This is a genomic window from Mycobacterium sp. NGS40 (genome assembly GCF_059812735.1).
The window spans coordinates 1-51,954 of the sequence record NZ_JCALDG010000029.1; the positions used below are offsets into that span (position 1 = coordinate 1).

The 51,954-nt window shown below is 66.5% G+C and carries 56 protein-coding genes, 1 tRNA gene and 1 pseudogene; 26 read left to right on the forward strand and 32 right to left on the reverse strand.

Annotation, left to right across the window (positions count from 1 at the left end):
• Both AC5Y5O_RS27720 and AC5Y5O_RS27725 read left to right on the forward strand, forming a co-directional pair.
• Positions 1-1,235, forward strand: a 1,235-nt coding sequence (locus AC5Y5O_RS27720; RefSeq protein ID WP_500028290.1) for a DNA-processing protein DprA, incomplete at its 5' end; no start/stop codon positions are given.
• A gap of 7 nt (positions 1,236-1,242) precedes the next feature.
• Positions 1,243-2,010 (forward strand): phosphoribosyltransferase, encoded by a 768-nt coding sequence (locus AC5Y5O_RS27725; protein WP_500028293.1) that lies wholly within the window; start codon positions 1,243-1,245, stop codon positions 2,008-2,010.
• 80 nt (positions 2,011-2,090) lie between these two features.
• Here AC5Y5O_RS27725 and AC5Y5O_RS27730 read toward each other — a convergent pair whose 3' ends face one another.
• The 3 genes and pseudogenes from AC5Y5O_RS27730 to ssd form a co-directional block, all read right to left on the reverse strand.
• Positions 2,091-2,387, reverse strand: a complete 297-nt coding sequence (locus AC5Y5O_RS27730; protein WP_500028298.1) for a hypothetical protein — start codon at positions 2,385-2,387, stop codon at positions 2,091-2,093.
• A gap of 124 nt (positions 2,388-2,511) precedes the next feature.
• Positions 2,512-3,123: pseudogene (locus AC5Y5O_RS27735) on the reverse strand (ATPase, T2SS/T4P/T4SS family); the annotation flags it as partial.
• Complete coding sequence (gene ssd, locus AC5Y5O_RS27740; RefSeq protein ID WP_500028328.1) at positions 3,120-4,169, reverse strand: septum site-determining protein Ssd; 1,050 nt, start codon at positions 4,167-4,169, stop codon at positions 3,120-3,122. The pseudogene AC5Y5O_RS27735 and the gene ssd, both read right to left, overlap by 4 nt.
• A 492-nt stretch (positions 4,170-4,661) precedes the next feature.
• Here ssd and AC5Y5O_RS27745 point away from each other — a divergent pair, with 492 nt between their 5' ends.
• Positions 4,662-5,519, forward strand: a complete 858-nt coding sequence (locus tag AC5Y5O_RS27745; RefSeq protein ID WP_096291414.1) for an HAD-IB family hydrolase — start codon at positions 4,662-4,664, stop codon at positions 5,517-5,519.
• Between the two features lie 431 nt (positions 5,520-5,950).
• Here AC5Y5O_RS27745 and AC5Y5O_RS27750 read toward each other — a convergent pair whose 3' ends face one another.
• The 5 genes from AC5Y5O_RS27750 to AC5Y5O_RS27770 are packed head-to-tail and all read right to left on the reverse strand — an operon-like array spanning position 5,951 to position 11,790.
• Positions 5,951-6,712 (reverse strand): Fic family protein, encoded by a 762-nt coding sequence (locus tag AC5Y5O_RS27750; RefSeq protein WP_096290379.1) that lies wholly within the window; start codon positions 6,710-6,712, stop codon positions 5,951-5,953.
• 11 nt (positions 6,713-6,723) lie between these two features.
• Entirely contained in the window at positions 6,724-8,394 is a 1,671-nt protein-coding gene (locus AC5Y5O_RS27755) for a dipeptide ABC transporter ATP-binding protein (RefSeq protein WP_500028300.1), read from the reverse strand.
• Positions 8,391-9,254: an ABC transporter permease gene (locus tag AC5Y5O_RS27760; RefSeq protein ID WP_096290381.1), complete on the reverse strand. Its 864-nt coding sequence runs from the start codon at positions 9,252-9,254 to the stop codon at positions 8,391-8,393. Before AC5Y5O_RS27760 ends, AC5Y5O_RS27755 begins: the two co-directional genes overlap by 4 nt.
• On the reverse strand, positions 9,247-10,173 hold the full coding sequence (locus AC5Y5O_RS27765) for an ABC transporter permease (protein WP_096290382.1): 927 nt from the start codon (positions 10,171-10,173) through the stop codon (positions 9,247-9,249). Before AC5Y5O_RS27765 ends, AC5Y5O_RS27760 begins: the two co-directional genes overlap by 8 nt.
• Before the next feature lie 3 nt (positions 10,174-10,176).
• Entirely contained in the window at positions 10,177-11,790 is a 1,614-nt protein-coding gene (locus AC5Y5O_RS27770) for a peptide ABC transporter substrate-binding protein (protein ID WP_096290383.1), read from the reverse strand.
• A gap of 90 nt (positions 11,791-11,880) precedes the next feature.
• Between AC5Y5O_RS27770 and AC5Y5O_RS27775 the strand changes: the two genes are divergently transcribed.
• On the forward strand, positions 11,881-12,696 hold the full coding sequence (locus AC5Y5O_RS27775) for an LppU/SCO3897 family protein (protein WP_096290384.1): 816 nt from the start codon (positions 11,881-11,883) through the stop codon (positions 12,694-12,696).
• 3 nt (positions 12,697-12,699) lie between these two features.
• Here AC5Y5O_RS27775 and AC5Y5O_RS27780 read toward each other — a convergent pair whose 3' ends face one another.
• Positions 12,700-13,167, reverse strand: a complete 468-nt coding sequence (locus AC5Y5O_RS27780) for a DUF4232 domain-containing protein (RefSeq protein ID WP_096290385.1) — start codon at positions 13,165-13,167, stop codon at positions 12,700-12,702.
• A gap of 218 nt (positions 13,168-13,385) precedes the next feature.
• Between AC5Y5O_RS27780 and acs the strand changes: the two genes are divergently transcribed.
• Complete coding sequence (acs, locus tag AC5Y5O_RS27785) at positions 13,386-15,347, forward strand: acetate--CoA ligase (RefSeq protein ID WP_096290386.1); 1,962 nt, start codon at positions 13,386-13,388, stop codon at positions 15,345-15,347.
• A gap of 1 nt (position 15,348) precedes the next feature.
• Here the strand turns inward: acs and AC5Y5O_RS27790 are convergent, their stop codons facing one another.
• A complete protein-coding gene (locus tag AC5Y5O_RS27790; protein ID WP_500028305.1) occupies positions 15,349-16,047 on the reverse strand; it encodes a S1 family peptidase in 699 nt (232 codons plus the stop codon).
• A 257-nt stretch (positions 16,048-16,304) separates the two neighbouring features.
• Between AC5Y5O_RS27790 and AC5Y5O_RS27795 the strand changes: the two genes are divergently transcribed.
• Together AC5Y5O_RS27795 and AC5Y5O_RS27800 are read left to right on the forward strand one after the other, a co-directional pair.
• On the forward strand, positions 16,305-16,847 hold the full coding sequence (locus AC5Y5O_RS27795; RefSeq protein ID WP_096290388.1) for a phage holin family protein: 543 nt from the start codon (positions 16,305-16,307) through the stop codon (positions 16,845-16,847).
• The gene (locus AC5Y5O_RS27800) at positions 16,848-17,798 is read left to right on the forward strand and encodes an alpha/beta fold hydrolase (RefSeq protein ID WP_096290389.1); all 951 of its coding nucleotides are present in this window, start codon (positions 16,848-16,850) and stop codon (positions 17,796-17,798) included.
• On the opposite strand, the gene marP is transcribed toward AC5Y5O_RS27800, so the two are convergent.
• Genes marP through nth form a run of 4 tightly spaced genes read right to left on the reverse strand, consistent with a single transcriptional unit; the run spans position 17,799 to position 21,174 of the window.
• Positions 17,799-18,992, reverse strand: a complete 1,194-nt coding sequence (gene marP / locus AC5Y5O_RS27805; RefSeq protein ID WP_096291415.1) for an acid resistance serine protease MarP — start codon at positions 18,990-18,992, stop codon at positions 17,799-17,801.
• Positions 18,993-18,997: 5 nt separating this feature from the next.
• A complete protein-coding gene (locus tag AC5Y5O_RS27810) occupies positions 18,998-19,780 on the reverse strand; it encodes an NUDIX hydrolase (RefSeq protein WP_096290390.1) in 783 nt (260 codons plus the stop codon).
• Positions 19,781-19,835: 55 nt separating this feature from the next.
• Positions 19,836-20,480 carry a TlpA family protein disulfide reductase gene (locus AC5Y5O_RS27815; protein WP_096290391.1) on the reverse strand — a complete coding sequence of 215 codons (645 nt, stop codon included), beginning with the start codon at positions 20,478-20,480 and terminating at the stop codon, positions 19,836-19,838.
• A 13-nt stretch (positions 20,481-20,493) separates the two neighbouring features.
• The gene (nth, locus tag AC5Y5O_RS27820; RefSeq protein WP_096290392.1) at positions 20,494-21,174 is read right to left on the reverse strand and encodes an endonuclease III; all 681 of its coding nucleotides are present in this window, start codon (positions 21,172-21,174) and stop codon (positions 20,494-20,496) included.
• Positions 21,175-21,347: 173 nt separating this feature from the next.
• On the opposite strand from nth, the gene AC5Y5O_RS27825 reads away from it, so the two are divergent.
• Together AC5Y5O_RS27825 and crp are read left to right on the forward strand one after the other, a co-directional pair.
• On the forward strand, positions 21,348-21,734 hold the full coding sequence (locus tag AC5Y5O_RS27825) for a hypothetical protein (protein WP_096290393.1): 387 nt from the start codon (positions 21,348-21,350) through the stop codon (positions 21,732-21,734).
• A gap of 84 nt (positions 21,735-21,818) precedes the next feature.
• A complete protein-coding gene (crp, locus tag AC5Y5O_RS27830; RefSeq protein ID WP_036465140.1) occupies positions 21,819-22,493 on the forward strand; it encodes a cAMP-activated global transcriptional regulator CRP in 675 nt (224 codons plus the stop codon).
• A 115-nt stretch (positions 22,494-22,608) separates the two neighbouring features.
• On the opposite strand, the gene AC5Y5O_RS27835 is transcribed toward crp, so the two are convergent.
• From AC5Y5O_RS27835 to sp36, 3 genes are read right to left on the reverse strand one after another with little or no spacing between them, the layout of a single operon-like run.
• Positions 22,609-23,403, reverse strand: a complete 795-nt coding sequence (locus tag AC5Y5O_RS27835) for an MBL fold metallo-hydrolase (protein ID WP_096290394.1) — start codon at positions 23,401-23,403, stop codon at positions 22,609-22,611.
• Between the two features lie 5 nt (positions 23,404-23,408).
• Complete coding sequence (locus AC5Y5O_RS27840; protein ID WP_096290395.1) at positions 23,409-23,864, reverse strand: RidA family protein; 456 nt, start codon at positions 23,862-23,864, stop codon at positions 23,409-23,411.
• 15 nt (positions 23,865-23,879) lie between these two features.
• A complete protein-coding gene (sp36, locus tag AC5Y5O_RS27845) occupies positions 23,880-24,041 on the reverse strand; it encodes a Sp36 family protein (protein WP_090607515.1) in 162 nt (53 codons plus the stop codon).
• Positions 24,042-24,150: 109 nt separating this feature from the next.
• On the opposite strand from sp36, the gene bagA reads away from it, so the two are divergent.
• Complete coding sequence (gene bagA, locus AC5Y5O_RS27850) at positions 24,151-25,173, forward strand: ATPase BagA (protein WP_096290396.1); 1,023 nt, start codon at positions 24,151-24,153, stop codon at positions 25,171-25,173.
• Positions 25,170-26,327, forward strand: coding sequence for an ATPase BagB (gene bagB / locus AC5Y5O_RS27855; protein ID WP_096290397.1), 1,158 nt, complete (start codon positions 25,170-25,172; stop codon positions 26,325-26,327). The genes bagA and bagB overlap by 4 nt, the downstream gene beginning before the upstream one ends.
• Positions 26,328-26,662: 335 nt before the next feature.
• Here bagB and AC5Y5O_RS27860 read toward each other — a convergent pair whose 3' ends face one another.
• Positions 26,663-27,013: a WhiB family transcriptional regulator gene (locus AC5Y5O_RS27860; protein WP_025736346.1), complete on the reverse strand. Its 351-nt coding sequence runs from the start codon at positions 27,011-27,013 to the stop codon at positions 26,663-26,665.
• Between the two features lie 359 nt (positions 27,014-27,372).
• Here AC5Y5O_RS27860 and ponA2 point away from each other — a divergent pair, with 359 nt between their 5' ends.
• The 6 genes from ponA2 (at position 27,373) to AC5Y5O_RS27890 (ending at position 34,819) form a co-directional block, all read left to right on the forward strand.
• On the forward strand, positions 27,373-29,802 hold the full coding sequence (ponA2, locus tag AC5Y5O_RS27865) for a transglycosylase/D,D-transpeptidase PonA2 (RefSeq protein WP_096290398.1): 2,430 nt from the start codon (positions 27,373-27,375) through the stop codon (positions 29,800-29,802).
• Positions 29,803-29,848: 46 nt separating this feature from the next.
• On the forward strand, positions 29,849-30,808 hold the full coding sequence (locus tag AC5Y5O_RS27870) for a metallophosphoesterase (RefSeq protein WP_096290399.1): 960 nt from the start codon (positions 29,849-29,851) through the stop codon (positions 30,806-30,808).
• The gene (cds1, locus tag AC5Y5O_RS27875) at positions 30,805-31,911 is read left to right on the forward strand and encodes an L-cysteine desulfhydrase Cds1 (protein WP_500028314.1); all 1,107 of its coding nucleotides are present in this window, start codon (positions 30,805-30,807) and stop codon (positions 31,909-31,911) included. Before AC5Y5O_RS27870 ends, cds1 begins: the two co-directional genes overlap by 4 nt.
• A gap of 72 nt (positions 31,912-31,983) precedes the next feature.
• Positions 31,984-32,060, forward strand: a tRNA-Pro gene (locus AC5Y5O_RS27880).
• Positions 32,061-32,120: 60 nt separating this feature from the next.
• Positions 32,121-33,386 (forward strand): COG4705 family protein, encoded by a 1,266-nt coding sequence (locus AC5Y5O_RS27885; RefSeq protein ID WP_096290400.1) that lies wholly within the window; start codon positions 32,121-32,123, stop codon positions 33,384-33,386.
• Positions 33,387-33,400: 14 nt separating this feature from the next.
• Positions 33,401-34,819, forward strand: coding sequence for a sensor histidine kinase (locus AC5Y5O_RS27890; protein WP_096291417.1), 1,419 nt, complete (start codon positions 33,401-33,403; stop codon positions 34,817-34,819).
• Here AC5Y5O_RS27890 and AC5Y5O_RS27895 read toward each other — a convergent pair.
• Positions 34,765-35,469 carry a response regulator transcription factor gene (locus AC5Y5O_RS27895; protein WP_096290401.1) on the reverse strand — a complete coding sequence of 235 codons (705 nt, stop codon included), beginning with the start codon at positions 35,467-35,469 and terminating at the stop codon, positions 34,765-34,767. The two genes, AC5Y5O_RS27890 and AC5Y5O_RS27895, sit on opposite strands and share 55 nt — an antisense overlap.
• A gap of 185 nt (positions 35,470-35,654) precedes the next feature.
• Between AC5Y5O_RS27895 and AC5Y5O_RS27900 the strand changes: the two genes are divergently transcribed.
• Complete coding sequence (locus AC5Y5O_RS27900) at positions 35,655-36,452, forward strand: COG4705 family protein (protein ID WP_096290402.1); 798 nt, start codon at positions 35,655-35,657, stop codon at positions 36,450-36,452.
• Here the strand turns inward: AC5Y5O_RS27900 and AC5Y5O_RS27905 are convergent.
• From AC5Y5O_RS27905 to AC5Y5O_RS27915, 3 genes are read right to left on the reverse strand one after another with little or no spacing between them, the layout of a single operon-like run.
• The gene (locus AC5Y5O_RS27905; RefSeq protein WP_096290403.1) at positions 36,449-36,763 is read right to left on the reverse strand and encodes a DUF732 domain-containing protein; all 315 of its coding nucleotides are present in this window, start codon (positions 36,761-36,763) and stop codon (positions 36,449-36,451) included. The two genes, AC5Y5O_RS27900 and AC5Y5O_RS27905, sit on opposite strands and share 4 nt — an antisense overlap.
• Positions 36,764-36,770: 7 nt before the next feature.
• Positions 36,771-37,970 carry a PPE family protein gene (locus AC5Y5O_RS27910; protein WP_103175428.1) on the reverse strand — a complete coding sequence of 400 codons (1,200 nt, stop codon included), beginning with the start codon at positions 37,968-37,970 and terminating at the stop codon, positions 36,771-36,773.
• Between the two features lie 20 nt (positions 37,971-37,990).
• Positions 37,991-39,142, reverse strand: coding sequence for a PPE family protein, SVP subgroup (locus AC5Y5O_RS27915; RefSeq protein ID WP_500028318.1), 1,152 nt, complete (start codon positions 39,140-39,142; stop codon positions 37,991-37,993).
• Between the two features lie 514 nt (positions 39,143-39,656).
• Here AC5Y5O_RS27915 and AC5Y5O_RS27920 point away from each other — a divergent pair.
• Complete coding sequence (locus AC5Y5O_RS27920) at positions 39,657-40,223, forward strand: hypothetical protein (protein WP_096290405.1); 567 nt, start codon at positions 39,657-39,659, stop codon at positions 40,221-40,223.
• A gap of 74 nt (positions 40,224-40,297) precedes the next feature.
• On the opposite strand, the gene AC5Y5O_RS27925 is transcribed toward AC5Y5O_RS27920, so the two are convergent.
• Together AC5Y5O_RS27925 and AC5Y5O_RS27930 are read right to left on the reverse strand one after the other, a co-directional pair.
• On the reverse strand, positions 40,298-40,678 hold the full coding sequence (locus AC5Y5O_RS27925; protein WP_096290406.1) for a thiol-disulfide oxidoreductase DCC family protein: 381 nt from the start codon (positions 40,676-40,678) through the stop codon (positions 40,298-40,300).
• Positions 40,679-40,702: 24 nt separating this feature from the next.
• Entirely contained in the window at positions 40,703-41,002 is a 300-nt protein-coding gene (locus tag AC5Y5O_RS27930; protein ID WP_096290407.1) for a DUF4193 domain-containing protein, read from the reverse strand.
• A 364-nt stretch (positions 41,003-41,366) separates the two neighbouring features.
• On the opposite strand from AC5Y5O_RS27930, the gene AC5Y5O_RS27935 reads away from it, so the two are divergent.
• Positions 41,367-42,041, forward strand: coding sequence for an HAD family hydrolase (locus AC5Y5O_RS27935; RefSeq protein ID WP_096290408.1), 675 nt, complete (start codon positions 41,367-41,369; stop codon positions 42,039-42,041).
• A 1-nt stretch (position 42,042) separates the two neighbouring features.
• On the opposite strand, the gene AC5Y5O_RS27940 is transcribed toward AC5Y5O_RS27935, so the two are convergent.
• Both AC5Y5O_RS27940 and AC5Y5O_RS27945 read right to left on the reverse strand, forming a co-directional pair.
• Positions 42,043-42,543 (reverse strand): DUF6328 family protein, encoded by a 501-nt coding sequence (locus AC5Y5O_RS27940; RefSeq protein ID WP_096290409.1) that lies wholly within the window; start codon positions 42,541-42,543, stop codon positions 42,043-42,045.
• A gap of 11 nt (positions 42,544-42,554) precedes the next feature.
• On the reverse strand, positions 42,555-42,923 hold the full coding sequence (locus tag AC5Y5O_RS27945) for an STAS domain-containing protein (RefSeq protein WP_096290410.1): 369 nt from the start codon (positions 42,921-42,923) through the stop codon (positions 42,555-42,557).
• Between the two features lie 159 nt (positions 42,924-43,082).
• On the opposite strand from AC5Y5O_RS27945, the gene AC5Y5O_RS27950 reads away from it, so the two are divergent.
• The 6 genes from AC5Y5O_RS27950 to AC5Y5O_RS27975 are packed head-to-tail and all read left to right on the forward strand — an operon-like array spanning position 43,083 to position 48,695.
• Positions 43,083-43,964, forward strand: coding sequence for an STAS domain-containing protein (locus tag AC5Y5O_RS27950; protein ID WP_096290411.1), 882 nt, complete (start codon positions 43,083-43,085; stop codon positions 43,962-43,964).
• 22 nt (positions 43,965-43,986) lie between these two features.
• Positions 43,987-44,376, forward strand: coding sequence for an STAS domain-containing protein (locus AC5Y5O_RS27955; protein ID WP_096290412.1), 390 nt, complete (start codon positions 43,987-43,989; stop codon positions 44,374-44,376).
• Complete coding sequence (locus tag AC5Y5O_RS27960; protein WP_096290413.1) at positions 44,366-44,776, forward strand: anti-sigma regulatory factor; 411 nt, start codon at positions 44,366-44,368, stop codon at positions 44,774-44,776. The genes AC5Y5O_RS27955 and AC5Y5O_RS27960 overlap by 11 nt, the downstream gene beginning before the upstream one ends.
• Complete coding sequence (locus AC5Y5O_RS27965; RefSeq protein WP_096290414.1) at positions 44,769-45,395, forward strand: SpoIIE family protein phosphatase; 627 nt, start codon at positions 44,769-44,771, stop codon at positions 45,393-45,395. The genes AC5Y5O_RS27960 and AC5Y5O_RS27965 overlap by 8 nt, the downstream gene beginning before the upstream one ends.
• On the forward strand, positions 45,392-47,629 hold the full coding sequence (locus AC5Y5O_RS27970; protein WP_096290415.1) for a SpoIIE family protein phosphatase: 2,238 nt from the start codon (positions 45,392-45,394) through the stop codon (positions 47,627-47,629). Before AC5Y5O_RS27965 ends, AC5Y5O_RS27970 begins: the two co-directional genes overlap by 4 nt.
• A 46-nt stretch (positions 47,630-47,675) precedes the next feature.
• Entirely contained in the window at positions 47,676-48,695 is a 1,020-nt protein-coding gene (locus AC5Y5O_RS27975) for an iron-containing redox enzyme family protein (RefSeq protein WP_096291419.1), read from the forward strand.
• Between the two features lie 14 nt (positions 48,696-48,709).
• Here AC5Y5O_RS27975 and AC5Y5O_RS27980 read toward each other — a convergent pair whose 3' ends face one another.
• The 6 genes from AC5Y5O_RS27980 to AC5Y5O_RS28005 all read right to left on the reverse strand — a co-directional run.
• Positions 48,710-48,919 (reverse strand): CDGSH iron-sulfur domain-containing protein, encoded by a 210-nt coding sequence (locus AC5Y5O_RS27980; RefSeq protein WP_096290416.1) that lies wholly within the window; start codon positions 48,917-48,919, stop codon positions 48,710-48,712.
• On the reverse strand, positions 48,916-49,608 hold the full coding sequence (locus tag AC5Y5O_RS27985; protein ID WP_096290417.1) for a HemK2/MTQ2 family protein methyltransferase: 693 nt from the start codon (positions 49,606-49,608) through the stop codon (positions 48,916-48,918). Before AC5Y5O_RS27985 ends, AC5Y5O_RS27980 begins: the two co-directional genes overlap by 4 nt.
• A 96-nt stretch (positions 49,609-49,704) precedes the next feature.
• Positions 49,705-50,259, reverse strand: a complete 555-nt coding sequence (locus tag AC5Y5O_RS27990) for a type 1 glutamine amidotransferase domain-containing protein (protein ID WP_096291420.1) — start codon at positions 50,257-50,259, stop codon at positions 49,705-49,707.
• A 17-nt stretch (positions 50,260-50,276) separates the two neighbouring features.
• Positions 50,277-50,672, reverse strand: a complete 396-nt coding sequence (locus AC5Y5O_RS27995; protein WP_096290418.1) for a malate dehydrogenase — start codon at positions 50,670-50,672, stop codon at positions 50,277-50,279.
• Positions 50,673-50,721: 49 nt separating this feature from the next.
• Complete coding sequence (locus AC5Y5O_RS28000) at positions 50,722-51,720, reverse strand: LLM class F420-dependent oxidoreductase (RefSeq protein WP_096290419.1); 999 nt, start codon at positions 51,718-51,720, stop codon at positions 50,722-50,724.
• A 40-nt stretch (positions 51,721-51,760) separates the two neighbouring features.
• Positions 51,761-51,954 (reverse strand): GatB/YqeY domain-containing protein (locus tag AC5Y5O_RS28005; protein WP_500028326.1); only part of this gene is annotated, 194 nt, incomplete at its 5' end.

Here is a 51,954-nt window from a genome sequence, read left to right on the forward strand (position 1 = left end):
TGGGATTTTTCGGCCCGGATGGCCCCAGCAAACTGATGCTCAGCGGGGCGGCTGCAGGCGGTGAACTGCAGAAAATTGGGCGCCCACAGGGAAAGTTCAGGTTACAAACTGCTGACCACTTCGGCGCGTCGCCGCCGAATAGACCTGTCGGTATGGGGAAATACCATCTGAACATGAGTTCGAGCCGGGGAAACGAGGTGACGAACTGTGTCAGCCGACTATTACACCTCCAAGCGCTGTCGCATCTCTGCTGCCGCTCTAAGCTACGGCGTATGAGCGACAGAGCTGAAGAACGCGCTGCGCTGCTGGCCCTGATGGAGGAACGTCCGTCGCTGATGGGCGAACGCGCAGGTAAGACGCCATGGTCGACAATCGCATCGGAGGTCGCAGTCCGAGGGTCAGCCCTGGCCCTCTGGGAGGAACTGCATCCGCCGGCGCTCGATCTTGATGACTCTCTGATTCCCGCGATCGGCGGCGAAGCGGAGCTGCTGTTTAAGCAGTCGTGGGAGACGGTGCGTGAGTGGGAGGCGTCCGGTGATTTCAACCTGCTGACGGTGCTCGACGCCGCGTATCCCGTTGCGCTGCGTGAGATTCACCAGACGCCGCCGATGCTGTTTGTGAAGGGCGATCTGCGGGCCGACGAGGACGGCGTGTCGGTCGTCGGCTCACGAAAGGCGAGCACGCGGGGGCTCTCGATTGCCGCGAACGTGGCAAAGGGGCTTTCAGACCGAGGCGTCTCGGTCATTTCGGGTCTCGCGGAGGGCATTGACGGTGCCGCGCACGAGGCGACACTCGAGGCCGGCGGACGCCCGATCGGGGTAATTGGGACCGGTATCCGGCGCGTGTATCCGTCGAGTCACCGCAGCCTGCACGAGAGGGTCGCCGCTGCTGGCGCACTGGTGTCGCAGTTCTACCCAGACGCACCGCCGACGAAGCACTCGTTCCCCATGCGGAATGTCACCATGTCCGGGCTCGGTCGGGCATCGGTCATCGTCGAAGCTAGCGAGCACAGCGGGACTCGGATTCAGGCACGCGTTGCTGTCGAGCACGGGCGCCCGGTGATCTTGACCGACCACGTGGTGATGGGGACGAAGTGGGGCAAGGCGCTGGAAGGTCGGCCCGGCGTGTACGTCGCTGGCAGCACAGCCGACGTGATGGGCATCGTTGAGCTTCTCATCGCGGCCAGCCGGAGCAGCGACCTCGCCGTGCTAAGTACTGGTCCCGCCCCGGTCTGACGTTCGATTGAGCGACGGCGAGATTGAGCGCGTCGCCGAGATTAGGCGGGCGCTCGCCGTCTCGGCGGGCGGCTACCTACGCAACCCGATCCGGAAGCCGTTCTCCACCTGCCGAACCTGCACGACGCCGGTCAATGGCTACGAACGCTGCTACCCATGCAATCAGCTCCACTCGACGCTCGGAATCGCCGATCTCGTCGTCCCGCTGACCTACGGTATCGAGGGCGAACAGTCGCACTTTTTGGTCCGCCACTATAAAGACGACCAAGACGCGGCAGTCCGCCAACGTCTCACGGTCGTGATGAACCGGCTGCTATTCCTCGGGATCGTCATGCATGAAACATGTATCGAGAGGCGGATCGGACAGACTGTCGATCGGCGACTCGCCGTTCCATCGCTCAGTGGCCGCCCAGGCGTTCACCCGTTCGTGGAGATGGCGACGAACATGCACGCGACTGGCCCGAGTCCGCTGTTGGTGCCAGCTCCGGGCGCGTCGAACGCTCGCATCGTCTCAGGCTCGCAGTTCAACCTCACACCTGAGACCGATCTGACTGGCGAGCACGTTCTGATTCTCGACGACACCTGGACGAGGGGTTCGCGCACGCAGTCCGCAGCTCTGGCACTACGCCGCTCTGGCGCGAGATTTGTCAGCGTCATGGTGGTCAGCCGGTATATCAAGCCCGGCTACGACGAGAACGCCAAGTTCATCAAGGAATATCTGCGCCGCGATTACGACCCATACGTCTGCCCGGTCACTGGCGGCGACTGTCCCTGAGCATCGCTCGAGGTTCGCTCGAGGTTGGGCCCGCCACCAAGGAGAGCGGTGGCGCGCCCAACGGATAGATCAGACGCGAATCAACGTCGATGGGTTCCCGGTGAATCCATAAGGCGTTCAAGTTCGCTGGCGGTGAGCAGCAGCACCGAAGCAAGGGCGTGCGCCTCGTCGGAGTCAAGAAGCTCACCGTCGCCAAGCTGCACTGCCACACCGCGCAGCACCGTGCCGTCGCCGAACTGGCGACCGGTGATGGTCACCACGGCAGGCCCCGCGGTGCATGCGCTGCCGTCGAACCAGCGCGACCAACCGACGCCGTCGAACTCCCACGGGTAAACACGCCGGGCATCGGCCGGCGGTGCGATTGAATTTGTCGTCATGCGGCACAGCTAACAGCGGTGGACAATGAAATAGCAAGGGGTACAACTAAATTAGTGCATCTGCGGCGTGTCTGTGCAAAGCACAGTCGCGATGCGTTGCACCCTTGAATGGGTGCTACAACTGCATAGTCGTATTTCCGGCGCCGGTGCCACCGCTTACCAGAACGGCCAACCGGGCCGCGATGATGTCGGCTACCAACACCGCAGCCGACGGTTCGATCGCGCCCGAGGCGGTCAGCGCCGCCAGATCCTGGGTAGCCGGCCGTAAGACCCGCAGCGACAAACACGTGCCGCCGGCAGCCACGGGCGGCAACACCGCGTGCAACCGGACCGCAAGTCCGCCGGCGCCGATACCGCTCAGCTGGCCGTCCACCCACGGCTGTGCGTCATCGAGACGACGCCCGGCGGCCATCGCCAACCGCTGCGCCAGCCGTCGTACCGCCGCCTCGTCGGCGAACCGGATATGGCTGCGACGCAGACCGTTTCCATCGTCGACCCACACCGCGTCCGGGGCGGTGACGAGGACGTCGGTGGTGCCGTCCGCACAGAGCAGTGCGTCGAGGATCCCGGCGCCGGTCAGTTCGGTCTGCAGCACCCGGAGGTTGGCCAGGACCTCGGTATCGCCGAGCATCCCGCCGGATTCGGCCCGGATCGCGGCGGCCACCACGTTGGGTCGCAACGGAGCCGATTCGGTCGCCAACCGCTCGCGTACCCGCTCAATCAGCGATTCGCTCACGCCGCACTGGCTTTCGGCCGGGCTCCCGCGCGCGGCAGCACCGTGAGCACCCGGCGAGCCGCCGCCGTCAGAGCCGATCGCCGCCCCAACCGCAGACCGCCGTGTTCGAGTTGCTCGGCCAGTTGCGGCTGAGCCTTCGTCGACGCCAGCAGCGGCAGGCCGCAGATGTCGGCGACTTCCGCCGCCCGCAATCCACCCGGCGACGGGCCACGGACTACCAGGCCGAGATTGGGATTGATCGTGGCCAGCACCGGCGTCATCGCCGCCGTCGCCGCGCAGGACCGCACATCGCACGGACTGACGACGACAACAAGGTCGGCGGCATCGAGTGCGGTCCGGGTGGCGTCGGTCAGCCGACGGGGCAGATCGCACACCACCGTGACGCCGCCGCGGCGGCCCGCATCGATGACCGCGTCCACCGGCCCGGCGTCCAGTTCGTGGTCACGCCGGGTGCCGGACAGCAAGCTGATGCCCTGCAGGCGCGGCAGGGCATCGCGCACGGCCGGCCAGCTGAGCCGTCCGCCGTGCAATGCCAAGTCGGGCCACCGTAAGCCGGGTGCGCTCTCACCGCCCAGCAACAAATCCAGGCCGCCGCCCCACGGATCAAGATCAACCAGCAGTGCATCATTCGCGATCCGCGCCAGTGCGGCCGCGAACAATGACGCGCCGGCCCCGCCGCACCCACCGATCACCCCGATGACGTGTCCGCGCAGCTCGTCGTCCCGGATGGATTCGGCGGACTCCGCGAGCTCGCGGATCAATTCGTGCTCCTGCGCGGGCATGCTCAGCACGTGCGCAGCGCCGACCCCGATCGCGGCCGACCAGGTGGCCGTCGCGGGTTCGGCGGCGCACAACACGCTGACGTGAGTGCGACGCGGTAGACCGGCGCGCCGACAACGGTCCGCGCCCGCCGCATCGAGCACCACCGCCGCGGCCGCCGACCACGTTTTCCGTCCCACCGCCGCACCGCCGGCATGCACCACTCGAACGCCGACGGCGGCGGCCACCCGGTCCAATTCGTCGCGCAAAATCGGGTCCGTCAGCACCGCGAGTACGCCCGCGGCACCTCTCGCCTCGGCACTGGTCGCGATAGTCACCCCACCACCGTGCGGGCAGCTCAGGATGGCACACCAGTGCCAGATCGGGATTTGTGGAGAGATACGAGGGTGTGCACAAACTTCGGGGTGCGACGCTTGCCCGCCCGAGGGATAACACTGTGCCCGCAACGCACCGGAGGCCACGTTAGAACGCGTGTTTATCGGGAAAATTACCCCAGAAAAGGGACGACCCCCGCCAGGGGGGGAGGAGGCGGAGGTCGTCGTGCATCAGCCCCGGGGGGTCGGGCTGATACACCCTCGGCTCAGGCCGAGTAATGCTTACTATACACACGACAGTGGGCGGTGCCGCAAGTGGTTGTTTTTTTCCCAGAAATAATTCGGGCCGCAAAAACACCGCTGGCCTCGTCTGTTACTCCCAGATCAGCCCCCGTTTTGCCGGCAACCCCCGGACGCGCCGACTGACCGACCTATGCTGTGTCGGTGACCGTCTCCAACTCGGACGCGCCTCAGCAAACCTCGCCGCAGACGGCCGCGACCGACACCAAGCACGCTCGCACCGCGGCCTTTTTCGACCTGGATAAGACGATCATCGCCAAGTCCAGCACCCTGGCGTTCAGCAAACCGTTCTTCAACCAGGGACTGCTCAATCGGCGCGCCGTGCTGAAGTCCAGCTACGCCCAATTCATCTTCCTGCTCTCCGGTGCTGATCATGACCAGATGGACCGAATGCGCACTCACATGACCAACATGTGCACCGGCTGGGACGTCGCTCAGGTCAAATCGATCGTCAACGAAACGCTGCACGACATCGTGACTCCGCTCGTGTTCGCCGAGGCCGCGGACCTGATCGCGGCGCACAAATTGTGCGGCCGCGACGTCGTCGTGGTGTCCGCCTCGGGCGAGGAAATCGTCGCGCCGATCGCCCGCGCACTGGGCGCCACGCATGCGATGGCGACCCGGATGGTCGTCGAGGACGGCAAGTACACCGGCGACGTCGCCTTCTACTGCTACGGCGAGGGCAAGGTCCAAGCCATCCGCGAGCTGGCGGCCCGCGAGGGGTACCCGCTGGAACACTGCTACGCCTATTCGGACTCGATCACCGACTTACCGATGCTCGAGTCGGTCGGACATCCCAGCGTGGTCAACCCCGACCGCGGTTTGCGCAAAGAAGCGACCGAACGTGGTTGGCCCGTATTGAGTTTCTCGCGGCCCGTCTCGCTGCGAGACCGGATTCCGGCGCCCTCAGGTGCCGCGATCGCCACCACGGCCGCGGTGAGTATCACCGCGCTGGCCGCCGGCGCGGTGACATACTCGCTGCTGCGCCGCCTCGCGTTCTAGGCGCGCGTCCCAGCAAATCCGGCGCCCCGCACCGATCCCTATGAATTCGCAACGTTCGCAGAATTGGGCCTTGCTGTGCTAAGGCTCCAGTAGTACAAAGGAACCACGGAAGCCCGGTAAGGCCAAGGTCGATCCGGAAGAGAAGGTTCGTTCTCCCGAACCGGGCGCCCAGCACGGTGCTCGGCACCCACGCGGAGTCATAGCCGCGAAGATGGCAGAAGTGTTGCGGGCCTGCGTAATTGCGAAAAAGCAGAGAGCGTGAACAACCCTTTGGGTGGGGTGGTAGCTCGAAGCGTCGCAAGATCGCCGAGGCCACCCACGCAGCCCCATACATGCACGCTTGGTAACCGAGTTCCGTGCTAGCGGGCGGCGGACCGAATATTTCGGAACGCCGCCCGCTCTGCATGTCCGGACCCTTTTCTGGACGCGGCTCAGCCCTTGCCTGGCAACGACTCGGCGATCGACAACGCCTCCTGCGCGCCGGCCTGCATCGCCCGGCAACACAGCACCAACCAAGCTCCGACGCCGGCCGGTGTACCTTCGGCGAATCCGCTTGCGGCGCTGCGATAGTCACCGGGTTTGCGCATCCAGCTCACCTCCGGCACACCCAGCCCGTGCGGATCCAGCCCGCTGGCGATCGTCACCAGCCGGGACACCGCCCGCGCGACCACTCCGTCCGCGCTGCCAAAGGGCTTGAGCGTCAGCAGTTCTCCGTGCGCGACCGCGGCCAGGACCGGTGCCGGCACCTGCGTGCGACCGGTCACCAATTCGCCGAGCAGCTCGAGACGAGGCCCGATCTGGGGGTCGGCCCGCGGCCGGCCCAGTTGTTCGTCGTCGACCTGGTCGGCCGCCGCCAGCATGTGCAGCCGGGCCAGCGCCTGCAACGGCGATCGCTGCCACACGCCGATCAACGCGCCGCCACCGCCCTCCAGCGCCTGAGCCACCCGCAGCGCTCCGCCGAACACCGGATCGCTCACCCCTGAGCTGTCCGCTAAGTCCTCGAACCGCACCGGACCGCCATCGAGCACCGAGGAAGCGCGGGCCGCCCGCAGCGCGGCCTCGGCGGCGGTTACCGGCCAGCCGCGCAGATTTGCTCGATGGCGGTGGGCACGGCCCAACGCGTCGCGGGCCCGGTCACTGGCCTCAGCGACGCCGGGGAGCTCCATCAGCGGAGCCAGCGGGTCTGCCGTCACAGATTGCCAACCTAGCGGGGTGGCATGGACGCCCCGGGAATGGCCTCCAGCAATTGGCGGGTGTATTCGTGGCGGGGCCTGGTGAACAGCTCTTCGGTCGCCGCGCGCTCGACGACCCGTCCGGCGCGCATCACCAGAACATCGTCGGCGATCTGCCGGATCACCGCGAGGTCGTGGCTGATGAACAGGTAGGCCAGGCCCAGTTCGGCCTGCAACGAAGTCAGCAGGTCCAAGATCTGCGCCTGCACCAGCACGTCGAGCGCTGAGACCGCCTCGTCGCAGACCAGCACCTCGGGCCGCAGCGCCAACGCCCGCGCGATCGCGACCCGTTGACGTTGGCCGCCGGAGAGCTCGCGCGGCAACCGACCGAGCACCGTTGACGGCAAGGCCACCTGGTCGACGAGTTCACGCACCGCTTTCTCGCGCTGCCCGCGGTCGCCGACGCGGTGGATCCGCAACGGCTCCTCGATCGCGCGGAACACCGAGTACATCGGGTCCAGGCTGCTGTAGGGGTTCTGGAATACCGGCTGCACGCGCCGGCGAAAGGCCATCATCGCGTCGCGGTTGCGCGCATCAGAAATCTCGTCACCGTCGAAAACGACTGTGCCCGAGGTCGGTTGGAGCAAACCCAGCGTCATCCGGGCAACCGTCGACTTGCCCGAGCCCGATTCGCCGACGATGGCCAGGGTGCCGGCCCGCTTCAGCCCGAACGACACCGCGTCGACGGCACAGAACTGGGTGCGGCGCCACGGTACGCCGTGCGACTCACGGTAGACCTTGGTCAGCTCGGAGGCGACGAGGATGTCGCCCGCCCCGCTGTCGGCCGCCGGGCGCGCCGGCGCCGAACTCCGCACCGTCAGCGACGGGGCCGCGGCCACCAGCCGGCGCGTGTACTCATGCTGCGGATCAGCCAGGATCGACTGCGCGGCACCGGATTCCACCACCATTCCGCGGTGCACGACGACGACGTGCTCGGCGCGTTCGGCGGCCAGCGCCAGATCGTGCGTGATCAGCAACAGCGCGGTGTCGAGTTCGTCGGTGAGACGCTGCAGGTGGTCGAGCACCTGCCGTTGCACCGTGACGTCGAGCGCGGACGTCGGTTCGTCGGCGATCAGCAGCTGCGGGTGGCCCGCCAGCCCGATGGCGATCAGCGCGCGCTGACACATGCCGCCCGACAACTGGTGCGGGTACTTGCCCGCCTGCTTCTCCGGATCCGGCATGCCGGCCTGGGCGAGCAACTCGACCGCCCGGCGGCGGGCTTGTCGGCCATCGGTGCCCGATGGTCGCGACCCGCTTCGCCCGGCTTCGCCGCGCTTGCGATCGCTCCGGTTGGCGCGCAACGCTTCCCGAATCTGGAAGCCGACTTTCCAGACGGGGTTGAGGTTGGTCATCGGGTCCTGGGGTACGTAGCCGATGCGTCGGCCCCGGATGGAACGAAGCAGCTTGCGATCAGCCGAGGTAATGTCCCGCCCGTCAAAAGTGATGCGGCCGGCGGTGATTCGCCCGCCGGGCGGTAGCAGGCCCAGGACCGCGGCGGCGGTGGTCGATTTGCCCGATCCCGATTCGCCGACCACGGCGACGGTCTGCCCGCGCATGACATTCAGGTCGACGCCGCGGACCGCGGGGTCGTGGTCGCCGAACCTGACTTCCAGGCCCTCGACCCTCAACAGGGGGTCGGTCATGCCCGCTCCGCTCGCGAGGCCGGGTCCAGGGCATCGCGCAGGGCGTCGCCCATCATCATGAACGCCAGCACCGTCAAAGCCAGTGCGCCGGCGGGATAGAACAGAATCGGCGAGCCGGCCCGCAGCCGCGTCTGCGCCAGGTTGATGTCGCCACCCCACGACACCACCGAGGTCGGCAGTCCGACACCGAGATACGACAGCGTGGCCTCGGTGACGATGAAGGCGCCCAGCGCGATCGTGGACATCGCGATCACCGGACCCGCGGCATTGGGCAGCGCATGCCGTAGCAGGGTTTGAAACCTGCTCAACCCCAACGCTTTAGCCGCGAGCACATAGTCGCTGGCCCGTACCTCGAGCACCGCACCGCGAGCGATCCTGGCCACCTGCGGCCAGCCGAACAAGGCCAGGATGATGATCACCGTCCACACCGTGCGGTGGCGCAGGACCTGCATCAGCACAATCGCGGCCAGCAGCAGCGGCAGCCCGAAGAACACGTCGGTGACGCGCGAGACCACCGCATCGATCCAGCCGCCATAGAAGCCGGCCAGCGCGCCGAGCGCCCCGCCGGCGACGAACACCAGCAGCGTGGCACCCAGCCCGACGGTCACCGAGGCCCGCGCCCCGTAGACCGTGCGCGCATAGATGTCGTGGCCCTGCAGATCCGTGCCGAACCAGTGCGCCGCCGAGGGGCCGAGCAGACTTTGGCTGGGATCGGCGTAGGCGGGGTCGGCGTCGGTGAACAAGGCCGGAAACAGCGCCATCAGCACGATGATCAGGATCATCAGGCCCGCGACGATGAACTTCGGGCGCCGGTGCAGCTTGCGCCAGGTCTGGCCCCAAAAGCCGGAGTGCTCAGCCATAGCGGATCCTCGGGTCCAGCGCCGCATAGAGCAGATCGACCAGCAGGTTGGTGATCAGATAGATCAGAACCAGAACCGTCACGATCGACACCACCGTCGGCGCCTCCTGCCGGGTGACGGCCTGATACAACACACCGCCGACACCGTGAATGTTGAAAATGCCCTCGGTCACAATGGCCCCGCCCATCAGCGCACCCACATCGGCGCCCAGGAACGTCACCACCGGGATCAGCGAGTTGCGCAGGATGTGCACGGTCACGACCCGCGGCCGCGACAACCCCTTGGCGGTGGCGGTGCGGACATAGTCGGCATGCGCGTTGGCGGCCACCGCCGACCGGGTCAACCGCACGATGTAAGCGAAGGAGACCGAGCCCAGCACGATTCCGGGTAGCAGCAACCGCGCGAAGCTGGCCCGTTCGCCGACGGTGACCGGCGCGATGCCCAGCCGGACCCCGAACACGAACTGTGCCAGAAAGCCCAGCACGAAGATCGGGATAGCGATGATGACCAGTCCGGTGATCAGCACCGTCGAATCGAAAAGGCCGCCCTGGCGCAGGCCCGATATCACACCGAATCCGATGCCCAGCACCGACTCCACGATGAGCGCGATCAGCGCCAGTCGGATGGTGACCGGAAAGGCATGTGCCAGAACAGCACTGACCGGCAGGCCGGAATAGGCCCGGCCCAGGTCGCCGTGCAGCACGCCGCCGAGGTAGCGCAGGTATTGCAACAGGAACGGATCGTCGAGGTGGTAGCGCGCCCGCAGCTGCGCGGCGACCGCGGGTGTCAGCGGCCGGTCTCCGGCGATCGCGGCCAGCGGGTCACCGGGCAACAGGAAGACCATGCCGTAGATCAGCAAGGTGGCGCCCAGGAAGACCGGCACCATCACCGCGAGCCTTCGTGCGATATACCAACCCATGTCTTAGGCCTTGACGATGTTCTCGTAGTCGGGCAGACCGTTCCAGGTGACCTTGACGTTGCTGACCTCCGGCGACCACCCGACCACGGCGATGTAGTACCACAACGGTACAGCGGGCATGTCGTGCAACAGGATTCGTTGCGCCACGTTGACCAGCACGTCGGCCTGCTGCAGGCTGGGCGCGGCCTCGGCGGCTGCGAGCCCGGCGTCGAACTCCCGGCTGGAATATCCGACGTCGTTGGACCCCGCACCGGTGGCGTACAGCGGGGCGAGAAATTCGATCATCGACGGATAGTCGCCGATCCATCCGGCGCGGAAGGCGGTGTCGATGGTGCGGTTGGTGATCTGGGTGCGGAACCCCGCAAACGTCGGGTGCGGAGCGCCGACGGCGTCGATGCCCAGCACGTTCTTGATGCTATTGGCCACCGCGTCCACCCACTCCTGGTGGCCGCTGTCCGCGTTGTAGGCGATGGCGTACCGCCCGCTCCAGGGCGAGATCGCGTTGGCTTGCGCCCACAGTTGCCGTGCCCGTTCGGGATTGAAGTCCAGTGCGTCGTTACCCGGGATGTTCGCGTCGAACCCCGGCAGGGAGCGGGCGGTGAAATCGCGGGCCGGGCTGCGGGTCTCGTTGAAGATCTGCCGGCAGATCTGCGGGCGGTTGACCGCGGCCGACAAGGCCAACCGCCGCAGCCGGCCCTCCTCGCCGCCGAAATGCGGCAGCCGCAATGGTGTGTCGAGTGATTGGCTGACCGCGACGGGTCCGCTGGCAGCGTTGTCGCCCAGGTCGCGGCGGTAGATTGTCAGCGCGCTGGACGGAACCGTGTCCAGTACATCGAGATTGCCGGACAGCAGGTCGGCATAGGCGGTATCCAGGTTGCCGTAGAACTCGAACCTCAGGCCCTTGTTATGAGGTTTGCGGTTGCCGTGGTAATCGGGGTTCGGCTTCATGTCGATCTTCACGTTGTGTTCCCAGGCGGGTCCGTCGGGATTGTCGGCCAGCCGATACGGCCCGTCGCCCACCGGGTTGCGCCCGAACGCCGCCATGTCCCGAAATGCCCTGTCCGGCAACGGATAGAACGCATTATGACCCAGGCGCAACTTGAAGTCGACGGTCGGTGCCTTGAGCCGCACCGTGAACTCGAGATCGTTGACCACCGCAAGCCCGGACATCGTGGTCGGCTTGCCGTCGCCCGGCGGGCCGGCTACGTCGTCGAATCCGGCGATCGGACTGAAAAAGTCCTGCTGCAGTTGCGCATTGGCGCTCAGAGCACCGTAATTCCACGCGTCGACGAACGAATGTGCCGTCACCGCGGAGCCGTCGGTGAACTTCCAGCCCGGTTTGAGAACAATCCGGTAGTTGACATTGTCGGTGGTCTCGATGGACTGCGCCACCTCCGGCGACGGTTTGCCGTCGGCGTCGTAGGAGACCAGGCCGGCGAACAGCCGATCCAGGATCCGCCCGCCGAGGCTGTCGTTGGTGCCGGTCGGTATCAGCGGGTTCGGCGGCTCGCCGCCGTTCACCACCACCAGTTCAGGACTCAGCACGCCGCCACCGCAGCCGGCCAGCGACGCGGTCGTCAACATGACGACGGCAGTCATAGCCCGCATCCAACGCATGACAGCGACCCTAGGGCCTGCGAGCAGATCGGCCACGCAAGGACCGCCGGTGAAGTGCACCAGCCGGCGTCGACAACCTAGGATTTCGACATGGGGGTCACGCTTCTCGCCTCGGAACACGACGCGGGTGTGGCGCTGGGCGAGACGGCGTTCGCTCTGGGTGTTCCCCTCATCGGATTGATCTGTCTGATCGTCGGCCTATGGGAGCGTTACCGCGGCCGCCGGCGGCCGCGCCCCGGTTACCCCTACCCACCGCAGCCGATGGGGTATCCGGGCCCGCAGCGGCCCTATCCCGGCTACCCGCCCTACCCCGGTTATCCGCCCTACCCGGGTTATCCGGCGTACCGCGCGCCCGCGCCCCCGCGTCGCACGAGCGGGGCATCCACCGCGCTGATCACGATCGGCGCCGTCGTGCTGGTGCTCGGCATCGTGGCAGACTTCGTCAACGCGGCATCGCGGCTCGCCAAGCATCAAGAACGCACGTCGATGCAGGTTGGCGAGTGCATTACTCAAACGTCTTATCGCTCAGAGGCATTCGATTCGAGTCCGGGCAACGACTGCGCCAATCCGGCGAATACCTACTTGCTTGCCGCCAAAGGCGGACCGTCGGCACAGTGCCCGGACGGGAAGCGCGAGGGTTCCATCTATGACCGCTATACCGACAGCTCGACCATCCTGTGTTTCGCCCTGAACCTGAAACAGGGCCAGTGTTATCTCGTATCCGGCGAGCGCGACAGTCCCAAACTGACTCTGGGCGACTGCAATGATCATGAGTCGGGCGTGATGCGAGTCATCCAGCGCATCGACGGCACCGCGAACAGTTCGGACTGCCCGTCGGGGCTCAACGGAGTCAGCTACCCCACTCCCCCGGTTGTCTATTGCCTGGAAAGGGCGAGCCCGTACTAGGTCCTACTGCTGCTGGGCGGCGGTGACGGGGTGCACCTGCAATTCGCAGGCGTCGATGGTGACCGGCACCGTGAACACGATGATCGTGTTCGGCGGGTTGACCTGCAGCGCGGTGTAATTGGGGCACGGGTTGCCCTTGCGGTCTATGGCCACGCCCTCCACGATGGCCTGCCCCTGTGAGGCCAGCGACAGGGTGACGGTGGGCGGCTCATCGACATCGCTCGGCAAGCCGCCCAGGTAGCCGCGTGGCGTGGGCTTGGCGTGAATGTCCGGCCCGCCGCCGCCCGTCTCGACCGCGGGGTAGCCGGTCAGCGTGCACTCTTCCGCACCACCGGCGAGGCTGAACGTCAGGGTCACCGATCGGTGGCCCACGGCGGCCTGCGTCGGGGAAGCGGCCACGTCGACCTGCTCCGAGCGACACGGCACCGCCTGATCGCCGACCGGCACCGCCGACGCGTGCGGCCCCAGCACGCCGGCGACCGCGTAACTCGTTGCGGCCGCGGCAATGCTGAGAAATAAACAACGGGCACGCTGCCCGCGACATTCCGGCACAACCGTGATTATGCGGGATGACAACGAGGTTTACCCCCGGATTGGCGTCCACAGATTCGGCGGGCGGGTCTAGGCTCACAGACGGTTGACCAGCTCGAAACCCGGCCCTGGACATACTCGACATAGGAGCGAAGCCCGTGACCGCCACACACACCGAAGGCCCTTCGTCGTATCCGCCGCCGGCGAAATTCGCCGAGCAGGCCAACGCCCGCGAGGATCTCTACCGCGAGGCCGAAGCGGACCGGCTGGCGTTCTGGGCCAGGCAGGCCAACCGGCTGACGTGGACCGAGCCGTTCACCGAGGTGCTGGACTGGTCGCAGGCGCCGTTCGCCAAGTGGTTTTCCGACGGCAAGCTCAACGTCGCCTACAACTGTGTGGACCGCCACGTCGAGGCCGGCCTCGGCGACCGGGTGGCGATTCACTGGGAGGGCGAGCCGGTCGGCGACAGCCGCAGCCTGACCTACTCCGACCTGCAGGACGAGGTGTGCAAAGCGGCCAACGCGCTGACCGATCTCGGTCTGGTCGCCGGCGACCGCGCCGCCATCTACCTGCCGTTGATCCCCGAAGCCGTGATCGCGATGCTCGCCTGCGCGCGACTGGGTGTCATGCACAGCGTCGTGTTCGCCGGTTTCACCGCCAAGGCGCTGAGCGCCCGCATCGCCGACGCCCAGGCCAAGGTGCTGATCACCGCCGACGGACAGTTCCGGCGCGGCAAGCCGGCACCGTTGAAGGATGCCGCCGACGAGGCCGTGGCGCCCGGGCCGGACGGCGACAGCCCGGTCCAGAAGGTTCTGGTGGTGCGGCGCACCGGAATTGACGTGTCCTGGAACGACGACCGCGACGTGTGGTGGCACGACGTGGTGGATTCCGCGTCGGCCGAACACACCGCGGCGCCCTTCGACGCCGAGCACCCGCTGTTCCTGCTGTACACCTCGGGCACCACCGGAAAGCCCAAGGGCATCGTGCACACCAGCGGCGGCTACCTAACGCAGACGTCGTACACGCACTACAACATCTTCGACATCAAGCCTGACCGCGACGTGTTTTGGTGCACCGCCGACATCGGCTGGGTCACCGGGCACACCTACGGCGTCTACGGTCCGCTGTCCAACGGCGTCACCGAGGTCCTCTACGAAGGCACTCCCGATTCGCCCAGCCAGCACCGGCATTTCGAAATCATCGAAAAGTATGGCGTCACAATCTATTACACGGCGCCCACGCTGATCCGGACGTTCATGAAGTGGGGCCGCGAGATCCCCGATGCACACGACCTGTCCAGCCTTCGACTGCTCGGCACGGTCGGCGAGCCGATCAACCCGGAGGCCTGGCGCTGGTACCGCAGGGTGATCGGCGCCGACCGCCTGCCGATCGTGGACACCTGGTGGCAGACCGAAACGGGTTCGGCGATGATCTCTCCGCTGCCCGGAGTCGCTGCGGCCAAACCTGGTTCGGCGATGAGGGCGCTGCCGGGGATCTCGGCCAGCATCGTCGACGACCACGGCGATCAACTGACGCCGACCGTCCACCATGGCGAACACGTCACCGGCTACCTGGTCCTGGACCAGCCGTGGCCGTCCATGCTGCGCGGCATCTGGGGCGACTCGGATAGGTACGTCGAGACCTACTGGTCCAGGTTCGCCGACCAGGGCTGGTATTTCGCCGGCGACAGCGCCTATTACGACCGCGACGGCGCCATCTGGGTGGTGGGCCGCATCGACGACGTGATGAACGTGTCCGGGCATCGGCTTTCGAGCGCCGAGCTGGAGTCGGCGCTGGTCGGCCACTCCGGAGTGGCCGAGGCCGCGGTGGTCGCAAAGAAAGACGAGACCACGGGCCAAGCCATTTGCGCGTTCGTCGTGATGTGCGCCGAGTACGACATGCACGAGGGCATCGTCGAGGAGTTGCGCGACGAGGTGGCCCGGGAGATCTCGCCGATCGCCAAGCCGCGCGAGATCCACGTGGTGCCCGAACTGCCCAAGACCCGCAGCGGCAAGATCATGCGCCGGCTGTTGCGCGACATCGCCGAAAATCGCGACCTCGGGGACACGTCGACACTGCTTGACCCGGGCGTCTTCGACGCGATCAGAGAGGCCAAGTAGCTCAGACCGGTATCGGGACGAAGCCCGCACCGGGCCGGTGCTTGGCGTTGATGTCGGCCAGGATCGCGTTGAACGACATCACCACCGCCGGAGTATGTAGCGGGATGTACTTGATGATGCAGGTCGGCAGGTTGTCGCTGAACGCGCCGTGGATCATCCCGACCAGCAGGTTGTCGACCGTCACCGGCCCACCGGAGTCACCCGGGCGGCCACACACCTGCATGACGATGGTTCCCGGATCCTGGCCCGGCCCCCAGGTGACACCACAAGAATTGCCGGTCGTCCGGCCCTGCTTGCAGGCGATCTGCCCGAACACCGGTTCCGGACCGACGCCGTTGATGATGAACCCGCCGTAGTTGGCCACCGGCGCCACTTTGGCCGGATCGAACTTGATCACCGCGTAGTCCAGGGCGTCGTTGCCCGCGACCATGACGCCCAGGATGCCTCTGCCTTCGGCGGCCTCGGCGGCGACCTGCGCGCCCGGTCCACCGCAGTGCGCGGAGGTGAACCCGATCAGCTCACCGGCGGCATCGCCGCCGATCGTGGTCAGCGTGCACATGGTGTCCCCGTTGATGACGATGCCGGCGCCACCACCCATCGGGACCCGGTCGTCAGCGGCCGCGACGTGTGCGGGCAAAGCGGGCTGGACGAGGAGCACGGCCACCAGCGCCGCCACAAAGCACCGATGCGCCGTTTGCAATGCGCAACTCCCATCAGCGGGCCGGATGTCGGAGAACAGCTGCGCCAGTCTAGATGATCACCCCGGCGCCCCTCTTGCTGTGCGAATGGCGGCGGCCGGACCCTTCGGTCGCCGGGTCCCGCGGACTTCGGCTGGCCTCGTCTGGCATCGCGGCGCATGGCAACATAAACCGCGACGACAGCGAACGGGCTCGGCGACTATGCGAGCCAAGCAGCGGCTTTATCAGGAGCCGGGCAGTTCAACGGAGAGGACCGTTAGTGAGCAAGGTCGATCGCAGTAATGGTGTGCCGAGCACGCTGACCACGATTCCGTTGGCCGACCCGCACGCCAGGCCCGGCGAACCGTCGATCGGTGACCTGATCAAAGACGCGACGACGCAGGCGTCCACGCTGGTGCGCGCCGAGGTCGAGCTGGCCCGCGCGGAGATCACCCGCGACATCAAGAAGGGCCTCACCGGCAGCGTCTTCTTCATCGCCGCGCTGGTGGTGCTGTTCTACTCCACCTTCTTTTTCTTCTTCTTTCTCGCCGAGCTGCTCGACAACTGGTTGTGGCGCTGGGTGGCCTTCCTGATCGTGTTCGCGCTCATGGTCGTGGTCGGAGCCGTGCTGGCGCTGCTGGGCTATCTGAAGGTGCGCCGGATCCGCGGACCACAGGAGACCATCGAATCGGTCAAGGAGACGCGCACCGCGCTCACCCCGGGCCACGACAAGCACGCCGCCGCGACCAAGCAGCTGACCGACGCACCCGGCAAGCACGCCAAGCCCGAGAACGGCAACCCCGGCGACCCCTCAGGTTGGTAAATGGCAGTACCTGATCCGTCGATGGTCCGCATCGACGGGCCTTGGCGCCATTTGGACGTGCACGCCAACGGCATTCGATTCCACGTCGTCGAGGCGTTACCGACCGGTCCGGGCGCACCGGCGGCGGCAGCCGCACGACCGCTGGTGATGCTGCTGCATGGATTCGGCTCGTTCTGGTGGTCCTGGCGTCATCAGCTGCGTGGGCTGACCGATGCCCGGGTGGTCGCGGTCGACCTGCGCGGTTACGGCGGCAGCGACAAGCCGCCGCGTGGTTACGACGGCTGGACGCTCGCCGGCGACACGGCCGGACTTATTCGCGCGCTTGGGCATTCGTCGGCGACCCTCGTCGGCCACGCCGACGGCGGGCTGTGCTGCTGGACCACCGCAATGCTGCATTCGCGGCTGGTGCGCGCCATCGCGCTGGTCAGCTCGCCACATCCGGCGGCGCTGCGCCGATCGGCGTTGACGCGCCGCGACCAGAGTTCCGCACTGCTGCCGACCCTGCTGCGCTATCAGCTGCCGCTATGGCCCGAGCGGCTGCTGACCCGCGACAACGGCGCCGAGATCGAGCGTCTGGTCAAGCACCGTAGCTCCGCCAAATGGGTTGCCTCCGAGGACTTCTCGCAAGCGATCGGTTATCTGCGCACGGCGATCCAGATTCCCGGTGCGGCGCACTGCGCCCTGGAATACCAGCGCTGGGCGGTGCGCAGCCAGCTGCGCGGTGAAGGCCGGCGATTCATGAAGTCGATGTCGCGCCAGCTCGGGGTGCCGCTGCTACATCTGCGCGGCGACGCCGACCCCTACGTGCTGGCCGATCCGGTCGACCACAGTCAGCGCTATGCGACGCAGGGCCGCTACGTATCCGTCGCCGGCGCAGGGCATTACAGCCACGAAGAGATGCCCGAGGAAATCAACAGACACCTGATGAGGTTTTTCGAGCAGGTGCACTGATCAGCTGACGCAGGTCCCGGTGCCCACCTGTTGGGTGTCACCGATCTTGGCCATCTGGCCGGCCACCTCACCGGCGGTCAACACGAACCCGGTGTCGGGATCGTCGACAGCAGCGCCGAACACCACGCCCAGCACGTGACCGCTGAGGTCGATCAGCGGCCCACCCGAATTACCTTGCTCCACATTGGCTCTGATGGTGTAGACGTCGCGCGTGACCGGCTGCGGATCGCGGTAGATGTCGGGGCCGCTGAGTTTGATGGCCTCGCGAATCCTGGCCGGGGTCGCGGTGAAGTTGCCGCCGCCGGGGTAACCGAGCACCACCACGTTGGTGCCGGTCTTCGCCTCGGTGTCGCTGAAAGCCAGTGGCGGAGGCGGCAGGTTCGGAATGGCAAGAATGGCAATGTCGACCGAAGGGTCGTAGGAAACGACGGTGGCGTCCAACGGGTTACCGCTGGCGTAGATCTGGACGCTGCTGGACCCGGCGACCACGTGCGCATTGGTCATGACCCGATCGGGAGCGATCACAAATCCCGTGCCCTCCAACACTTTCTGGCAGCTGGGCGCGAGGCTGCGTACCTTCACCACGCTGGGCGCGGCGGCGGTGACCACCGGATTGGTGGCCAGCGACGGATCCGGTGATTCGACCGGGACCACCGGAGTGCGGCTGAACGGCTCGAGCACCGCGGGCAGCCCCGAGGTGTTCAACAGCGCCGAAAGGCGTTTGGGCACAGTCTTCAACCACGGGGGCGCGATGGTGTTGACCTCTGCGAGCACCCGCGATCCGCGGACCGCGGCCGCCAGCTCGGGCTGGTCTTTCGACTGGGTCAGCGGCGTCGCCAGCAGCCACGCGGCGGTGAGCACGACGACGAGCTGCACCCCCACCCCGATGACCGAGTCCACGGTTCTGAATGTGCGGCTGCGGATTGCGCCGCGCACGGCTCGTCCCAGCACCACGCCGGCGACCTCACCGACGACGACCAGCGCGAGAATCAGGAACAGCGCGCCGAACAGCTTGGCGCGCGGGGCGGCGATGTGGCTGACGATGTGGGGCGCCAGCAGCACCCCGGCGATCGCGCCCAGCAGCACACCGATGAACGAGAAGAGCGAACCCACCGCGCCCGAACGCCAGCCCGAGATGGCGGCGATGAAAGCGACAGCGAGAACTGCGACATCCAGCCACTGCGACGGGGTCATCGAGTTCATCGCCCGCCACCCTGCCGGCCGACCAGCACCATCGCGTCGTCGAGTTCACGGACGTCGTTGGTGTCCCACGGCTTTGCCCAGCCGGCGACGTCGAGAACGGCAGAGATCACCTGGCCAGTGAATCCCCAAACCAGCATTTGGTTCAGCAGAAACGCCGGACCTGCCCAACGATTGCCGAGGTCCCCGCGGTAAACCATCAGCCGGTTGTCCGGATTGACGAACGCGCGCACCGGAACCCGCGACACGATCGCCGTCTCGCCCTCGTTGACCACCGCGACCGGTCCGGGGTCGGGCGAGTAGGCCAGCACCGGGACGACGTGGAACTGCGACGGGGCGATGAACGTCTTCTCCATCGTGATCAGCGGGTACAGCCGGGTGACGTCGATCCCGGTCTCCTCGTGGGCTTCTCGCAGCGCGGTGGCAACCGGCCCGCGATCGCCGGGGTCGGCCGCGCCACCGGGGAACGCCGCCTGGCCCGCATGGTGTCGCAGTGACGACGCCCGCACGGTGAGCAACAGGTCGGCGTCGTCGGGTACGGCGCCGTTGCCTGGACCGGACTCGGGACCCGAAAACAGAACCAGCACAGCGGCCTCGCGGTCGTCGTTGGCGGACGCCGCCCGGGCCGCGGTCACCATCGCCAGCACATCGGGGGGCAACCGGCGCCGGTAGGCCTCCGGGATCTGGCCCACGTTGTCGACCAGCGGGCGCAACCAGGACGGGCAGACGTCGGGCGTCAGGGGAACCGTCCCCTGCGCGCGGGCGGCACCCCCACCACTCACCGGCGCCTCCTTGTCGGGTCCACCTGCCCAGCCATTGTCGGACCGCCGAACTCGGTCATCCGTTTTTTCCGACCGCGGCCTCGATCTCGTCGGCACTCGCAAAATCGCGCAGCAGCGTCTGCGCAACGCTACCGTCCGGTCTCAGCACTACGGTCGCGGGCACCACATTTGCGACCTTGAGTGCTGCGGCAATCAGCCGCCGCCCATCCTGCAAGGTCGGGAGCCGAACGCCCAGCTCGGCCAGCCGCAACAATGCGGCGGACTCGTTCTCGTCCTGATGCACGGTTACCACCGTGACGTCGGCGGCGACCCGGCGCTGATATTCGGCCATCGCGGGCAATTCGGCCGCGCACGGCGCGCACCAGTACGCCCATATATTGAGGACCACCCGGCGGCCGGCCAGCGCACGCGCGACGTCCACGGTGGATCCGTCGGCCGCGCATTCGACCACCACGCCGCGCAGGATCGCGGGTCCGGCGCCGTTGCCCGGCGCGGGGCACGGTGGCAGGTTTGCTCGCGCGCGGGGGCCGGCCAGCGCGGCCGGTGTGTCGGCGTCGCGATGCTCTCGATTCGGCCCCGAGCTGGCGGGCGACGTCGTCGCGGCTGGCCGGGAGTCGTCGCGCAGTTGCGCGACGAATGCCGCCACCAGCGCCGCCACCACCGCCAAGATCGCGATGGTCCAGCGAGTTCTCGGGGTCAACGTCCCGGCCGTGTTACAGCCCGACCAGCGACAGCAGGTGTTCGGCTTCGGGGCCTTGCACCAGGGGCGCGGCCAGCGCCGGTTCGGTGGGGCCGAGCCCGAACGACGGGCAGTCTTTGGCGAGCACGCAGACCCCGCAGGCCGGCTTGCGTGCGTGGCACACCCGGCGGCCGTGGAAGATCACGCGGTGGCTCAGCAGGGTCCATTCCTTGCGTTCGACCAGTTCGCCGACCGCGTGCTCGATTTTGACCGGGTCCTTTTCCTCGGTCCAACGCCATCTGGCCACCAGCCGCTGAAAGTGGGTGTCGACGGTGATCCCGGGGATGTCGAAGGCGTTCCCCAAGACGACATTGGCCGTCTTGCGCCCGACCCCGGGCAGAGTCACCAACTCCTCCATCGTCGAGGGCACCTCGCCGTCGAACTTCTCGACCAGGGCCTGACCCAGCCCGATCAGCGAGCTCGCCTTGTTGCGGAAGAAGCCAGTGGGACGGATGAGGTTTTCCAGCTCATCGCGATCGGCTTTCGCATAATCCAGTGCCGACTTATATCTGGCGAACAAAGCCGGCGTCGTGAGGTTCACCCGTTTGTCGGTGCTCTGCGCCGAAAGAATGGTGGCCACCACCAGTTCCAGCGGCGATCTGAAATCCAGCTCGCAATGTGCGTCCGGAAATGCTTGTGCCAGTGCGCGATTCATCCTGCGCGCGCGACGCACCAAACCGACTCGGGTTTCCGAGGCCCAACGCCGGGCAAGGGCGGAATCGGGCTTGGAATCAGGGGAAGCCGCGGTGGTTTTCGAACGCCCGGACGGCCGTGCCACTGTCACCTACGACAGAGTACTGATTTCGTAATCTCCCTGAGACCTTGGCCATGTTTACTCTCCTTGTGTCATGGTTGCTGGTGGCGTGCGTGCCGGGGCTGCTGATGCTCGCTGCGCTCGGCCTGGGGCGGCTCGAAAAGGAGCTCGGCCGGGAGTCGATCACGTCGACCGACGTCGACGAGTTTCTCGAACAGGCGCAGGCCATGGATATGCACACGCTGGCCCGAGAAGGCATGCCCGAAGCGCTGGAATATCTGCATCGACGCCAGGCCCAGCAACTCGCGCTGTCCCCGCCGCCCAGCGGTCGCCATCGCGCCGAATCGCTGCTCGCCACCGCGTTCACCGATCCCCCCGCGCGCGCTTTGCCGATGCGAATACACGCGCATTCAGGCGGAAATCCGCAATATGAGGCGACTAGACACGTCAATCGTGTGTAGCGTTGGCACGTTGGCCTACCTCTAGACTCGTAACCCGAGCTAGGTAGGTACCCATATCACTTCGTTGGAAAGCTGAAGGTCAAAGTGGACGAGATCCTGGCAAGGGCAGGAATCTTCCAAGGGGTTGAACCCGGCGCAGTCACCGCACTGACCAAGCAATTACAACCCGTCGACTTCCCGCGTGGACACACCGTTTTCGCGGAAGGGGAACCAGGCGATCGGCTGTACATCATCGTCTCGGGAAAGGTCAAGATCGGTCGCCGGTCACCCGATGGCCGGGAGAATCTGCTGACGATCATGGGCCCGTCGGACATGTTCGGCGAACTGTCGATCTTCGACCCGGGTCCCCGGACGTCGAGCGCCACGACGATCACCGAGGTGCGCGCGGTTTCGATGGACCGCGATGCGCTGCGCGCGTGGATCGCCGACCGGCCCGAAATCGCCGAGCAATTGCTGCGGGTGCTCGCCCGGCGGTTGCGTCGCACCAACAACAACCTCGCCGACCTCATCTTCACCGACGTGCCCGGCCGGGTGGCCAAGCAGCTGCTGCAGCTCGCCCAGCGTTTCGGCACTCAGGAGGGTGGCGCGATGCGGGTTACCCACGACCTGACCCAAGAGGAGATCGCCCAGCTGGTGGGGGCTTCCCGGGAAACCGTCAACAAGGCCCTCGCCGATTTCGCCCACCGTGGGTGGATCCGGCTCGAGGGTAAGAGCGTGCTGATCTCGGACTCCGAGAGACTGGCCCGCCGCGCGCGTTAGTCGTCAATTCATCGAGGCTGCGTCCAACGCGACGATTTGACCGATGGGCACACTCTGAGCGCAGTCTCGGCGCCAGCACCGCAGACTCGGCGGACTGAGCGACCGTTCGTCGACTTCACTCTCGGCGCAGATAGTCCAGTTGCGCTTGCACGGACCACTCGGCGGCGTCCCACAGCTTCTCGTCGACGTCGACATAGACGTACTCGACGATTTCGCGGGCGGTCGCTTCGCCGCCGAGGTCCCGCAGCGCCGCGCGCACCTGTTCGAGGCGCTCATGACGGTGCGTCAGGTATCCGGTGGTGACGGATTCCAAGTCGGCCAGGTCGGGGCCGTGGCCGGGCAACACCGTGCGACGGCCCAGACCGCGCAGCCGCCGCAGCGACTCCAGGTAGTCGGCGAGGCTGCCGTCTTCGCTGTCGATGACGGTGGTGCCGCGGCCGAGCACGCTGTCGGCGGTCAGCACCGCGTCGTCGAGCAGAAACGACAACGAGTCCGCGGTATGCCCCGGCGTGGCCATCACCTTGATCTTCAGGTTGGCGGCGTCGATGATCTCGCCGTCGACCAGCTCGCCGCCGAGGCCACGCAGGAATCCGCTGCCCGCCGAGCGCACGGTCGCGCCGGTGAGCTCGACCAACTTGTCGATGGCGTCGGTGTGATCGCTGTGCCGGTGGCTGATCAGGACCAGGGCGATGCGCCCGAGCGATGCGATCCGGGCGATGTGCTCGTTGTCGTCGGGTCCCGGGTCCACGATGACCAGCTCGTCGCTGCGGGGTCCGCGCAACACCCAGGTGTTGGTGCCCTCCAGCGTCAGCAGGCCCGGGTTCTCGGCCAGCAGGACCGAGGCAGTGTCGGTGACCGCCCGCAAACTGCCGTATGCGGGATGAGTCAGCGGCTCAACTGTCTCGGTCACGGCCGTTAGCCGACCTCCACGATCAGCTCGACTTCGACCGGCGCATCCAGCGGTAGCTCGGATACGCCCACCGCCGAACGTGCATGCGCACCTTGGTCGCCGAACACCTCACCGAGCAGTTCCGAGGCCCCGTTGACGACGCCGGGCTGACCGTTGAAGCCGGGCGCCGAGGCGACGAATCCGACGACCTTGACCACCCGGGTCACCGCGTCGATACCCACCATGGAATTCACCGCCGCCAAAGCGTTGAGCGCACACAGCCGCGCCATCGCCTTGGCGTCATCGGGGTTGACGTCGGCGCCCACCTTGCCGGTGCCCACCAACGTTCCCGCCACGATCGGCAGCTGACCCGAGGTGTAGACGAGGTTGCCGGTGCGCACCGCGGGAACGTAGGAGGCCAGCGGCGCAACCAGGTCCGGAAGCACGACGCCGAGCTGCTCAAGCCGGGCCGAAGCAGTCATCTGCCGCTGTCCTCTTTACTTGGGGCGCTTCAGATAGGCGACGTGTTGCTCACCGGTCGGCCCGGGCAGCACCGCGACCAGCTCCCAGCCGTCGGCACCCCATTGGTCGAGGATCTGTTTGGTGGCGTGCGTCAGCAGCGGAACCGTGGCGTATTCCCACGGGGTCGGTTGGCTCATGACGCGAGCTTATCGGTCGGGCGTGAACCCCACGGGTCAGCCCGGTGGACCGCGATCCGGTGTGGCTACCCGATTTGCCGGGGCCGCGCAGAGCTCGGGCTAGCATGCGATGGTGGCAACCACTTCTAGCGGCAACGCTGCCGTCGGCTGGCCGGCGCGACTGTCGAAGGCCCGCTTGCACTTCGTCACCGGCAAAGGCGGGACGGGCAAATCGACGATCGCGGCCGCGCTGGCGCTCACCCTGGCGGCCGGCGGACGCAAAGTCCTGCTCGTCGAAGTGGAGGGTCGCCAAGGGATTGCGCAACTCTTCGACGTCCCGCCGCTGCCCTACCAGGAGGTGAAGATCGCCACCGCCGAGCGCGGCGGTCAGGTCAACGCCCTGGCGATCGACATCGAGGCCGCGTTCCTGGAATACCTCGACATGTTCTACAACCTCGGGATCGCCGGACGGGCGATGCGCCGGATCGGTGCGATCGAGTTCGCGACGACGATCGCGCCCGGCCTGCGCGACGTGCTGCTCACCGGCAAGATCAAGGAGACGGTCGTCCGCAGGGACAAGAACAAACTGCCGGTATACGACGCGATCGTCGTCGACGCACCACCGACCGGGCGCATCGCGCGCTTTCTCGACGTCACCAAAGCGGTGTCCGATCTGGCCAAGGGCGGCCCGGTGCACTCGCAAAGCGAGGGCGTGGTCAAGCTGCTGCACTCCGATGCGACCGCCATCCACCTGGTCACGCTGCTCGAAGCGCTGCCGGTGCAGGAGACGATGGAAGCCATCGAGGAGCTTGCCGAGATGCAACTGCCGATCGGCAGCGTGATCGTGAACCGCAATATTCCGGCATACCTGGAGCCGCGCGACCTGGCCAAGGCCGCCGAGGGCGACATCGACGCCGACGCGGTGCGCGCCGGGTTGAAGACGGCAGGAATCGAGCTGGGCGACAACGACTTTGCCGGCTTACTGACAGAAACCATTCAGCACGCGAGCCGGATCACGGCACGGGCCGAGACCGCACAGCAGCTCGATGCTTTGAAAGTGCCGCGGTTGGAGTTGCCCGCGATCTCCGACGGTGTCGACCTCGGCAGCTTGTACGAACTGTCGGAATCACTTGCACAGCAGGGAGTTCGATGACTACTACACCGAAAACCCTTGACATGGCTGAAATTCTGGCCGACCGCGCGAACCGCGTCGTCGTCTGCTGCGGTGCAGGCGGTGTGGGCAAGACGACCACCGCGGCGGCGATGGCTTTACGTGCTGCCGAATATGGCCGCACTGTATGCGTTTTGACGATCGACCCGGCCAAACGGCTGGCGCAGGCGTTGGGCGTCAACGACCTCGGCAATACACCACAGCGGGTGCCGCTGGCACCCGAGGTGACCGGCGAGCTGCACGCGATGATGCTCGACATGCGCCGCACGTTCGACGAAATGGTGATCCAGTACTCCGGAGACGCTCGGGCGCAAACGATTTTGGACAACCAGTTCTACCAGACGGTCGCCACCTCTCTGGCCGGCACGCAGGAGTACATGGCGATGGAGAAGCTCGGCCAGCTACTGGGCGAGGACCGCTGGGACCTGGTGGTGGTGGACACTCCCCCGTCTCGCAATGCACTCGACTTCCTGGACGCGCCGAAACGCCTGGGCAGCTTCATGGACAGCCGACTGTGGCGGCTGCTGCTCGCGCCGGGTCGCGGCATCGGCAAATTGGTCACCGGCGCAATGGGTTTGGCGATGAAGGCACTCTCGACCGTGCTCGGTTCGCAGATGCTGGGCGACGCGGCCGCCTTCGTGCAGTCTCTGGATGCCACCTTCGGCGGCTTTCGCGAGAAGGCGGACCGCACCTACGCGCTGCTGAAGCGGCGCGGCACCCAGTTCGTGGTGGTGTCGGCGGCCGAACCCGACGCGCTGCGTGAGGCGTCGTTCTTCGTCGACCGGCTATCGCAAGAGAGCATGCCGCTGGCGGGCCTGATCTTGAACCGCACCCATCCCCTGTTGTGCGCACTGCCGGTGGAGCGGGCCATAGACGGGATCGAGTCGCTGAAGTCGGATGCGAACCCCGACGCGGCATCGCTGGGCACGGCGGTATTGCGGATTCACGCCGACCGGGGCCAGACCGCCAAACGGGAGATCCGGCTGCTGTCCCGATTCACCGGGGCCAACCCCAACGTGCCGGTCGTGGGCGTTCCGTCGCTGCCGTTCGACGTGTCGGACCTGGAGGCCCTGCGTGCGCTCGCCGATCAGATCACCGCCGTCGGTGACGATGCGGCCCGCGCGGCGGGGCGCTGAAGAACCGGCGAATCCGAACCCTGCCGGTGACGATGCGGCCCGCGCGGCGGATCGCTGACACAAAGGAACGCTCGTTTAGGGCGGATCTGTCCTGCACAGGGCTGCGATACGGCCGGTTCAATAAGCCGCTGAGCGGCCGCCAAACATTGGAGCGGGTGACGACGATTGGAGTCAGACCCAGTTGAAACGGCGAATTGCCATCTGGCACAAGCTAGTTCGCGCTAGGGTCGCTATTGCACATGCGCTAAACCCGAGGGACGCTGTAACGGTTTTGTAATAATAAGTTTCGAACTACTAGTGCGCCGCGACGCTGCGGCGCACCCGCGCTCCACGCGTCAGCTGACGCCGCGGTTCCGGCGCTTGTCGAAAAAATCGGACCACGAAACGACCTCGGGGTGCTGCTTGAGCAGCGCCCGCCGCTGCCGTTCGGTCATGCCACCCCAGACGCCGAACTCGACCTTGTTGTCCAGTGCGTCGGCGCCGCATTCCTGCATCACCGGGCAGTGCCGGCAAATCACCGCGGCTTTACGCTGGGCGGCCCCCCGAACAAACAGTTCGTCGGGGTCAGTGGTCCGGCATAGTGCTTGAGAAACCCAGGCAATTCGTTCTTCAGCATCAACACTGCGAAGCACCCCCTGCGCCGCTGCAATGTTGGTTCGGCGTGCTGCCGGTCGTGTTCCTGACACGAGCTGTTCCCTTCCTCCCGGTCGCATTACGACCGCCCTCCTCGGGTAGCAGATCATTGTTGCGATCTACACCACACTGTGCTGATCGGTGTTACCTGAATCTCACCGTCTGTATAAGTTAGGTGGTCAGCAGTCAATTGCGCAACAGTCTGATAACGCTTTTTTTGGGACGGGCGTGCCGTCTTGTCGTTGAGCGTAGGCGGGATCATGAGATTGGGTACCCGTTTTGGGTAGCTGATATGTAACGCGATCGAGAACATCGCATCCCGATTGACAGCAAAGCTGCAGGTCACACCTTCTGGATCCGCTGTGCGGATCGGCGGCGCGTCACGCGACAAACGGCGGTTACTGTAGTACGCATGTCAGACCGCCCCCCGGCAGCTCTCACGATTCTTAAGCTGGCTGGCTGCTGTCTGCTGGCAGGTGTGGTAACCACGGCGCTGTTGTTCCCGATGGCCGGCGGGCTGGGACTGATGTCCAACCGGGCCTCCGAAGTGGTCGCCAACGGCTCAGCCCAGCTGCTCGAGGGACAGGTGCCCGCCGTTTCGACGATGGTGGACGCGAAGGGCAACACCATCGCCTGGCTGTACGAGCAACGCCGGTTCGAGGTGCCCACCGACAAGATCGCCAACACGATGAAGCTGGCGATCGTCTCGATCGAGGACAAGCGATTCGCCGAACACAACGGGGTGGACTGGAAGGGCACGCTGACCGGGCTGGCGGGCTATGCGTCCGGCGACGTCGACACCCGAGGGGGTTCGACGATCGAGCAGCAGTACATCAAGAACTACCAACTATTGGTGACCGCGAAGACGGACGCCGAAAAGCGCGCTGCCGTCGAAACCACCCCGGCCCGCAAGCTGCGCGAGATCCGGATGGCGCTCACGCTCGACAAGACGTTCACCAAGCCGGAGATCCTGACCCGCTACCTGAACCTGGTCTCCTTCGGTAACGGCTCGTTCGGGGTGCAGGACGCGGCGCAGACCTACTTCGGGATCAACGCGTCGGATCTGAACTGGCAGCAGGCGGCGCTGCTGGCCGGCATGGTGCAGTCGACCAGCACGCTGAATCCCTACACCAACCCCGACGGTGCACTGGCCCGGCGGAACCTGGTGCTCGACACGATGATCGAGAACCTTCCGCAGGAGACCGACGCGCTGCGCGCCGCCAAGGCGACGCCGCTGGGCATCTTGCCGCAGCCCAACGAGCTGCCGCGCGGTTGCATCGCCGCCGGCGACCGTGCCTTCTTCTGTGACTACGTCCAGGAGTACCTGTCGCGCGCCGGCATCAGCAAGGAACAGGTGGCCAGGGGCGGCTATCTGATCCGCACGACGCTCGATCCCGACGTGCAGATCCCGGTCAAGAGCGCCATCGACAAGTTCGCCAGCCCGACCCTGCCCGGCATCTCAAGCGTGATGAGCGTGATCAGGCCCGGTAAGGATTCGCACAAGGTGATGGCCATGGCCAGCAACCGCACCTACGGCCTCGACGTCGACGCCGGGCAGACGATGCGCCCGCAGCCGTTCTCGCTCGTCGGCGACGGCGCGGGATCGGTGTTCAAGATCTTCACCACCGCCGCCGCGCTGGACATGGGCATGGGCATCAACGCCACCCTCGACGTGCCGCCGCGGTTCCAGCAGAAGGGCCTGGGCAGCGGTGGCGCCAAGGGCTGTCCCAAGGACACCTGGTGTGTGGTCAACGCCGGTAACTACCGGGGCTCGATGAACGTCACCGAGGCGCTGGCCACCTCGCCCAACACCGCGTTCGCCAAGCTGATCTCGCAGGTGGGGGTGACGCGCACGGTCGACATGGCGGTCAAGCTGGGGCTGCGGTCCTACGCCGACCCCGGCACGGCCCGTGACTACAACCCCGACAGCAACGAAAGCCTGGCCGATTTCGTCAAGCGGCAGAACATCGGGTCGTTCACCCTCGGCCCGATCGAGGTGAACGCCCTGGAGCTGTCCAACGTCGCCGCCACGCTGGCGTCGGGCGGGGTGTGGTGCCCGCCCAACCCGATCGACAAGCTGATCGACCGCAACGGCAATGAAGTAGCCGTGACCACCCAGACGTGCGACCAGGTGGTGCCCGAAGGGCTGGCCAACACCCTGGCCAACGCGATGAGCAAGGACGCGACCGGCGGCGGTACCGCGGCCGGTTCGGCCGGCGCCGCGGGCTGGGACCTGCCGGTGTCGGGTAAGACCGGCACCACCGAGGCGCACCGCTCCTCCGGGTTCGTCGGGTTCACCAGCCGCTACGCCGCGGCCAACTACATCTACGACGACTCCACCTCGCCGACGGATCTGTGCTCGGCGCCGTTGCGCCACTGCGGCGAGGGCGACCTTTACGGCGGTAACGAGCCCGCGCGAACCTGGTTCACCGCGATGAAGCCGATCGCGCTGAGCTTCGGCGACATCAAGTTGCCGCCGACAGATCCGCGCTACGTCGAGGGCTCGCCCGGGTCGCGGGTGCCGAGCGTGGCCGGCATGGACGTCGACGCCGCGCGCTCGCGCCTCAAAGAGGCCGGCTTCCAGGTCGCCGACCAGACCAATTCGGTCAACAGCACCGCGAAGTTGGGCGAAGTGGTCGGGACGTCGCCGTCGGGCAACACGATCCCCGGCTCGGTCGTCACCATTCAGGTCAGTAACGGCATCCCGCCGGCGCCGCCTCCGCCGCCGGACGGGGCGCCGCTGCCGATCGGCTCGCAGGTCGTGGAGATCCCCGGTCTGCCACCGATCACCATTCCGCTGCTGGCACCGCCGCCACCACCGCCCGGACAGCCGCCTCCGTAGCCGCGCAAGACGCTCCTGAGGCCGCAACCGGCAGTAGGCTGCGTGCATGGCTGATGTTTTGCCCGCTCTGATCCGTACCGGCGCCGTCGCGCTCGGTTCGACGGTCGCCGGCATCGGTTACGCCGCGGTCGTCGAACGCAACGCCTTCGTCCTGCGCGAGATAACCATGCCCGTCTTGTCGCCGGGTTCCACGCCGCTGCGCGTACTGCATATCAGCGACCTGCACATGCTGCCCAACCAGCGCCGCAAGCAGGCGTGGCTGCGCGAGCTGTCCGGCTGGGAGCCCGACCTGGTGGTCAACACCGGCGATAACCTGGCCCACCCCAAAGCGGTCCCCGCGGTGATCCAAGCGCTGGGCGACCTGCTGTCGCGCCCGGGTGTCTTCGTCTTCGGCAGCAACGACTACTTCGGGCCACGGCTGAAGAACCCGCTGAACTACCTGACCAACCCGTCCCACCGGATCAAGGGCGAACCGCTGCCCTGGCAGGACCTGCGGGCGGCGTTCACCGAGCGCGGCTGGCTTGACCTCACCCACACGCGCCGCGAGTTCGAAGTGGCCGGCCTGCATCTGGCCGCGGCCGGCGTAGACGACCCGCACATCGATCGCGACCGCTACGAGACGATCGCGGGCCCGGCCAGCCCGGCGGCGAATCTGCGGCTGGGCCTGGTGCACTCCCCCGAGCCGCGGGTGCTGGATCGCTTCGCGGCCGACGGCTACCAGCTGGTGATGGCCGGACACACCCACGGCGGGCAGCTGTGCCTGCCGTTCTACGGCGCCCTGGTGACCAACTGCGGCCTGGACCGCACCCGGGCCAAGGGGCCGTCGCGCTGGGGCGCCAACATGCAGCTGCATGTGTCCGCGGGACTGGGGACCTCTCCGTTCGCGCCGGTGCGGTTCTGCTGCCGTCCCGAAGCGACCCTGCTGACGTTGATCGCCGCCCCGATGGGTGGGCGCGATTCCAGCAGCAACTTGGGCCGCTCGCAGCCCGCGGCATCGCTGCGTTGAACGACCGGACCCAGATCGCGGTCCACAGTGTGTCCCGCGGCTGGACAGACAACGCGATCCGGCTGATCGAGGCCGATGCCCGCCGCAGCGCCGACACCCACCTGTTGCGCTACCCGCTGCCGTCGGCCTGGGGCACCGACGTCGACATCGCGCTGTACCTCAAGGACGAATCGACGCATATCACCGGCAGCCTCAAGCACCGGCTGGCGCGCTCGTTGTTTCTGTACGCGCTGTGCAACGGCTGGATCGGCGAGGGCACCACGGTCGTCGAGGCCTCGTCGGGATCCACGGCGATCTCCGAGGCGTACTTCGCGTCGCTGCTGGGCCTGCCGTTCGTAGCCGTGATGACGGAGAAAACCAGCCCCTCCAAGGTGGCGTTGATCGAATCACAAGGCGGCCGTTGCCATTTCGTGCAGAACTCCAGCGAGGTGTACGCCGAGGCGCAACGCGTCGCGCGGGAGACCGGCGGCCACTACATGGACCAGTTCACCCACGCCGAGCGGGCCACCGACTGGCGCGGCAACAACAACATCGCCGAGTCGATCTTCGCGCAGATGCGCGACGAGAAGTACCCGATCCCGGAGTGGATCGTCGTCGGCGCGGGCACCGGCGGAACCAGCGCGACGATCGGGCGCTACCTGCGCTACCGCCGGCATGCCACCGGGCTGTGCGTCGTCGACCCGGAGAATTCCGCGTTCTTTCCCGCCTATGCCGAACAGCGCTACGACCTCGTGATGGAGACGTCGTCGCGGATCGAGGGGATCGGGCGGCCGCGGGTCGAGCCGTCCTTTCTGCCCGACGTGGTGGACCGCATGATCGCCGTGCCCGACGCCGGGTCGATCGCCGCCGCCCGTCACGTCAGCGCCGTGCTGGGGCGCCGGGTGGGGCCGTCGACGGGGACCAACCTGTGGGGTGCGTTCGGGCTGCTGGCCGAGATGGTCGCCGCGGGCCGCAGCGGCTCGGTGGTGACGCTGATCGCCGACAGCGGCGAACGCTACGCCGATACGTATTTCAGCGACGAATGGGTCGCCGCGCAGGGGCTCGATCTCACCGGCCCGGCCATGGCGCTGGTCGAATTCGAACGCAACTGCAGCTGGACTTAGCTTTCGGGGGGGCCCGCTGCCAGCGGTTTGGGCAGTCGGCGGGCCGGTGCGATAGGCTGTCGTGGCTTCAAGCGGGGTGTGGCGCAGCTTGGTAGCGCGCTTCGTTCGGGACGAAGAGGCCGTGGGTTCAAATCCCGCCACCCCGACCAGTTTTGCGGCTGGCAATTCCTAAGCGTTAACTCAGCGACCCCTCTGTACCTTCGGGCGCCATGAGCCAGATGCTGCGTTCCCTCACCCTCCGCACACCCCGCCGGATGCTCAGCAAGGTCCCTGAGGTCACCGTGTGGTTCTGGATCATCAAGATCCTGTGCACCACCGTCGGCGAGAGTTTCGCCGACTGGATCAGCACCACGGTCGGCCTAGGCCTGAACGTGACGGCGCTGATCTTCACCGTCGCCCTGGGCATCGTCTTGAGTTTCCAGTTGATCCTCGACCGCTATCTGCCGATCGCTTACTGGCTGGCGGTTGTGGTGCTGAGCATCACGGGCACGCTCTACACCGACCTGCTGACCGACAAGCTGCACGTGCCGCTGGCGGTCAGCACGGCGGTGTTCGCGGCGATATTGGCGGTCGTTTTCGGTGTTTGGTATGCGCGGGAGCGCACGCTGTCGATCCACAGCATCGTCACGACGCCGCGTGAGCTGTTCTATTGGCTGGCGGTGCTGGTGACCTTCGCCCTGGGTACTGCCGTCGGCGACTGGACGCTGCAGCTCACCGGCTGGGGGCCGGGCACCTCGGTGCTGCTGCCGGCCGCGCTGATCGCCTCGATAGCGCTCGGCTGGCGGATGGGCGCCAACCCGGTGCTGTCCTTCTGGCTGGCCTACATCCTGACCCGCCCGCTGGGCGCCAACCTCGGCGACTGGCTGGCCTCCTCGCCGGCCAATCACGGTCTGGGGTGGGGGACCGCGGTCACCAGCGCGATCTTCCTGGCCGCGATCCTGGCCACGGTCGGCTATCTGACGGTCAGCCGCAGCGACATCATCGACGACGAAAGCCCAACCCGCGCAACGACTGTCACCACCACCCCGACGCGGGAGCGGATGATGCTGGGCTACTACACCGCGGCGGCGGTCGCCACCGGCGCACTGTTGCTCTGGAGCAGCCATGGCCACGAAGGCGGCGCTGAAACCGACGAGGAATCGGACTCGGCCACCACTTCCACGATCACCGCCCCCGCGCAGCCCGGGCAGCCAGCCTCGGCCTTCCCGGCGGTCGAGGTCGCCAAATTCCGATCCATCACGCAGGACACGCTGTCGAAGTTGCAGGCCGGCGATCAGGCCGGCGCCAAGGCCCGGATCAAGGACCTGGAAACCGCATGGGATGACGACGAGTCCAAACTCAAGCCGATCGACCAAAACGCATGGCACACCCTCGATAAGCAGATCGATGGCGCACTGGCCGCGGTGCGGGCCCCGATGCCCAACCCGGTCACCGAGAAGCAGCGCGTGACCGCATTGTTGAGCGCGCTGCAGTAGTACGGTCCGTGCTGATGGCACATTCAGGCCGAACGCCGACACTGCTACACCCGCGCGCGTGGAGCATCTCGGCGCGCTCGGCGTTGGTGTCGGCGACGGTCATCCTGGTGGCTCTCATCATGGCCGGCGCGATCCTGCTGTTGGTGTTGTACTTCGCGCTGATCTCGGCCGCTGACGACGCCGCGGCGAGTCGGCTGCGCGACATCGTCAAGACCCTGCAATCCGAAACCACACCCGACCTCGACCCACCCCTGCTGGCCACCGACCAACGCATCGTCGCCGTCCAAATCTTCGACGGCGCAGGGCATTCGGTGGCTTCGTCGAGTTCCACCCCCGAGCCGCCGATGATGATGCTCAACGCGATCGGAAGCACCCCGCGGATCGGAATCACCGGCGCCGCAGTGCGGATGCACGACGTCCGGGTGGCCGCGCAGTCACTCGAGACGCCGACGGGACGGTACGTCGTACTCGTCGGGGCCGGCACTGACGACGTGGAAGCCACCGTTTCCACCGTGGCGATCGGGCTGGCCGCGGCCGCGCCGTTGGTCATCGCGGCGGCGGGCGTAGCCACCTACATTCTGGTGCGACGGTCGCTGCGTTCGGTGGAAGCGATTCGCTCCCAGGTTGCCGATATCAGCGCCTCCGACCTCTCCGAGCGGGTGCCGGTACCACCGCAACGCGACGAGATCTTCACGCTGGCAACGACAATGAACGAGATGCTGTCCCGGCTTCAATCCAGCCAAGCCGTCCAGCGCCGGTTCATCGCCGATGCCTCCCATGAACTGCGCAGCCCGCTGTCCACGGTGATCTCGGCACTTGAGGTCGGCGTCGCCCACCCCGAGCTGCTCGACGATCGGCTCGCCGCGGACACGCTGCTGCCGGAAGCGCATCGGATGCAGGCGCTGGTGGAGGACCTGCTGCTGCTGGCCCGCGCCGACGAACGCGGGCTGGCGCTGCGCCGCACCGACACCGACCTCGACGACCTGGCCCTCGCCGAGGTCACCCGGCTGCGGCGCGAGACAACGCTGGACGTGCATGCCGAACTCGCTCCGACTCGGCTGGTCGGCGACGCGAGCGCCCTGGCGCGCGTGCTGCGCAACCTTTTCGACAACGCGGCGCGCCATGCGACATCGCGGGTGGAGGTGACGGTGCGCCCCGATGACGGTCGAGCCTGGCTGACCGTGGCCGATGACGGTCCCGGGATCGCACCGGCCGACCGGCGACGGGTGTTCGAGCGGTTCGTCCGCCTCGACAACGATCGCTCCCGCAGCGGCGGCGGCACCGGACTGGGACTGGCTATCGTGTTCGAAATCGTTGCCGCGCACGGCGGTAGCGTGCACATCGACGACCGCGCCGGTGCCGGCACCGCGGTGGTCGTTCAGCTGCCGCTGGTCACCGCGACGCCGGCGTCGTCGCCGGCCTCCAGTCGGTAGCCGACCCCACGCACCGTCGCAATTGTGTTGGTACCGAACGGGAGATCGATCTTGCGTCGCACATAGAAGACATAGACCTCGACGAGGTTGTCGTCACCGGAGAAGTGCGGATCCCAGACGTTGTGCAGGATGTCGGTCTTGCTCACCACGGTGCCCTTGTTGCGCATCAGGTAGTGCAGCAGCCCGTACTCGCGCGGTGTCAGCGCGATCGTGTCTTCGTTGCGCCGCACGATGCGACGCGCCGGGTCCAGCGACAACGTGCCGGCGGTCAACACCACCGGGCGGTGCGGGGCGCCGCGACGGACCAATGCCCGCAGCCGCGCGACCAGCACGATGAACGAGAACGGTTTGGTCAGATAGTCATCGGCACCCAGGTCGAACGCGTCCGCCTGCTCGTAGTCACCGTCTTTAGCGGACAGCATCAACACCGGTGTCCATACCTGGGCGGCGCGCATGCGGCGCACCACCTCGTAGCCGCTGAGCCCGGGCAGCATGATGTCCAAAATGATGGCGTCGAAACGGTGCTCGGTGGCTTCCCACAACCCGTCGTTACCGTTGTCGGCGGTCGTCACCACACAACCCTCGGCGCGCAAGCCCATCGTCAGCGTCGCCGCCAGCCGTGGCTCGTCCTCGACGACCAGCACCTTCACCCGCACGACTCCTTCTTCAGCGGCGCGAGTCCGGTAGACCCCTGGCAATCATCTTGCGCCTGTTCGTCAAGGCCACGGTGGCACGGGAACGCTGAGAGAGCGCTTAGTACGTTCTCTCAGCGTCCTCTCAACTCGACTCGGCAAGTATGAAGACAGACGGTCCGCACATCGACAGGTGATCACCCATGAGCGAGATGACGAAGCATGCGTTGAGCAAGGTACCAGCGGTGACCCTTGGCTTTTGGGTCATCAAGGTGCTGGCGACGACGCTGGGCGAGACGGGTGGCGATACCGTCACGATGACGCTGGACTGGGGATATCTGGCGGGCGTGGCCCTGTTCGGCGGCACGCTGATCGCGCTGGTGGTCGCACAGATTCTGGCCAAGCGCTTTCACGCGGTCCTTTACTGGCTCACGATCGTGGCCTCGACGACATTCGGCACCGTGCTGGCTGACTTCGCCGACCGCTCGCTCGGGATCGGCTACGCCGGCGGCTCGCTCCTACTGCTAATTCTCTTGCTGGCCACCCTGGGGCTGTGGCACTGGTCGCAGGGAACGGTATCGGTGAACACCGTCTCGACGCCGAAAGTCGAGGCCTTCTACTGGGCCACCATCACCTTTTCCCAGACCCTGGGCACCGCCCTCGGCGATTGGCTCGCCGACGATGGGGGCCTCGGGTACGAGGGCGGTGCGCTGGTGTTCGGCGTAGCGTTGCTCGTGGTCGCGGGCCTGTATTTCTGGACGAGCATCTCGCGCGTCACCCTGTTCTGGGTCGCTTTCATCCTGACCCGGCCGCTCGGCGCAACGGTCGGCGATTTCCTCGACAAGCCCGTCGACCACGGCGGCCTGAACCTGAGCCGCCCACTGGCTTCCGCGGTTCTCGCCGTCGTCATCATCGTCCTGATCATCGTGCTGCCGCAGCGGCCGGGCCGGCATCCCGGCGTGGAATCGGTGCAGGCGGAGCCGGACCTGACGGCTGATTAGGTTCCGCCGCCGCTGCCGAGGAGTTCCGGGCAGTAAGCACTAGCCGCGGCGTGGGCGAACCGAGCGGCTTTGGCCATGGTGAAGGCCGGGTTGAGATCTTTGATGTCGCGGACGATATCGAGCTGCGAGGTCCCGGAATTGGCCAAGTCGCAGACCTTTTGGCCCGCCTTGATCGCGCGGTCCGGGCTCGGATAGGTGATGCCCGCGTTAATGAGCGCGGCGAGAAACGCATCGTCGGTGGCATCGGCGTGGGCGGGTGCGGCCAGGCCGACCACGGCGACGACGCTTGCCAGGAGCGGGAAGGCTTTCATCGATCCCCTAACCCGCGGCCGGTGGGCGCCCGATGACGCGGGGGCGAAACCCATAGATGGGGTCGGAGAATTCGTCTTCGGGTGGACCGGGAATGCCGGCCAGTGGCACTCCGGGCATACCAACGGCCCCGACCTCTTCCATCACCATTGGGGTGGCGGCGCCAAAGCCCTGGTAGGCCCCCGCCCCGATCCGGGTCGTGGTGGCAACCGCGCTGACCGTCGCCCCGGCGCCGGACCAACTCGGCGGAGTCGACAGGGCTCCCACCAGGTTGGCCTCGCCCAGGGCCGCCGATGCCGCCGCGCCGGGCAGACTCGTGGTCGATGACACAGCAGCGGCGCCGCCAAGGCCGGCCGCCAGATCCTCCAGCCCCGACGTGGTTGCGCCCACCGCGCCCAGGCCGTTGATCGTCACCGCCGAATCGATGAATGCCGTCGGATTCAGGATCCCGTTGGTGGTGAAGGCGTTCGACAGGCCCGAGACAGAGGGGTTGTTGAGGAAAGCCCCGAGCAGGTTCTGGTTGGAGTTGCTGACAAGGTTCATGATGCCGGCCAGGCCCTCGGTGGGCGTATTCGAATTGGGCGAAAAGCCAAGCCAATCCCAGATATTGGTTGCCTGAGTCGCCGCCGGAGCCGCCAGGGCATTGTTGACCGCGTCGGCCTGCAGGGCCGTCGCGGCCGCGGTGGTGTCGGACTGCGGTTGGCTGAACGGCGTCATCTCACTGGCCGCGCGCGACGCGCTGGCGTAGCTGGTCATTGCTGAGGCATCCTGTGCCCACATCTCGCCGTATTGGGCTTCGGTCGCCGCGATCGCCCCAGTGTTCTGTCCGAAGATGTTGCGTGCCAACAGGTTTGCTTGCAGTGTGCGATTGGACGCGACGACAGGCGGTGGCACCGTCGCGGCGAACGCCGCCTCATAGGCGGCGGCGGCCGCGTTGGCCTGAGCGCCGGCCTGCTCGGCCTGCGCGGCGGTGGCGATCATCCACTCGACATAGGGTTGGACCGCGGCCGCCATCTTCTCCGACGCCGGCCCCAGCCAGCCCTCACTGACCAGCGATGCGATGACCGCATCGTAACTGATTGCTGCGGAACGTAATTCAGCGGCCGTCGCGTTCCATGCCGCCGCGGCCGCGAGCATCGATCCCGCCCCGGGGCCGGCGTACATCTTCGCCGAGTTGACTTCCGGCGGTAACGCCCCGAAATTCAGCATGACATTTCTCCTGAAGTCTCTTAACCGGCGGCCGGCGGACGCGGGATGACGACGGGACGAATCCCGTACCTGGGGATGGAGCGGCGTAACCTGCGGCCGTTGCCGGCCAGCTGTCCGGCGACGCCGCCCGGCCCGCCCGCCGCGGACGACCCGATGTCACTCAGCCCCGTGACCGGCGCCGCCGCTTGAGCGGAGGTGATGTTGGCAGCGGAGACCCAGCTCTGGGGCACCGACATCGACCCGACCAGATGCGCGTTGCCGACCCCGGCCGATGCTCCGGACAAGCCGCCCAACGGGACGCTGTTGGATGCCAGCGCGGCAGTCCCGGCACCCTCCGCGCCGAAGCCGAACTCCTCCAGACCCGACATGATCGTGGCGCTCGACCCCATGGCACCCACACCCACCGCCGATGCCAGGATGGTCTGCGGGTTGAACGGACCGCCGCCAAGCGAACCGGTGACGACCGAGTTGCTGAAAAAGGTGCTTCCCAGAAAGCTTCCGAGCGCGCTGTTGTTCGACCCGTCCAACAGACCGGTCAGGTAATCGGTCAAGGATCCTTGGGGCGCCGCGCCAGCAAGAGCATTCCCGGCCGCCGTGTTGACCGCTTGGGAGACGGCCTCATTCTGTCCGGCCGCCGCGTCGGGGGCGGTGTTCGTCTGCGGCGAGGCGAACGGCGTCAGCTGGGCCGCCGAATTCGATGCCGTCGCGTAGCCATTCATCGCCCCGGCATCCTGGGCCCACATTTCGGCGTACTGGGCTTCGGTGGCCGCGATCGCCGGCGTGTTCTGACCGACGATGTTGGTAGCCAACAGGTTTGCCAGCAGCGTGCGGTTAGCCGCTACGACCGGCGGGGGCACGGTCATCGCGAACGCGGCCTCGAAAGTGGTCGCGGCCGCGTTGGCGTGCATGCCGGTCTGCTCGGCCTGCGCGGCGGTGCTGTTGAGCCACGCTATATAGGGCGCGGCTGCGGCGAACATCGACGTCGATGACGGACCGTACCAGCCTGCGCTGATCAGGTCCCCGATCACCGAACCGTAGGCTGTTGCTGCCAAACGCATTTCGGCTGCCAGCGCGTACCAGGCGGAGGCGGCCGCCAGCAATGGCCCCGATCCGGGGCCGCAATACATTCTGGTCGAATTGACTTCCGGCGGTAACGCCGCAAAATCCAGCATGGTTGCTCCTCGGCGCTAACAGGCCGCGGCGGCGCCTTGATAGGCCGCGCCGCGTCGGTCGGACTGGATATCGGGTTTCATCGGTGGTCTCCGTACTAGGTGCCGCGGCGCGTGCGGTACCGCAGCGTCGGCGGATGCTTCACATGAGTCTTTCTGCCGACCGCCGAGCGGATCTCGCAAATCGATCCGGCCCCGCGGCGAGTGAGAATCGTCGTTAATGAGCAGTCCCCGGGTGTTGCTCACAGTGCCCGAGGCTACAGATTCGTCGCTGAGTCATCGCTGAGGAATTATTGGAATATGGCCTGTATCAGCTGTTAGGTTCTCGCCGTAACCTCTCCGACCGTCCATGCCACGATATTTACGGCATTTGCTACGGGCGTTGCGCTGCCAGCGCCGCGTTCAGCGTTCCGGCTAACTCCGGCGCGCCACGACCGGCTCGCGCAGGCGTGGCCGACGGCCGGGTCAGCAATCGTCACCTCGCCTCGGCGGGAACCCCGCATTAAACTTGGCGCGCATGGCGGCGGTCAGGCCGATCCCGGAGCTGCGCGAGACGAGTCCGCGCGGCGCCAACCTGCCCGCCTCCGGGTCGAGGGACGAATTTCCTTACCACCCAACTCTTTTAGAGATCGCCCAACGGCAGCAGGAGCTCGACGTCTGGGAGGCGCTGCAGGTTGGCGGCTACCGATTCGCCAGGCCGGGCACGATCATCAGCTTTCTGATCTCCGCCGTCATGCTGGTTCTCGCACTCACGCCGATCCCGCCGAATTGGCCATGGAACATCCCCCTGGTCATCGTGGCCATCTTCGGCGCCGTGGCCATGGTGGTCTGTGGCCTGTTGTGGTTCGACACTCCGAAAGCCGGCCCCCGCCCGGAGCGCCTGGCGATCGTGCCGTTCTCACGGGCGGAGAACCTGTACCTGATGAACGCGCAACCCGTCGAGCCGTACCTCGCGGTCTGTACCTGCCCCGGCTGCGGCGACGAGTCCACCCATCTGGTTCGCCAGCCCGTCGAGGGTGAGCCGGAATGGTCGACGGCCATTCGCCAGTGCCGCGCCTGCGGGCGCGAGTGGGCACAGAGTTAGGCTACTCGCCGTAGTTGATCGGAAAGCCAACCCGCAGAACACATTTCATGCACTCGACAACCAGGCGATGGCGACTACGCGCAACGCTCGGGCTCGGCCTCGCACAGCGGCGTCGCACCGCGGAAACGGTAGCGGTGCGACGAAACCCACCGGTAGATGCCGTTCTGCACGGCCCCGACGCCGGGGATCCGGTAGATCCATAGCGGGATGTGCGTACCCAGCGCCGCCGACAGGGCCGCGTTCATTGCGTGCGCCCCGGCCAGGACGACGCCGGAAGAATCCACCCACCAGGCGGATTCGAGCATTCGGTCGTCGGTGACGCCGAGTCGGTCGGCCATCCCGGGCGTCTGCATCGGTTCGACGCGCAGCATCCCCGTCCGGTCCCACCGACGCAGCGCGTTGACCGCGCGGGTGCACACCCCGCACCGGCCGTCAAAAACTAGAACGCCGTGCATCCTTCGATTGTAATTCCCGACGCACTAGGCACAATCGGTGCAAATGGGCCGCCCCGAGATAGACAGGATCATCCGGTGCCGGTGCTGAACCAGGAAGCAACTCGAGCAGGTGAATTCGTCGGACCGCTGCGGGATAACCGTGACGGCGAGTTCCTCACCGGACAGATCCGCGCCGGGCAGCTCGAAGAAATGCACGTCGTTGGGGTCCTCGTCGACAACTGCCGTCGACGATCCCGACAAGCTCGGATCCAGTTGGCGCAGCTCGGATTCCTGGCCGTCGGTGTCGGTCACGCGACGTGCGTCGTAATCGCTTGCGGTCTTCATGGGCTTACCCTTTCCTGCAAAGTGGCGGGATGACGCACGTCCGATGTACTCCCCCGTGGCACAGTCGTTACCCCATTTCCCGGCGCCCCACACTGTGGCTAATCTAAGAAAATTGCCTGAACGGCAGTTCGGTGTGAGCACCCGGTCGAGCGAACGCGATCGGCTGCTCGGTGGGGGCGCGTGGTGCGGGCATGGTCAGCCGGGTGGTCCATCCCAACTCCTCACGAAACACGTTGTGGACTATCACCATTCACGTCGAGTCCACGCATACGGTTCAAAGTTGGACGCCCAGAGCACCGCGCCCGCATGTTCCGGGCGGCTAAACGACCGTGTCAGGCGGCCCCCAGGTGGGTATGCCGCAGCGATGAATGCTCCCGCTGTCCTATTCGACGTGGACGGAACCCTGGTCGATTCCGCCTATCTGCACGTCTATGCGTGGCAACGCGCCTTCGACGCCGAGGGCCTCGCGGTCGCGGCGTGGAAGATCCACCGGGGCATCGGCATGGACGGCTCGACGCTGGTGCGAAGCCTGTCCGGCGATGCCCCGGCGGACGTGCAAGAGCGGCTCAGCGATGGGCACAGCCGCTACTACCGCGAGATCTCCGGTCTGCTCGCACCACTGCCCGGTGCACGAGAACTGCTGCACCGGGTCGCCGAGCTGGGCCTGCAGGTGGTATTGGCCAGCTCGGCGCCCGAGGACGAACTCGAGACGCTGCGCAAGGTGCTCGACTGCGACGACGTGATTTCAGCGACGACGTCATCCCACGACGTCGACACCGCCAAACCCGAGCCGGGCATCGTGCAGGTGGCGCTGGACCGGGCCGGGGTCACCGCCGAGCAAGCGGTGTTCGTCGGCGACGCCGTCTGGGATGCGCACGCCGCCAAGGCGGCGGGAGTGCCGTGTATCGGCGTGCTCAGCGGTGGTGTCTCGGATGCCGAACTGCAGGCGGCCGGCGCAGCACCGATCTTCGACGACCCACAGGACCTTCTCGATCATTTGAACTCCACCCGCGTCGCGGCGCTCGCGCGCAGCCGCTGATCTACATGCCGCGGGTGCGCAACGCCAGCGGCAACGCCCACCAGAAGAAGGTGAACAGCGTGAGCGCACACACTCCGGCAATCACTCCCGCGGTCGTTCCGGCCACCGCGACAAAGATGATGGCCGTCACCCCGGTCAGCGCCAATCCCAGCAGCGCCAGCCCGGCGAAGGCGCACCGGTGCGCGGCCTTCACCAGCACCTGCAGGCGATGCCGCCGGAACAACAGCCGGTGGATGCCGACCGGGGCGATCAGCAGCACCGTCGCCCCCACCGAACATCCCACCGTCACCAGATAGGCGATCCGCATCCTTTGATCGAGCACGTCGAACCGCTGCTGAAACGGAAGCGTCAGCAGGAAGCCGGTGAGCAACTGCACGCCGGTCTGCACCACCCGCAGTTCCTGCAACAGGCTGTTCCAGTTGCGGTCCAGCCGCTCGATTTCGGTCTCACCGCGCTTAACGCGGTCCCACCGCTGGTCGTCTTCCGGGTGGTCGACATCCATAGCGGCGAACGTCAGTGGTTGAGTTTGCCGTCTCGCACGCCGGTCAACGCGTCGTCGAGCGTCGGATACAGGGGGAACGTCTTGTCCAGACCAGTGAGGTGGATCGGGCGCCGGGTCGCCGGGCCCCGCGCGACCACCCCGAACTCCGCCGACTTGCCGAGTTTCTCGTAGGTCGCCGCGAGGATCTTCAGCCCGACCGAGCCGAGGAACTCCACCGCGGACAGGTCGATGATCAGCGCCGTCGGCCCTTCCGCAACGACCGCACCGATGGCTTGCTCCAGGGCCGGAGCGGTGACCAAATCGATTTCACCGCTGACACTGACCACGGACACCCCATCGTGGTCCGCAACCAACGTGGTAATCGAATCAGGAGCTGACAATGGCGATCCTTCGTCTGGGCCTTAAGTGTGGTGCAAGCCTAACCTGCCTTGCGAACTGCGAGAAGAAGAAGACCTCAACACCTGCCCCGCGTCAAACCAGGCTAGTCTCCCCATAGAACCTGCGCACTGCGGAGCGCGACGCGGCACACGGGAGGCCAGATGTCAGATTCCAGCAGCACCGGCACCATCGCAAGTGTCTCCAGCGAAGGTCTGCTTCCCCAGCTAGTGCAGCACCTACGACAGAATCGCACGGTTCTGCGCGAGGAGTGGGCCCGAAGAATAACCGAGGCCGAACTGCTTACCGCGATGACGCCCGAGGAACTCTTCTCCGAGGCGACCGCCGTCTACGACAACTACGTCGAGGTGCTCGAAACCGGTAGCGTCGAGGCGCTGCAGGCCTACGCCCGCGACCTGTCCGAGCGCATCATCCCCCGAGGGGTGGAAACCGACGAGGTTCTCGGCATCGTGCTGCTGCTGCGTGACGTGCTGGCACGCTCGCTCTTCGAGAAGTATCAAACCGAGTTCGAGATGCTGAACCGGGTGCTCGACGCCTATGAACCGGCCGCCAACCGCATCGCCAACACCGTGGGCGTCTCCTTCGTGCAGGAGCGCGAGCGCATCATCCGCCAGCAGCAGGAGGCGATCCGCGAGCTCTCCACCCCGGTGCTGCAGGTGCGCGAGCAGCTGCTGATTCTGCCGATCATCGGCGTGCTGGACAGCCAGCGCGCCCGCCAGGTCACCGAGCAGTTGCTGCGAGCCATCCGCGCGAACCGCGCGAAAGTCGTCGTCATCGACATCACCGGTGTGCCGACCATCGACTCCACGGTGGCCAACCACCTGGTGCAGACGGTCGACGCATCAGGCCTGATGGGCGCCAGCGTGATCATCACCGGTTTGTCCTCGGAGATCGCCCTGACGCTGGTGACGATCGGCCTGGATCTGTCGAAGATGAATGCCGTCGGTGACCTGCAGGGTGGAATCGAAGAGGCCGAGCGCCTGCTCGGCTACGAAGTCACGCGCACCGGCGAGCTGACCGGGTGAGCACAACTGATACGGGCGCCGTATGCCAGTACCCATCCTGAAGCAGGGCTCGATCCTCATCGCCTCGGTGCAGGCCGCACTGTCCGACTCGGACGCCGAACGACTTCGGTACGACCTGATGGAGCGGGTCAGCAAATTCCGCGCCCAGGGCATCATCGTCGACGTCACCGCGATCGACGTGATGGATTCGTTCGCGGCCCGGTCGCTGCGGACTATCGCTCACATGACCAGGCTGCGTGGCGCCGACACGGTGATCGTGGGTCTGCAGCCAGAAGTGGCCTTCGCCATGGTTCAACTGGGGCTGGCATTCGACGACATGAACACCGCGTTGGATCTCGAGGAGGGCATTGCCCTGTTGAATCGCCAACGCGGAGCGGGAAAGCCGACGATCGGGCGCGACGGTGGCGTGTGACATCGTCGTCATCATCAACAACCCCGACGACATCGTCGAAGCCCGCAAAGCAGGACATCAGCTCGCGTTAGACCTCGGGTTTTCGCTGACCGATGTCACCATGATCGCCACGGCGATCTCCGAAATCGCGCGAAACATCACCAGCTACGCGGGGCGGGGCACCGTGCGGGTCACGGTGGACGAGCGCGACGGCCGCCAGGCGCTGGTGGTTCGCGCCGAGGACGACGGCCCGGGCATCGCCGATATCGAGCGGGCGATGGAGGACGGGTATTCGACCGGACGCGGGTTGGGCATGGGGTTGCCGGGGTCGCGCCGTTTGATGGATCGGTTGATTGTGGAGTCCGCGCTGGGCAAGGGAACCGTCATCGAAATGTGGAAATGGGTTCCCGGCCGTGCGTGAAAACGGTCGACTAGGGCCGATCGAGTGGGCGAACGCGGGACGCCCTTTGGCCGGCGAGCACAGCAGCGGCGACCGAAAAATCGCGGTCGCCATCGGTGATGATGCCGCTCTGTTCGGTGTGGTCGACGGCCTCGGTCACGGGCCTGCTGCCGCCAGCGCCGCGATGCGCGCCGTCGACGCGGTCCAGCGGGCTCCCAGGGAGCGGCTCGAAGTCCTGATCCAGCTGTGCCACCGGGTGTTGGCCGGGACCCGCGGAGTGGCGATGACGTTGGCGCGGGTGGATTTCGCGGCCCAGACGTTGACCTGGAGCGGGGTGGGAAACGTCACCGCCAACCTGGTCTCCAAGGAGGTGGCCGGCGTTCGTATTCGATCCACGGCTCGCCTTGCCGCCGGCATCGTCGGCTACCGGATCCCGGAAATCAGGCCTGCTCAGGTAGTTTCGATTCGGCTGGGCGATTTGATCGTGCTGGCCAGCGATGGCATCACCGAGGACCATCTGGACCATATCGACTTCGCCGCTTCGGCTACGGCGATAGCCGACCATATTCTGGTTAAACACGCCAAGGACACCGACGACGCCATGGTGCTCGCAGCGCGTCACCGGGGAGCGCCGACATGACCCAAGCAGTGGAATTCCACGACCAATATCTCGCCGCGCTGCGCAGCTATGTGGACAAGCGCGACGACAACATCCTGGCCCTTGCCCACGAGCTAGGACGCCGGGCGTTGCAGGAACAGATCAGCATGCTCGACATCATCGAGAACCACGTCCGGCTGGTGCTGGAGATGTCCGAGGACATCCAAGTCGACGCACCCGTCGCGCTGGAATTCCTGCTGCAAACCCTGGCGCCGCTCGACGTCGCGACTCGCGGATTCCTGGACGGCACCAAGCGCTACGCGGAGCAGCGGGCCCGAGCCGACGGGCTCGCTGACCGAGACAAATTCCGTACCGCCCTTGTGAATTCGTTACAGGAAGGCTTCTTCGTCGCCGATCATGAGGGCTCGATCATCGAGATCAACGATGCCTTCATCGACATCCTCGGCTACCCCACCGAGGGCTTGCCCTACCGCTGGCCGCACCCCTGGCTGGTCGACAAGAAGACCGCGCGAGAACACCAGTCCCGGGTCCGCAGCGAGGGTGGCACCCAGTACGAGACACCGATTCGGCATCGGGACGGGCACCTGGCCTGGGTGATGGTGAGCATCAATGCCGTCAAAGAATCCGACACCGCCGAAGCGGTCTACGTGGGCACGATTCGCGACGTCACCGCCGAACGGGCATTCGCGGCTCGCGAGAGTGCGGTGTTGCGCTTGGCCACCGCCGTGGCAGTGGCAAAAAGCGTGGCCGAATTGCTGGCGATCACCCTCGACGAATGCCGCACGGCGATCGGCGTCCAGCGTGTGATCGCCGTGACGTGGCCGGGCGGCGACGGCGAGCCGACGGTGCAGGTGGCCGGCGAACCCGCCGTGACATCCTGGCGCGGGCTGGATCCCTGGTTGCGTGACACCTTTCAGGATGCCCGCCAGCAGCTGCCTCTGACAGCCAAAACCGTTGAGCGGAACAATAAACCGGGCAAGGCGCAGGGATTGGTCGCGGTGCTTTCCGGCACCGGAGACCTCGCCTTGTGGCTGGAGCTCGGCGCACCACGCTGGCTCAGCGCGGAGGATCGGCTGTTGGTCACGGTGCTGATCGGTCATCTCAGTCTGGCCATGCAGCATGTGCGCCAATTCGAAAGTGCCCGTGAGACTTCGCTGACGTTGCAGCGCGCGATGTTGCCGCCCATCGAGTCGCCGCCGGGATTCGCGATGCGCTACGAGCCCGCGGTCCCGCCGCTGGAGATCGGCGGCGACTGGTACGACGTGCTCTCGATCGGTGATCATCGCATCGGCCTCGTCGTCGGCGACTGCGTGGGGCGAGGCCTGCCGGCCGCGGCCATCATGGGTCAGTTGCGCAGTTCGGCGCGCGCGCTGTTGATCAACGGCGCCGGCCCCGCAGTGGTGCTCGAGCAACTCGACCTGGCGGCCTCGCTCATTCCGAACGCGTACTGCACCACTGTTTTTCTGGCGATCCTGGATACCGAATCCGGCATCCTGGAGTACAGCAATGCCGGACATATGCCCGCGGTGCTCGCCGGACCCTCGGGCAACACGGTGCTCACCGATGCCCGGTCGGTGCCACTGGCGGTCCTTCGAGACGAACCTCGCCCGCAAGTCTCCCGGCGGCTGCCGTCCGGCTCGACGCTGATGGTGTTCACCGACGGATTGGTGGAACGCAAACACGAGGCGCTCGATGATGGAATAACCCGCGCCGCAGACGTTTTGGTGGAGACAAGGACGTTGCCGTTGGACGCCGTCGCCGATGCGGTGCTGCGCGAGTTGGCGCCGGCGGGCGGATACGACGACGATGTGGCGATGGTGATCTACCGGCACCAGCAGGCACCGCTGCGGATAGAAACACACGCCATCGCAGACGAACTGGCCAGCATCCGGCATCGGCTGGCCGACTGGCTCAGGGCCGCCGATGTCCCCGACGAACTCGTCGACGACATCGTGCTGGTCGTCAACGAGGGATGCACCAACTGCGTCGAGCACGCCTACCGCGGACACGGCCGCGGGTCAACATTGCTCGAAGTCGAGACCGTGGACGGCCAGGTCCGTGCCCGCATCACCGACCGCGGTTCCTGGAAACCGCCGGCGATCAACCCGGGCAACAGCGGTCGCGGCCTGATCCTGATGAGGGCCATCAGCGACGTGATGCAGATCGACAGCAGCCCAACCGGAACGGTCGTGGACATCACCTTCCGGCTGCCCGCAGCACCCGCCGGCGACGACGACTGGTCCGGCGGCCGTTAGAAAGGGCACCGTTTGCCATGACCCCTTCCGTGGTATGTCCAACGACGTGACCCGCGCGTCGATCAGCATCGAGCCCGCCCTGCCGGCGGCACACGGCCCACTGTCGACGGCCGTGCATCGGGCGCTGGCCGGGCCGTCATCCGTAGACCACCTCGCGCGGATCGGTTCGTCGGTCGGCGATTCGGATCCGTACGGCCTCGACCTGCAACTGGCCCTGTGCATGTGCTACGAGCTGCACTACCGGGGTTTCGCGGGCGTGGATCCCGCCTGGGAATGGAATCCCGACCTGCTGCGACTGCGCGGCGAACTCGAGCGTGCCTTCCTGGCGGGTGTGCGTCGCGATGTCGGCCCGATCGAACCCGACCGGACCGCGACGGCGGAGATGGAAGCGATTTCCGTCGAGCCCGTCAACGGCACCGGGCCGTCCTACTATTTGCGCGGCACCGGGACCTGGCAGCAGATGCGCGAGTACTTCGTGCACCGATCGCTGTATCACCTCAAGGAGGGCGATCCGCATGCCTGGGCCATCCCGCGACTGACGGGCGGCGCCAAGGCGGCATTCGTGGCGATCGAATTCGACGAGTACGGCGCCGGGCAGGGCCACCGAGTCCACCAACAGCTCTTCGCGGACCTGATGGCGGCGGCGGATCTGGACGCGACCTATCTGGGGTACCTGGACGCCGTGCCCGCCGAAGCGCTTGCCGTGGTCAACCTGATGTCACTGTTCGGCCTGCATCGTCGGCTGCGTGGCGCGGCGATCGGACATTTCGCCGCCACGGAGATCACGTCGTCGCCCGGCTCGCGGCGGATGGCTCAAGCGCTCGAGCGGATGGATGCACCACCGGCGTGCGTCGCGTTCTACCGCGAACACGTCGAGGCTGACGCCGTGCATGAACAAGTGGTGCGCTACGACGTGGTCGGTGATCTGGTCGCCCGCGAACCGGAGCTGGACCGCGACATCGTTTTCGGGATCCGGGCGCTCGCTGCCGTGGAGGATCGCCTCGCCGACACAATCCTGACGTCCTGGAAGCAGGACCAGACCTCATTGCGGCGACCGCTTAACTAGGCCTCAATCAGGCCTCAATCCGGCCTGGTGCCAACGCCTTCGACGTGCCGGCAGCGGCGGTGACTGGTGTCGCACAACGGGTATTCGCGACTGCGCCCGCAGGTGCAGATGGCCACCATGAACCGGTCGGATTCGACGACCCGGCCGTCGTCGACTTCGATACGCACCGGACCCGGTAACAGGATGGGCCCCTTGGGGACCACACGTACCCGCGTGCCGGTCATCGCTTGTCCGCCCTGATCACCACCAGGTCCTCCTCCCGGCAGCCCTGCGGCACCAGACCGATCTGCTCCAGCCAACGGGCGCGCTGGGCTAGCACCGGACCGAACGGAATGCGTTCGGAGGCAACGACATCGGCGTTCAACCCGGTAGAGCGCAGGTAGTCCAGCGAGCGGTGGATGCCGGCCAGGGCCGACTGGACCAGGAGCAGGGATCCGCCGTCGCACAACAAATCTGATGCCGCCGCGCAAAGCGGGTCCAGCACCCGCCGGCCGTCCCGGCCGGCATTCCACGCCCATGACGGGCCCACTCCCGGCGAGACCATGTCGATGTCGTCCTCCGGCGGGGTCGGCACGTAGGGCGGGTTGGCCACCACCACCTCGAACGGTTCGCATCGCAGCGCGGCGATCCACGAGCCTTCCCGGACATCGATATCGACGCCCGCGACGCCCGCATTGCCCTGGGTGGAACTCACCGCGTGCGGGCAGATATCGAACGCCGTCACACTGGCGCAACCCATTTCAGCCGCGGCGATCGCGGCGAACCCGCTTCCGGTACACAGATCCAGAACCCGACGACCCGGAATCAGGCCGCTGTATTGCATTGCGCGGACCAGCAATCTGGAATCGGCTTGTGGCTGATACACAGTCGGCTCAACTAGAACGTCGGCGGTAACGGGGTACGTGCTCGTCAACGGCGGGCCTTTCGCAAGATCGCCGTGGCGATCACGGCATTTCGTGGGTAATTCCCACAAACAATGCGTTGAAACGCCAAAGCGGCCTGACGAGGCCTAACCCGTTGCTGCGTGCGCGAATTGCTTGATCAGCGTGGAGCAGAATGCCGGCAGGTCCGACGGGGAACGACTGGTGATCAGGTTGCCGTCGACGACGACCTCCTCGTCGACCACCTGCGCGCCCGCATTGCGCAAGTCGGTGCGAATACTCGGGTAAGAGGTGAGTTTTCGCCCGGCGGCCACCCCGGCCTCGACCAGCGTCCACGGCCCGTGGCAGATGGCCGCAACCGGCTTTCCCGATCCGACGAAGTCGCGAACGAACGAGACCGCGGTCGCGTCGTTGCGCAGTTTGTCGGGGTTCACGGTGCCGCCCGGCAATACCAGTCCGTCGAACTCCTCCACCGAGGCATCCGACACCGCACGGTCGACCGTGAATCGTCCGGCGGGCTCGAGATCATGTTCGCGCGCCTGGATTTCGCCGGCCTTCAGCGAGAGGACCTCGACGTGCGCGCCCGCTTGCTTGAGGGCCGCGCGCGGCTGCTCGAGTTCGACCTTTTCCACTCCGTCGGCCGCCAGAATGGCGATCGTCTTGCCTTGCAGTTCGTTTGCCATCGTGTTCTCCTTCACGGTTAGACGGCGTAGGTTGCGCCGTTGCGGGTGGTGCGTAACGCCGTGTAGAGGTCCAACGCTCCGATTCCGGTAAGAGCCACACCGGCAATGGTTCCGCGCCGTCGGTGTCCGCGTTCGCGGCGCGCCACTCCCACCACCAGCAGCGCCAGGTCCAGGACATCACCGGCGACCCGGGTCCACACCAACCTGTCGGGGCCTCCCAACAGGGCTGCGCCATGGCCACATTCGCGCACACCCAGCGCTCGGATGACCCGGCGTGCCAGCCTGGTGTCGTCCACCCCCGCGAGGGCGGCGACTTTCCCGGGCGCCACGATTTCGCTCAGCCCGAGGCCGACACTGGCTCCGCCGAGGCCGTTCACCAACGCCGTGGTTGTCTTACCGGATGGATCGGTCATCGGTATCTCCCTTGCGTGATGCCGGCCCGAATACCCTTGCCGGAACGCGTCAAACGCGTGTCTGAGACGACGCCTCGCGCAGTGCGTTCAGCAAAGGTTCTGCCGCTTCTTTGAGAAATAGATCCTGTGTCGGCCCACCGATCTGAATCAGCGCGATATCGGTGAAACCGGCTTCCCAGTACGGCCGCACGGCGTCCACGATCGCGTCCAGGTCCGGCCCGCACGGAATGGAATCTGCGACGTCTTCGGGTCGTACGAACTGGGTCGCGCCGGCGAAACCGGCCGGGGTCGGCAAGTCGGCGTTGACCGCCCAGCCACCGCCGAACCACCGGAACTGGTCGTGTGCGCGTGCGATCGCGGCGTCGCGGTCGGGGTCCCAGCACACCGGAATCTGCCCGACCACCCGCCCGCCCTCGGCTCCATTGGCGGCCTGCCGAGTGGCATGCCAGGAGTCCACCAGATCCTTGTCCGGCTGCACCGCGATCAGGTGATCGGCGAGCTTGGCGAATTTCTCGACACTGTTCAGGCCGCTCATCGCCACACCGATGCCGACCGGAACGTCGGGCAGATCCCAGAGCCGCGCGGAATCCACCTGAAAGTAGTCGCCGCGCCAGCTCACCAGCCGGCCGCCGAACAGCTCACGAATGATTTTGATGGCTTCGCGAAGCATGTCCTGGCGCCGTTCGGCCGTTGGCCAGCCCTTACCGACGACGTGCTCGTTGAGGTTCTCCCCGCTGCCCAACCCGAGGGTGAACCGGCCGTCGGCCAGAATCTGCACGGTGGCGGCCTGCTGAGCGACGACCGCGGGGTGATACCGCATCGTCGGGCAGGTCACGTAGGTGTACAGGTCGACTCGCTCGGTCGCGTGTGCCACCGCGCCCAGCACCGCCCAGGCGTTGGGTGCGTGCCCCTGTGAGGTCAGCCACGGGAAGAAGTGATCGCTGCAGACCTCAAAGTCGAACCCGCGCTGCTCGGCCGAAACCGCGTATCGGACAAGGTCTTTGGGTCCGCTCTGCTCGGTCATCAAGGTGTAGCCGAACTTAGTCATACCCGACCGGATACCCCCGGTCCACGGACGCAAACGACGGTTAAAGCCGGTCCTTGACCGCCGCCGACAGCCGGGAACCGTCTGCCTTGCCGGCCGCGATCGCGGTCGCGGCCTTCATGACCTGTCCCATCTGTTTCATGCTGGGGCGCTCGCCGATGGCCTCAGCAACCTGGGCGATGGCGGTGTCGACCACATCGGCTATCTCCGCCTCGGTGAGCGGCGTGGGCAGATACT

Bases quoted from the DNA above. Each gene is read 5' to 3' on its own strand.
- AC5Y5O_RS27770 (WP_096290383.1), bottom strand. From the start codon at position 11,790: ATGCGTTGGATGCGGGCTATGACTGCCGTCGTCATGTTGACGACCGCG.
- AC5Y5O_RS27800 (WP_096290389.1), top strand. From the start codon at position 16,848: ATGGCAGTACCTGATCCGTCGATGGTCCGCATCGACGGGCCTTGGCGC.
- AC5Y5O_RS27990 (WP_096291420.1), bottom strand. From the start codon at position 50,259: ATGGCAAACGAACTGCAAGGCAAGACGATCGCCATTCTGGCGGCCGAC.
- AC5Y5O_RS27915 (WP_500028318.1), bottom strand. From the start codon at position 39,142: ATGCTGGATTTTGCGGCGTTACCGCCGGAAGTCAATTCGACCAGAATG.
- AC5Y5O_RS28000 (WP_096290419.1), bottom strand. From the start codon at position 51,720: ATGACTAAGTTCGGCTACACCTTGATGACCGAGCAGAGCGGACCCAAA.
- AC5Y5O_RS27920 (WP_096290405.1), top strand. From the start codon at position 39,657: ATGGCGGCGGTCAGGCCGATCCCGGAGCTGCGCGAGACGAGTCCGCGC.
- AC5Y5O_RS27905 (WP_096290403.1), bottom strand. From the start codon at position 36,763: ATGAAAGCCTTCCCGCTCCTGGCAAGCGTCGTCGCCGTGGTCGGCCTG.
- AC5Y5O_RS27730 (WP_500028298.1), bottom strand. From the start codon at position 2,387: ATGACGACAAATTCAATCGCACCGCCGGCCGATGCCCGGCGTGTTTAC.
- AC5Y5O_RS27935 (WP_096290408.1), top strand. From the start codon at position 41,367: ATGAATGCTCCCGCTGTCCTATTCGACGTGGACGGAACCCTGGTCGAT.
- AC5Y5O_RS27940 (WP_096290409.1), bottom strand. From the start codon at position 42,543: ATGGATGTCGACCACCCGGAAGACGACCAGCGGTGGGACCGCGTTAAG.
- AC5Y5O_RS27970 (WP_096290415.1), top strand. From the start codon at position 45,392: ATGACCCAAGCAGTGGAATTCCACGACCAATATCTCGCCGCGCTGCGC.
- AC5Y5O_RS27825 (WP_096290393.1), top strand. From the start codon at position 21,348: ATGTTTACTCTCCTTGTGTCATGGTTGCTGGTGGCGTGCGTGCCGGGG.
- AC5Y5O_RS27910 (WP_103175428.1), bottom strand. From the start codon at position 37,970: ATGCTGAATTTCGGGGCGTTACCGCCGGAAGTCAACTCGGCGAAGATG.
- AC5Y5O_RS27980 (WP_096290416.1), bottom strand. From the start codon at position 48,919: ATGACCGGCACGCGGGTACGTGTGGTCCCCAAGGGGCCCATCCTGTTA.
- AC5Y5O_RS27885 (WP_096290400.1), top strand. From the start codon at position 32,121: ATGAGCCAGATGCTGCGTTCCCTCACCCTCCGCACACCCCGCCGGATG.
- AC5Y5O_RS27930 (WP_096290407.1), bottom strand. From the start codon at position 41,002: ATGAAGACCGCAAGCGATTACGACGCACGTCGCGTGACCGACACCGAC.
- marP (WP_096291415.1), bottom strand. From the start codon at position 18,992: ATGACCCCGTCGCAGTGGCTGGATGTCGCAGTTCTCGCTGTCGCTTTC.
- bagA (WP_096290396.1), top strand. From the start codon at position 24,151: ATGGTGGCAACCACTTCTAGCGGCAACGCTGCCGTCGGCTGGCCGGCG.
- AC5Y5O_RS27775 (WP_096290384.1), top strand. From the start codon at position 11,881: ATGGGGGTCACGCTTCTCGCCTCGGAACACGACGCGGGTGTGGCGCTG.
- AC5Y5O_RS27955 (WP_096290412.1), top strand. From the start codon at position 43,987: ATGCCAGTACCCATCCTGAAGCAGGGCTCGATCCTCATCGCCTCGGTG.
- AC5Y5O_RS27900 (WP_096290402.1), top strand. From the start codon at position 35,655: ATGAGCGAGATGACGAAGCATGCGTTGAGCAAGGTACCAGCGGTGACC.
- AC5Y5O_RS27925 (WP_096290406.1), bottom strand. From the start codon at position 40,678: ATGCACGGCGTTCTAGTTTTTGACGGCCGGTGCGGGGTGTGCACCCGC.
- AC5Y5O_RS27870 (WP_096290399.1), top strand. From the start codon at position 29,849: ATGGCTGATGTTTTGCCCGCTCTGATCCGTACCGGCGCCGTCGCGCTC.
- sp36 (WP_090607515.1), bottom strand. From the start codon at position 24,041: ATGAGCCAACCGACCCCGTGGGAATACGCCACGGTTCCGCTGCTGACG.
- AC5Y5O_RS27765 (WP_096290382.1), bottom strand. From the start codon at position 10,173: ATGGGTTGGTATATCGCACGAAGGCTCGCGGTGATGGTGCCGGTCTTC.
- AC5Y5O_RS27890 (WP_096291417.1), top strand. From the start codon at position 33,401: ATGGCACATTCAGGCCGAACGCCGACACTGCTACACCCGCGCGCGTGG.
- AC5Y5O_RS27840 (WP_096290395.1), bottom strand. From the start codon at position 23,864: ATGACTGCTTCGGCCCGGCTTGAGCAGCTCGGCGTCGTGCTTCCGGAC.
- ponA2 (WP_096290398.1), top strand. From the start codon at position 27,373: ATGTCAGACCGCCCCCCGGCAGCTCTCACGATTCTTAAGCTGGCTGGC.
- AC5Y5O_RS27995 (WP_096290418.1), bottom strand. From the start codon at position 50,672: ATGACCGATCCATCCGGTAAGACAACCACGGCGTTGGTGAACGGCCTC.
- nth (WP_096290392.1), bottom strand. From the start codon at position 21,174: ATGAATCGCGCACTGGCACAAGCATTTCCGGACGCACATTGCGAGCTG.
- AC5Y5O_RS27760 (WP_096290381.1), bottom strand. From the start codon at position 9,254: ATGGCTGAGCACTCCGGCTTTTGGGGCCAGACCTGGCGCAAGCTGCAC.
- AC5Y5O_RS27950 (WP_096290411.1), top strand. From the start codon at position 43,083: ATGTCAGATTCCAGCAGCACCGGCACCATCGCAAGTGTCTCCAGCGAA.
- AC5Y5O_RS27755 (WP_500028300.1), bottom strand. From the start codon at position 8,394: ATGACCGACCCCCTGTTGAGGGTCGAGGGCCTGGAAGTCAGGTTCGGC.
- bagB (WP_096290397.1), top strand. From the start codon at position 25,170: ATGACTACTACACCGAAAACCCTTGACATGGCTGAAATTCTGGCCGAC.